This is a genomic window from Streptomyces sp. NPDC006012, from assembly GCF_042871185.1.
GTDB lineage: Bacteria > Actinomycetota > Actinomycetes > Streptomycetales > Streptomycetaceae > Streptomyces.
In genome coordinates, this window is sequence record NZ_JBIAIE010000002.1 from 198985 (window position 1) to 255835 (window position 56851).

Annotated in this window: 48 protein-coding genes and 1 pseudogene (2 of these 49 running past the window's edge); 25 read left to right on the top strand and 24 right to left on the bottom strand. The window is 71.6% G+C overall.

Annotated elements, in window-relative coordinates; translation table 11 throughout:
* The 6 genes from ACFYPJ_RS05045 to ACFYPJ_RS05070 all read right to left on the bottom strand — a co-directional run.
* Positions 1-479 carry the 5' portion of a toll/interleukin-1 receptor domain-containing protein gene (locus tag ACFYPJ_RS05045; protein ID WP_389010631.1) on the bottom strand. Its footprint begins 874 nt before the window's first position, so only the first 479 of its 1353 coding nucleotides appear in the window; the start codon lies at positions 477-479; the stop codon falls past the left edge of the window.
* A gap of 280 nt (positions 480-759) precedes the next feature.
* Entirely contained in the window at positions 760-1932 is a 1173-nt protein-coding gene (locus ACFYPJ_RS05050) for a cytochrome P450 (RefSeq protein ID WP_389011584.1), read from the bottom strand.
* Between the two features lie 406 nt (positions 1933-2338).
* Complete coding sequence (locus tag ACFYPJ_RS05055) at positions 2339-4834, bottom strand: ATP-binding protein (RefSeq protein WP_389010634.1); 2496 nt, start codon at positions 4832-4834, stop codon at positions 2339-2341.
* A gap of 445 nt (positions 4835-5279) precedes the next feature.
* The gene (locus tag ACFYPJ_RS05060) at positions 5280-5825 is read right to left on the bottom strand and encodes a sigma-70 family RNA polymerase sigma factor (RefSeq protein WP_389010637.1); all 546 of its coding nucleotides are present in this window, start codon (positions 5823-5825) and stop codon (positions 5280-5282) included.
* A 181-nt stretch (positions 5826-6006) separates the two neighbouring features.
* Positions 6007-7698 (bottom strand): hypothetical protein, encoded by a 1692-nt coding sequence (locus ACFYPJ_RS05065; RefSeq protein ID WP_389010639.1) that lies wholly within the window; start codon positions 7696-7698, stop codon positions 6007-6009.
* Positions 7699-7709: 11 nt separating this feature from the next.
* Positions 7710-8546: a lytic transglycosylase domain-containing protein gene (locus ACFYPJ_RS05070; protein ID WP_389010642.1), complete on the bottom strand. Its 837-nt coding sequence runs from the start codon at positions 8544-8546 to the stop codon at positions 7710-7712.
* Positions 8547-9146: 600 nt separating this feature from the next.
* Between ACFYPJ_RS05070 and ACFYPJ_RS05075 the strand changes: the two genes are divergently transcribed.
* From ACFYPJ_RS05075 to ACFYPJ_RS05110, 8 genes are all read left to right on the top strand, one after another.
* Positions 9147-9665, top strand: coding sequence for a DUF6668 family protein (locus tag ACFYPJ_RS05075; RefSeq protein WP_389010645.1), 519 nt, complete (start codon positions 9147-9149; stop codon positions 9663-9665).
* Entirely contained in the window at positions 9662-9946 is a 285-nt protein-coding gene (locus ACFYPJ_RS05080; protein ID WP_389010648.1) for a hypothetical protein, read from the top strand. Before ACFYPJ_RS05075 ends, ACFYPJ_RS05080 begins: the two co-directional genes overlap by 4 nt.
* A gap of 102 nt (positions 9947-10048) precedes the next feature.
* Positions 10049-10339: a hypothetical protein gene (locus ACFYPJ_RS05085; protein WP_389010651.1), complete on the top strand. Its 291-nt coding sequence runs from the start codon at positions 10049-10051 to the stop codon at positions 10337-10339.
* A gap of 17 nt (positions 10340-10356) precedes the next feature.
* Positions 10357-11100, top strand: coding sequence for a hypothetical protein (locus tag ACFYPJ_RS05090; RefSeq protein WP_389010654.1), 744 nt, complete (start codon positions 10357-10359; stop codon positions 11098-11100).
* A 1-nt stretch (position 11101) separates the two neighbouring features.
* Positions 11102-12316 (top strand): hypothetical protein, encoded by a 1215-nt coding sequence (locus ACFYPJ_RS05095; RefSeq protein WP_389010657.1) that lies wholly within the window; start codon positions 11102-11104, stop codon positions 12314-12316.
* 278 nt (positions 12317-12594) lie between these two features.
* Positions 12595-14088, top strand: a complete 1494-nt coding sequence (locus ACFYPJ_RS05100; protein WP_389010660.1) for an SCO6880 family protein — start codon at positions 12595-12597, stop codon at positions 14086-14088.
* Positions 14085-15959, top strand: a complete 1875-nt coding sequence (locus ACFYPJ_RS05105) for an ATP/GTP-binding protein (RefSeq protein WP_389010662.1) — start codon at positions 14085-14087, stop codon at positions 15957-15959. The genes ACFYPJ_RS05100 and ACFYPJ_RS05105 overlap by 4 nt, the downstream gene beginning before the upstream one ends.
* Entirely contained in the window at positions 15956-17803 is a 1848-nt protein-coding gene (locus ACFYPJ_RS05110) for a type IV secretory system conjugative DNA transfer family protein (protein ID WP_389010665.1), read from the top strand. The genes ACFYPJ_RS05105 and ACFYPJ_RS05110 overlap by 4 nt, the downstream gene beginning before the upstream one ends.
* A 147-nt stretch (positions 17804-17950) precedes the next feature.
* Here the strand turns inward: ACFYPJ_RS05110 and ACFYPJ_RS05115 are convergent, their stop codons facing one another.
* Positions 17951-18343, bottom strand: coding sequence for a hypothetical protein (locus tag ACFYPJ_RS05115; RefSeq protein ID WP_389010668.1), 393 nt, complete (start codon positions 18341-18343; stop codon positions 17951-17953).
* A 155-nt stretch (positions 18344-18498) separates the two neighbouring features.
* On the opposite strand from ACFYPJ_RS05115, the gene ACFYPJ_RS05120 reads away from it, so the two are divergent.
* Both ACFYPJ_RS05120 and ACFYPJ_RS05125 read left to right on the top strand, forming a co-directional pair.
* Positions 18499-19536: an NlpC/P60 family protein gene (locus tag ACFYPJ_RS05120; protein WP_389010671.1), complete on the top strand. Its 1038-nt coding sequence runs from the start codon at positions 18499-18501 to the stop codon at positions 19534-19536.
* 120 nt (positions 19537-19656) lie between these two features.
* Complete coding sequence (locus ACFYPJ_RS05125; RefSeq protein ID WP_389010673.1) at positions 19657-19878, top strand: type II toxin-antitoxin system VapB family antitoxin; 222 nt, start codon at positions 19657-19659, stop codon at positions 19876-19878.
* A gap of 62 nt (positions 19879-19940) precedes the next feature.
* Here ACFYPJ_RS05125 and ACFYPJ_RS05130 read toward each other — a convergent pair whose 3' ends face one another.
* From ACFYPJ_RS05130 to ACFYPJ_RS05140, 3 genes are read right to left on the bottom strand one after another with little or no spacing between them, the layout of a single operon-like run.
* A complete protein-coding gene (locus ACFYPJ_RS05130) occupies positions 19941-20402 on the bottom strand; it encodes a DUF397 domain-containing protein (protein ID WP_389010676.1) in 462 nt (153 codons plus the stop codon).
* Positions 20360-20572, bottom strand: coding sequence for a DUF397 domain-containing protein (locus ACFYPJ_RS05135; protein ID WP_389010679.1), 213 nt, complete (start codon positions 20570-20572; stop codon positions 20360-20362). The genes ACFYPJ_RS05130 and ACFYPJ_RS05135 overlap by 43 nt, the downstream gene beginning before the upstream one ends.
* Complete coding sequence (locus ACFYPJ_RS05140; protein ID WP_389010682.1) at positions 20569-21465, bottom strand: helix-turn-helix domain-containing protein; 897 nt, start codon at positions 21463-21465, stop codon at positions 20569-20571. The genes ACFYPJ_RS05135 and ACFYPJ_RS05140 overlap by 4 nt, the downstream gene beginning before the upstream one ends.
* 146 nt (positions 21466-21611) lie before the next feature.
* On the opposite strand from ACFYPJ_RS05140, the gene ACFYPJ_RS05145 reads away from it, so the two are divergent.
* The 3 genes and pseudogenes from ACFYPJ_RS05145 to ACFYPJ_RS05155 all read left to right on the top strand — a co-directional run.
* On the top strand, positions 21612-22142 hold the full coding sequence (locus ACFYPJ_RS05145) for an ATP-binding protein (protein ID WP_389010685.1): 531 nt from the start codon (positions 21612-21614) through the stop codon (positions 22140-22142).
* 262 nt (positions 22143-22404) lie between these two features.
* Positions 22405-22617: a hypothetical protein gene (locus tag ACFYPJ_RS05150; RefSeq protein WP_389011586.1), complete on the top strand. Its 213-nt coding sequence runs from the start codon at positions 22405-22407 to the stop codon at positions 22615-22617.
* 7 nt (positions 22618-22624) lie between these two features.
* Positions 22625-22759 (top strand): annotated as a pseudogene (locus tag ACFYPJ_RS05155) (type II toxin-antitoxin system RelE/ParE family toxin); the annotation flags it as partial.
* A gap of 254 nt (positions 22760-23013) precedes the next feature.
* Here ACFYPJ_RS05155 and ACFYPJ_RS05160 read toward each other — a convergent pair.
* From ACFYPJ_RS05160 to ACFYPJ_RS05170, 3 genes are all read right to left on the bottom strand, one after another.
* Positions 23014-24096: a hypothetical protein gene (locus ACFYPJ_RS05160; protein WP_389010687.1), complete on the bottom strand. Its 1083-nt coding sequence runs from the start codon at positions 24094-24096 to the stop codon at positions 23014-23016.
* Between the two features lie 90 nt (positions 24097-24186).
* Complete coding sequence (locus ACFYPJ_RS05165; protein ID WP_389010690.1) at positions 24187-24726, bottom strand: DUF4913 domain-containing protein; 540 nt, start codon at positions 24724-24726, stop codon at positions 24187-24189.
* Between the two features lie 133 nt (positions 24727-24859).
* A complete protein-coding gene (locus tag ACFYPJ_RS05170) occupies positions 24860-26056 on the bottom strand; it encodes a hypothetical protein (RefSeq protein ID WP_389010693.1) in 1197 nt (398 codons plus the stop codon).
* A gap of 210 nt (positions 26057-26266) precedes the next feature.
* Between ACFYPJ_RS05170 and ACFYPJ_RS05175 the strand changes: the two genes are divergently transcribed.
* From ACFYPJ_RS05175 to ACFYPJ_RS05190, 4 genes are all read left to right on the top strand, one after another.
* Complete coding sequence (locus ACFYPJ_RS05175; RefSeq protein ID WP_389010696.1) at positions 26267-26845, top strand: hypothetical protein; 579 nt, start codon at positions 26267-26269, stop codon at positions 26843-26845.
* A 303-nt stretch (positions 26846-27148) separates the two neighbouring features.
* On the top strand, positions 27149-28756 hold the full coding sequence (locus ACFYPJ_RS05180; protein WP_389010699.1) for a glycosyl hydrolase: 1608 nt from the start codon (positions 27149-27151) through the stop codon (positions 28754-28756).
* A gap of 222 nt (positions 28757-28978) precedes the next feature.
* Complete coding sequence (locus ACFYPJ_RS05185; RefSeq protein ID WP_389010702.1) at positions 28979-31066, top strand: hypothetical protein; 2088 nt, start codon at positions 28979-28981, stop codon at positions 31064-31066.
* A 219-nt stretch (positions 31067-31285) separates the two neighbouring features.
* On the top strand, positions 31286-32188 hold the full coding sequence (locus tag ACFYPJ_RS05190) for a LysR family transcriptional regulator (protein WP_389010705.1): 903 nt from the start codon (positions 31286-31288) through the stop codon (positions 32186-32188).
* Between the two features lie 185 nt (positions 32189-32373).
* On the opposite strand, the gene ACFYPJ_RS05195 is transcribed toward ACFYPJ_RS05190, so the two are convergent.
* Positions 32374-33828 carry a PLP-dependent aminotransferase family protein gene (locus tag ACFYPJ_RS05195; protein WP_389010708.1) on the bottom strand — a complete coding sequence of 485 codons (1455 nt, stop codon included), beginning with the start codon at positions 33826-33828 and terminating at the stop codon, positions 32374-32376.
* A 150-nt stretch (positions 33829-33978) separates the two neighbouring features.
* Here ACFYPJ_RS05195 and ACFYPJ_RS05200 point away from each other — a divergent pair, with 150 nt between their 5' ends.
* From ACFYPJ_RS05200 to ACFYPJ_RS05210, 3 genes are all read left to right on the top strand, one after another.
* Entirely contained in the window at positions 33979-34632 is a 654-nt protein-coding gene (locus ACFYPJ_RS05200; protein ID WP_389010711.1) for a LysE family translocator, read from the top strand.
* 146 nt (positions 34633-34778) lie between these two features.
* Positions 34779-35477, top strand: a complete 699-nt coding sequence (locus ACFYPJ_RS05205; RefSeq protein WP_389010714.1) for a hypothetical protein — start codon at positions 34779-34781, stop codon at positions 35475-35477.
* 1542 nt (positions 35478-37019) lie between these two features.
* Positions 37020-38930 carry an NAD-binding protein gene (locus ACFYPJ_RS05210; RefSeq protein WP_389011588.1) on the top strand — a complete coding sequence of 637 codons (1911 nt, stop codon included), beginning with the start codon at positions 37020-37022 and terminating at the stop codon, positions 38928-38930.
* A gap of 82 nt (positions 38931-39012) precedes the next feature.
* Here the strand turns inward: ACFYPJ_RS05210 and ACFYPJ_RS05215 are convergent, their stop codons facing one another.
* Positions 39013-40824: a S9 family peptidase gene (locus ACFYPJ_RS05215; protein WP_389010717.1), complete on the bottom strand. Its 1812-nt coding sequence runs from the start codon at positions 40822-40824 to the stop codon at positions 39013-39015.
* Positions 40825-40946: 122 nt separating this feature from the next.
* Here ACFYPJ_RS05215 and ACFYPJ_RS05220 point away from each other — a divergent pair, with 122 nt between their 5' ends.
* Positions 40947-41777, top strand: coding sequence for an SURF1 family protein (locus ACFYPJ_RS05220; protein ID WP_389010720.1), 831 nt, complete (start codon positions 40947-40949; stop codon positions 41775-41777).
* Between the two features lie 103 nt (positions 41778-41880).
* Here the strand turns inward: ACFYPJ_RS05220 and ACFYPJ_RS05225 are convergent, their stop codons facing one another.
* The 7 genes from ACFYPJ_RS05225 to ACFYPJ_RS05255 form a co-directional block, all read right to left on the bottom strand.
* Positions 41881-43164: a hypothetical protein gene (locus ACFYPJ_RS05225; protein ID WP_389010723.1), complete on the bottom strand. Its 1284-nt coding sequence runs from the start codon at positions 43162-43164 to the stop codon at positions 41881-41883.
* A complete protein-coding gene (locus ACFYPJ_RS05230) occupies positions 43161-43736 on the bottom strand; it encodes a SigE family RNA polymerase sigma factor (RefSeq protein WP_389011590.1) in 576 nt (191 codons plus the stop codon). The genes ACFYPJ_RS05225 and ACFYPJ_RS05230 overlap by 4 nt, the downstream gene beginning before the upstream one ends.
* Before the next feature lie 620 nt (positions 43737-44356).
* A complete protein-coding gene (locus ACFYPJ_RS05235) occupies positions 44357-45409 on the bottom strand; it encodes an aspartate-semialdehyde dehydrogenase (protein WP_389010726.1) in 1053 nt (350 codons plus the stop codon).
* The gene (locus ACFYPJ_RS05240) at positions 45406-46683 is read right to left on the bottom strand and encodes an aspartate kinase (RefSeq protein WP_389010729.1); all 1278 of its coding nucleotides are present in this window, start codon (positions 46681-46683) and stop codon (positions 45406-45408) included. Before ACFYPJ_RS05240 ends, ACFYPJ_RS05235 begins: the two co-directional genes overlap by 4 nt.
* 385 nt (positions 46684-47068) lie before the next feature.
* Complete coding sequence (locus ACFYPJ_RS05245) at positions 47069-47743, bottom strand: DUF5063 domain-containing protein (protein WP_389010732.1); 675 nt, start codon at positions 47741-47743, stop codon at positions 47069-47071.
* Complete coding sequence (gene recR / locus ACFYPJ_RS05250) at positions 47736-48335, bottom strand: recombination mediator RecR (RefSeq protein WP_389010734.1); 600 nt, start codon at positions 48333-48335, stop codon at positions 47736-47738. The genes ACFYPJ_RS05245 and recR overlap by 8 nt, the downstream gene beginning before the upstream one ends.
* A 96-nt stretch (positions 48336-48431) precedes the next feature.
* The gene (locus ACFYPJ_RS05255) at positions 48432-48773 is read right to left on the bottom strand and encodes a YbaB/EbfC family nucleoid-associated protein (protein ID WP_389010737.1); all 342 of its coding nucleotides are present in this window, start codon (positions 48771-48773) and stop codon (positions 48432-48434) included.
* 245 nt (positions 48774-49018) lie between these two features.
* Here ACFYPJ_RS05255 and ACFYPJ_RS05260 point away from each other — a divergent pair, with 245 nt between their 5' ends.
* On the top strand, positions 49019-49768 hold the full coding sequence (locus ACFYPJ_RS05260; RefSeq protein WP_389010740.1) for an SLATT domain-containing protein: 750 nt from the start codon (positions 49019-49021) through the stop codon (positions 49766-49768).
* A gap of 57 nt (positions 49769-49825) precedes the next feature.
* On the opposite strand, the gene ACFYPJ_RS05265 is transcribed toward ACFYPJ_RS05260, so the two are convergent.
* Together ACFYPJ_RS05265 and ACFYPJ_RS05270 are read right to left on the bottom strand one after the other, a co-directional pair.
* Positions 49826-51355, bottom strand: coding sequence for a substrate-binding domain-containing protein (locus tag ACFYPJ_RS05265; protein WP_389010743.1), 1530 nt, complete (start codon positions 51353-51355; stop codon positions 49826-49828).
* A gap of 207 nt (positions 51356-51562) precedes the next feature.
* Complete coding sequence (locus tag ACFYPJ_RS05270) at positions 51563-53572, bottom strand: protein kinase (RefSeq protein ID WP_389010746.1); 2010 nt, start codon at positions 53570-53572, stop codon at positions 51563-51565.
* Positions 53573-53888: 316 nt separating this feature from the next.
* Here ACFYPJ_RS05270 and ACFYPJ_RS05275 point away from each other — a divergent pair, with 316 nt between their 5' ends.
* From ACFYPJ_RS05275 to ACFYPJ_RS05285, 3 genes are all read left to right on the top strand, one after another.
* On the top strand, positions 53889-55244 hold the full coding sequence (locus ACFYPJ_RS05275; RefSeq protein WP_389010749.1) for an aspartate aminotransferase family protein: 1356 nt from the start codon (positions 53889-53891) through the stop codon (positions 55242-55244).
* 110 nt (positions 55245-55354) lie between these two features.
* Positions 55355-56119 (top strand): GntR family transcriptional regulator, encoded by a 765-nt coding sequence (locus ACFYPJ_RS05280; protein ID WP_389010752.1) that lies wholly within the window; start codon positions 55355-55357, stop codon positions 56117-56119.
* Positions 56116-56851, top strand: the 5' end (the start) of a protein-coding gene (locus ACFYPJ_RS05285) for a dolichyl-phosphate beta-glucosyltransferase (RefSeq protein ID WP_389010755.1). The gene runs 1703 nt beyond the window's last position; 736 of the gene's 2439 nt are visible here — the first part of the coding sequence; it begins with the start codon at positions 56116-56118; the stop codon falls past the right edge of the window. Before ACFYPJ_RS05280 ends, ACFYPJ_RS05285 begins: the two co-directional genes overlap by 4 nt.

Below are 56851 nucleotides of genomic sequence, written 5' to 3' on the forward strand. Positions count from 1 at the left end.
TGCCGGGCGGCCGCGCTGTTGCGTTTGTTACTGGTGCGCAGGGCCAGTTGGACGTCGATACCCGTATCGTGTCCCAACTGGCTGTCCCGGACCTGTTCCGCATCGACGTGCAGCAGTACGGGAAGGACGAACACGCTCTGTTCCGCCCCGCGAAAAGCGAGAATGTTGACCTCACGGCGCATGTAGCCGGGGTTCAGAGCATCGGCGTCGATCAGGATCACGGCAGCCCGGCACCGATTCAACGCGCTGTGGATCGACGCGTCGACCGGCTGGCCGGGCTGCAGATCCCGCCGGTCCCACCAGATCTGGAAACCGGCCTCCGGAAGCTGTTGCTCCAGTTCGGTCAGGACCCTGCCCAGATATTCCTTGCGCCTGCCCTGGGCCCGGTACTCGTCCGGGCCCAGTTCCTCCTTGGTGCGCCGCCGCGAGGTATGGCTGACGAATACCAGCCCGCGGCTTCCGGGACGCGCGGCAGGCACGGAAACACGAGGTGCCGGAACGCTCCGCCCCAGACTCGGTGCCGTCATGACCGAACGGATGAATCACCGAACCGATGCTCCCGGCTGCATTTTCGTGCCGACATACGAACTCCCCCCGAACCCGTACGGCGCCGCCCGGCCCTTGGCCATGCCGACCCTCATGTGAGGCTTACACAGTAGTGGACCCAAGGGTGCTCGCCAGGTGTTCGTCCATCAAATACGGATAACCGAAAGAAGTGCCGGCCCACTCCCGGAGAACCGACCGGGCCGGCCGCCGTGCTCAGGCCGCCGCGCTGTCGATCTCCACGACGCAGCGGCGGAGTTCATAGCTCGCGATGTCGTCGATGAAGGACACGTCGGGCGGGGTCGCCATGCGCAATCCGGGGACGGCGAACAGTGCGCTGAGGAAGATGTCCGTCTCCAGGAGTGCGACGTGCAGCCCGGGGCACTTGTGCGGGCCGTCGCCGAAGGACAGTCCCGGGGAGCCCGTGCCGTCGCTCATGGGGCGGCCTGGACGGAGGTGTTCCGGTCGCGGACCCGCGGCGCGTTCGTCCAGGTTGGTGCGGTCGATGAGGACGTCGACGCGTTCGCCCGCCGGAACCGTCAGCGACTCGTCGCCGGTGCCGGACAGGTCGAGGGGCTCGGTGGTACGGCGGCTGAGGCGGCCGATGACCGGTTCCAGGCGGAGGATCTCGCTGAGCACCGCGCGCCTGCCGTCCTCGTCCGACTGCCGGTAGTGCGCCAGCAGTTCGGCGTCGGAGAAGAGATGCCAGGCCGCGGCGCTGATGAACTCGCGGGTGGTGACCATGCCGGCGGCGGCGAAGGTGATGCATTCGCCGAGGATCTCTTCGGCCGAACAGCCCTCGTCCAGCAGGTGGGAGATGAGGTCGTCGCGGCGGCCGCGGCGGCGGGCCCGTACGGCGGGACGCACGTCGCCCAGGTAGATGCGCAGCCAGTTGGCGTTCTGGCGCATCATCCAGTAGACGCCGTGCAGGCTGGTGAATCCCGGCGTACCGAATTTCTCGGGGAAGAAGCGGTCCAGGCGCTCTTTGATGCCGGGGCGGCTGTCGGTCAGGCCGATGACGGCGCAGGCCACTTCGATCGCCAGGTTGAAGCTCAGGTCGGACAGCGCGGCCCGGCGGGTCGTCCTGAGGTGGTCGAGCTGGGCCTCGGTGACCCGGAGCATGACGTCGCGGTAGTGCTCGTCGACCCGGCGCGGGGTGAAGAACCGGGCGGTCTGACGGCGGTGCTCGCGATGTTCCGGGCCGTCCCGGTAGAGCACCGGCCGCCGGATGCTCGACGGGAGTTTCTCGACCATCTGGATGCCCAGGCCGGCCTGCCGGGTCGTGGTGCTGCGCAGGACCGCACGGGCTTCGTCGTACCCGTGCACCCGCCAGACGCCGTCGCTGCCGCGGGAGACGGGACAGCCCGCCGGCGCCGTGTCCCGCTCGATCCTGCGACAGCCGTATTCCCGGCCCGCCGCTGCCTTGTCCGCCGTTTTCCCGTCTGCTGCTTCCCTGCCCGCTGCTTCCCGGTCCGCCGTTACTTTGTCCGCCGTTACTTTGTCCGCTTCCCTGTTCTCGCCGCCCACGAGCGGCACCTCCCTTTCCCGAAGACGATGCCGTGCGCCGCAGCCAGTGCGTCCCCGGTGGACGCCGGGGCCCGCCGGGGGCTTCCTGGTTCCTTCCCGTCCACGGCGGTCTCGTATCCTCGGGGGGACCGGATCGGCCTCGGGTGGCCAGTACCGACATCGGGTGACGGTACGTCAGCGGCCCGACGGTGGCCGATCGGCGGTCCGACGGTGGGCAAAGTGCCCGTCGCACCGCTCGTCACCCGTCAGGTGCCCGTCGCGCCGCCCGTCACGCGCCTTCGGCGCTCTGCCAGGTCGGTCCGGGGTCCGGCCTGCGTGCCGCGAGTGGCAGCGACACGACCATGGTGAGGCCGCCGCCGGGAGTGTCCTCGGGGGTGAGGGTGCCGTCCATCGCCTCGGTCAGACCCCGGGCGAGGGCGAGGCCGAGGCCCAGGCCGCTGGTGTTGTCGGTGTCGCCGAGGCGCTGGAAGGGTTCGAAGATCCGTTCCCGGCCGTCGGCCGGCAGCCCGGGCCCCCGGTCCACCACCCGCAGTTCCACCCGCCCCGCCAGCGCACTGGCCGTGACCAGCACCCTGCGGCCCGGCGGGGTGTAGCGGGCGGCGTTGCCGGCCAGGTTGGCTACGACCCGTTCCAGCAGCGGCGGATCGGCCAGCACCGGCGGGATGTCCTCGACGTTCGCCACCACCGCCCCGGGCACGTCCGCCAGCGCCGGCGGCAGCACCTCCTCCAGCGAGGTCGCCCGCAGATTCAGCGTGAGGACCCCGGCCTCCAGACGGCTGAGATCGAGCAGGTTCTCCACCAGCCGGTTCAGCTTGGCCATGGACGCGTCGGCGGTGGCGAGGAGTTCCTCCCGGTCCTGGTCGGAGAAGGCGACGTCCCGGCTGCGCAGCGAGGTGACCGCGGCCCAGCCCGCGGCGAGCGGGGTGCGCAGGTCGTGGCCGACGGCCCGGAGCAGGGCCGTACGCAGCCGGTCGGCGGCCCTGACCGGCTCCACCTCGGCCGCCGCCTCGGCGAGCCGCGCGCGTTCGACCGCGGAACCGACGTGTGCGGCGAAGGCCGCGAGCACCCGCCGCTCGGAGGAGGAGAGGGTACGGCCGTGCAGCACGAGGTAGGCGTCCGAACCGGCGGGCACGGCCGTCGCGCCCGGCGCGTCGGGGGGCCCGTCCACCAGGTCCGCCGAGTCCATGCCGAAGGTCTCCCGGGTCCGTTCGAGCAGCGCCGGGATGGCCGCCTCGCCCCGCACGATGCTGCCGGCCAGGGAGGACATGGTCTCCGCCTCGGCGGTGGCCCGGGCCGAGCGGCGGGACAGGCGCAGCGACCGGTCGACCACGGCGGCCACGATCGCCGCGACGATCGCGAACACCACGAGCGCCAGCAGGGCGTTCGGATCGTTGAGGGTGAAGTGGCCGATGGGCGGGATGAACCAGTAGTTCAGCAGCAGGGACGCGGTCACCGAGGCGATCACCGCCGACGTGACACCGCCTATGCAGGCCACGCCCACCACGGCGAGCAGGAACAGCAGGGCCTCGCTGGTCAGGTTCAGGCTGCCGCGCAGCTGGGCGAGGACGACGGTGAGCAGGACCGGCAGCACCAGCCCGGCCACCGGACCGGCGATCATCCGGGCCGTCGACAGGGTGCGGCGGCGGGACGGCAGGAGGGTGCCGCGGCCGGCCCGCTCGTGGCTGACCCGGTGCACGTCGATGTCACCGGACAGCTCGGTGACCGTCTCCCCGGTGCCCGGCGCGGTCAGCAGCCGGGTGAGCCGGCCGCGGCGGCTGGTGCCGAGCACGAGCTGGGTGGCGTTCACGGCCCGCGCGAACTCCACCAGCGAGGTGGCCACGTCGTCCCCGACGACCGAGTGGTAGCTGCCGCCGAGGTCCTCGACGAGTCTGCGCTGCCGGGCCAGCGAGGCGTGCGACACCCCGGCGGCGAGGCCGGTGCTGCGGGCCACGTGCACGGCGAGCAGGTCGCCGCCCGCGGACCGGTCGGCGATGCGGGCGGCCCGCCGTACCAGGGTGTCGCCCTCCGGACCGCCGGTCAGCGCGACCACGACCCGTTCCCGGGTCTCCCACACCCGCCCGATGCCGTGCTGCGACCGGTACTCCTGCAACGCCTCGTCGACCCGGTCGGCCACCCACAGCAGTGCCAGCTGGCGCAGCGCGGTGAGGTTGCCGGGACGGAAGTAGCTGGCCAGCGCCGCGTCGATGTTCTCGGGGGCGTAGATGTTGCCGTGCGCCATGCGGCGGCGCAGCCCCTCGGGGGACACGTCCACCAGCTCGATCTGCGCGGCACGCCGTACGACCTCGTCCGGCACGGTCTCGTGCTGCGGCACCCCGGTGATCTTCTCGACCACGTCGCCCAGGGACTCCAGGTTCTGGACGTTCAGCGCGGTGATCACGTCGATGCCGGCCGCGAGGAGTTCCTCGACGTCCTGCCAGCGCTTGGCGTTGCGGCCGTCGCCGGGGACGTTGCTGTGGGCGTACTCGTCGACGATCGCCACCTGCGGGCGGCGGGCCAGGACGGCGGCCAGGTCCAGTTCCTGGGACCGCTCGCCCCGGTGGATGCGGGACATCCGGGGCACCGTCTCCAGGCCCTCCAGCATCGCCAGCGTGTGCGGGCGTCCGTGGCACTCGGCGAATCCGACCACCACGTCCGCCCCGCGGACGGCGTGCCGCCGCCCCTCGTCGAGCATCCGGTAGGTCTTGCCGACCCCCGGGGCCGCCCCGAGGTAGATCTTCAATCGTCCGGGCCGTACGTCACTCATCGCCGCCGACGCGCTCCGCTCAGTTGTCCGACACCCGTCGAGGGAGCGGGATTCCTCCAGGGAAGCGGCTGCGGACGGCGGCCGGGCCTGCCGTTAGCGGTTCTTTGGCGCCGGCCACGGCGACCTTGACACCACCTTGACGGGGTGCGGCCGGTACGGTCCAGGCGGGGGCCGGTGTGCCGGAAGGAGCCGGGGCTGCTTGCGCGTCTCCAGAGGAGGATGCCTGCCGTGCCTGCCTGCTGATGCCCGAGGGCGCGACCAATGGTCCTTCACCTGGTCCGGCCAGGTGGTGGAGCGACCGCCACGCGGCGCCGAGGCCATGCGGGCGGTGGAACTGTCCGGTCTCGGCACGGTGGTGATCGTGCGCCGGAACGTGCAAGGGTGCGTCGGCTTCCTGGCCGGATCGCGGCGGAGCCTGACGGGTGTGCGTGCGGTGCTGGCAGTGCTAGTCGATTCCCCGTTCCTCCAGGGCGGACCGCAGGCTGCGCAGGGCGTAGTACACGCGGGACTTCACGGTGCCCTGGGGGACGCCGAGTTCGTCCGCCGCCTGCTGGGTGGTGTGGTCGGCGAAGAACGTCGCCCGCAGTACGTCCCGGTGTGCCGGTGACAGCGCGTCCAGGGCGTCCTGCAACACCATCGACGACAGCATCTGGTCTATGTCGTCGGCCTCGGCGCCCAGTTCGGTCAGCCAGGTGGCCCCGCTGATCTCGGTCGGACGCGCCATCCGCGTACGGTGCGCGTCTATGACGAGGTTGCGGGCCACCCGGAACATCCAGGGTCGTATGGCCATCCCCTCGTCGTCACCGAGGTGCTGTTTGTTCCAGCAGCGCAGCAACGTCTCCTGAATGACGTCCTCCGTGCGGTGTGTGTCCCCGCCCAGCATCCGCAGCACATACGAATAGAGAGCCGGGCCGTGTTCCAGGTAGAGGTTGCGAAGCGCCCGTTCTTCCGCGGAGACCGCGCTAGCGGACCCGATGACCGTCACGTTCATGGTGTGCTCCTGCTCCTTGGGATGTCCGGCCCAATCCGCGGGACTGAGGCTGGAGCTCCTGGGGAACGGAGTGTTCCGAGGCACGTTGGACGTTCGTTTGACGCTCGTTCTGATACTCGATGGATACGCTGGTCGGAGCCGGTTTACTGGTGAGTACGCAGGGTGTACGAACAGCAGTTACTCAGACGTACTCCTCAAGTTCCAGCACATGTCCACGGATTCGCTCGGCGAGGTCCGCGTGGCCGGGCGGCAGGGGGCCGCGGGCCCGCAATCTGTCCCACATGTGCAGCAGTTCGCGCCCGTGGACGAGGGCGGCGACGTCGTCGTCGAGCCGCTGCCAGGCCGCCGCTGCCCGTGCCACCTCGGTCGACGCGCGTTCGTCCCCGGCGCCGCAGCGGATCCGGGCCACGGCCAGGGCCAGCACGGTGGCCTCGCGGTACTCGCCGCACAGGTACGCCAGATACGCCTCCACCGCACGCGCCTCCAGGGTGTGCGGATGCTCGGCGCCGGCCGCGTCGGTCAGGCTCTCGCGCAGCGCGGTCGCGTCGGCGAACGCCTCGTCGAGCCGGCCGATGGCCGCCAACGCGTTGATACGGCCGATACGTTCGGCGATGTCGGCCGGGAGGTCGGTGCCCTCGGCGGAGACCGAGGCGAAGGCGGTGATCGGGGCCTTCGCACCGGCGCCGGTTCCGGCACCGCCCGCCGCGTCATCGCTCACCGGACCCGTGGCGGCCTGCGCGCGGGCTCGCCCGATCGCGGCGGCGAGGGCGGAGACGGGAGCGGGGGTGCGGGTTGGGGTGGGAGTGCGGGTGGGGGTGGCAGTGGGAGTGGATGCGGGAGTTGGAGCGGCGGGAGCGGGGGCGGCTGGAGTCGGGGGCGCGGGGGCGGCTTCGGCGGCCGGAGGGTCGGTGAGGGCGGGAGCGATTTCGGCAGCCGGGGACTCGATGGCGGCGGGAGGGGTCTCGACGGCCGGGGGCTCCGTGGCGGCAGGGGCGGTTTCGGCAGCCGGGGCCACGGCGGGCTCGGGAGCGGGCTCGGTCGCCGGAGACCCGACCGCCCCGGCCGGCCCGGCGGCGGTCTCGACGACCGGGAACACGGTGGGGGCGGAAACGGCCTCGGCGGCCGGGAACACCGTGGGGGCGGGGGCGGTCTCGGTGGTCCGGGGTGCGACGGGCCGCGGGGCGGTGGTGGTGGAACGCCTGGTCGCCACCCGGGTGCGGACGGGAGCCCTGGCGACGAGCAGGGCCGGGGCGGGACCCGCGGACACGGTCGGGGCCGGGGCCGGAACCAGGTCGGGGGTAGGGAGCGGGGCCGGTGGTGCCGGGGTCACGGCGCGCGCTTCGGCGGACGGGGCCGGCACGGAGGGGGCTTGAGCAGCGGGCGCTTCCTCGGCCGAGGCGTCCGTGTGGGGGCCTGCCACGGAGGACGCTTCCTCAGCGAAGGACTCCACGGAGGATGCCTCTTCAGCGAAGGACTCCTCGACGAAGGATTCGTCGGCGAAGGACTCCTCGGAGACGAATTCCTCGGAGACGTATTCCTCCGAGGCGAATTCCTCGACCGAGTCCTCCTCGGCCGCGCCGACCTCGTTCGCGTCGATCCCGGCCGCGTCGACCTCGTTCGCATCGACCTCGGCCGCGTCGTCCTCGGGTATGAGTACGCGGCTGGAGCCGTCCGCTGCCACCTCAAGGACGAAGTAGGAGTCGCCGGGGCCGTCGGTCACGGTCGCCTCCACGGAGGTGCCGTACTCCTGCGCGTACCGCTGCAACTGGTCGAGCACGGCCTCGTGCACGGACTCGTCCGGCTCGGGGACGACGGGATCTCCGTCGATGTCGGCGAGCCCGTCGTCGGAGATGTACACATCGAAGCGGGCCATGGCTGTCCTCCTCATGGGCTGGGGCTCGGGCTGTCGCTGGGGCTCGGGCTGGGGGGCGGCGGAATCGTCGCCCGGGGGTCGAAGGATTCCCCCGCACTGACGCTCGGCGTCGCCCCGTACGGCAGGTCGACGATGCCGCCGTACTTGGCGAACTGGGCCCGGATGGCGGCGACGTAGCCCTGCGTGTCACCCGTCAGCGTCACCCCGCCCGCTCCCACGCTGGACGCGTCCATCCCGAGGTGGTAGGCGGCGAGGGTGAGGTCCAGCACGTTGCCGGTGGCCGTCTTGTTGTCGATCCGCTTCTGGTTCTCGTTGGCGAGAGCGCACATGTACCGGGCCTGCGCCATGATCGAGTCCTCGTTGTCCAGCGCGGAGGTCTTGTCGTTGTCGTCGTCGTCCTTGCCGTACTTGTCGAAGATCGCGGTCGGCAGTTGGGAGATGCCCTTCTCACCATGGGCGCCGACCATGGCGGAGTTGAAGCCGGACGCGTATTCGAGCTGTGAGGCGATGACGATCGGGCCGATCTGGGTGCACTGGCCGCCGGCCTCCTCGATCGTGTCCTGCAGGTCCTTGGGGACGGAGTCCGCGGCCAGGGCACCCTTGCCGTCGCCGTTGAAGGCGGTGATCGCCTGGTCGCCCATGTCGTCGTAGTCGTGGTGGCTGCCGCCGCCACCGCCGAACAACAGGATCAGCGCGACGATCGGGGCGAGCAGGACGCCGAGTCCGCAGAAGATCAGCACTACGGGAGTGGCGATGACGATCGCCAGGAGGCCGAGGCAGCCGCCGCCGAGGGCGGTGAGGGCCGACACGATCAGGGCGATCGGACTCTTCTGTTGCTCAGTACTCATTTGTGTCCTCTTCCTCCCCTCACCTTTTGAACCGCTGGGGCGCGTCGCCCGTTGTGGTGTCGGACGGGCTCAAAGAGATCAAACGCAGCTCAGGGCGAAGAAGTTCAAACCGGTGGAAAACAGATGAGCCAGCGCAGCGGAAGCACGAGCGAAGAAGGGGGCGGGGCGCACATGGGCACTCCCTCGGATACGCCGTCAGGCCCACAGCCATGGGTACGGGGACCGAAGTCCACACGGCCGACGCCCCCGCAGCCGCGGCCGGCATCCGGTGACGGGACGACCGGGCCGGGGGCGACCCCCGGTGGCCCGGTGCCCCCGTCCGGACCCGGCGTACCGCCGTCGGGCCGGCCGGGGAACCGCCGTGCGCGGCCGGTGACGGACACACCGTCAGCACAGGTGCCACCGGCCGGGGGAACGGCGCCGGTCCGTGGCCCCAGGCGGACCGCACCCCCCACCGGCACGCCCCGGACCGGCACGCCCGGGGCAGCTCCCCGCACGGCCGGGCCCCGAACCGGCACGCCCGGGACCGCACCGGCACCCCGCACCGCTGCGCCCCGCTCCGCCCAGCCCAGCCGAGCCAACGGCCCCGCGTCCGCCCCCGTGCGCCGCCCCGCGTCCGCCGCCCGCGCCGCCGAGGCGCCCTGGGGCGAACCGCGGCGGCCCAGGCAGACGAGGACGAAACCCCGGGACGAGATCGGCTGGGTCAAGGCACACGGCGGCGCCGGTGCGACCACGCTCGCGGAACTGCTCGGCGGCGTCGACGTGGGCGCCCGCTGGCCGGAGCCGGCCCGGGGCGAGCCGCGCCGGATCGTGCTGGTCGGCCGGACCAGCGCGCAGGGCCTCAAGTCCGTCTCACAGGCGCTCGGCGCGCTGAACGACGGGAAGGCACCTCAGGGTCTCGAACTGGTGGCCGTGGTGCTGGTCGCCGACACTCCGGGCCGGCTGCCGCTCAGCCTGCTGCGCCGTGTCCGCATCATCCGCTCCGCCACCCATGTGCACCGGGTGCCGTGGGTCCCGGCCTGGCGGGTGGGCGGCCGGCCGCGCGCGCTGCCCCGGCAACTCAGCACGCTCGCCCACTTGGTGGGTAACGATCTCCACCCCGAGGGAACCACGTCATGAACCACCTGCTGCTCCACGGCCCTTTCCTGGCCGACGGCTTCGACCCCAACGCGGGGGGCGAGACCACCTCCATCCTCGGCGTCCTCTCCTGGTGCGCCTCGGCCGCCGGGGTCGGCGGACTTCTCATCATCGGCATGCAGATGGCCCTCCAGCTGCGCCGCGGTGAGCCGGGCGAGGGCGGCGTGCACTTCCGCGGTGTGTTCTTCGTCACTCTTGCCTGCGTCCTCGCCACCTGCGCCGGCCCGCTCGTCTCGTTCCTCGGTGACCTGGGGCTGCAGTAACGCCGCCCCCGCACACCTGTCCCGTACCGCTCACTCGCTTCACCACTCCCATTTCCGCCCCACGCCCGCCGCTCGGCCGGGCACCGAATCTCCGGAGATTCCATGTCCCTCCCACTGATCCACCACGCCATCGAGTTGGCCGCCGACGTTCCGGACCCGCAGACAGGAGACGCCCCGGGGCCGCTGAAGGACAAGGTCTCACTCGTACTCGGCATCCTCGCCTGGGCCGGTACCGCCGCCGGTGTGGCCGGTGTGCTGATCACCGGCTCGATGATGGCCGTCTCCCTGAAGCGCGGCGAGAGTTCGGAGCACATGAGCCGACTCGGCATGGTGCTCGGCGGCTGTGTCCTGGTGGCCACCGCGGGCCCGCTGGTCAACTTCGTCTTCAACTAGACCGGCGGTCGTCCGAGATGTTTCTACGCAGACAGCGGCAGACCGAGGAGTCCGGGCCCTACTGGCGACAGCGCAGTTGGCAGTTGTCCGCCGGGTTCCTGGCTCTGGTCGTGGTGGTGGGCGGGGTCGTCGCGCTGACCTCCGGCGGTGACGGCCGCGCCGAGGCGGCGCCGTCCCCCGGCCCGTTGTCCGGCGCGCTCACCAAGGACGGCCGCCCCAAGGGCTGCCACACCGACGACAGCGCCGGTGACGCCCTGCCGAAGGCGGCGCCCAAGGACGTCGCCTGGCGCATGATCGGCGTCACGCGGGTGCCCGTCTCGGCGACGGCCGGACCGACGCACACCGAGGGCACACCGTGGTGGTGTTTCTCCCACACCGCCATGGGTGCCGTGGTGGCGGCCCACATCATCACGGCCCAGACGAGCGAACCCGGCTGGCGGACCGTGGTGAAGGAACAACTGGTGGCGGGGTCGGGCCGCGACATGTTCGAGTTCACGCGCAAAATCAGCGGGGACCCGGGCTCCGAGGGGGTGGACAAGTCGCAGATCGCCTCGTACGCCGGCTTCTCCGTGTCCTCCTACACGCCCACGGCCGCGAGCGTGAGCCTGCTCATGCGGAACCAGCAGGGCTTCTTGTCGACCTCCATCAACCTGCGCTGGGAGAAGGGCGACTGGAAGATCCTCCCCGCCGAGAGCGGCGCTCTCTTCTCGAAGCCCCACTCGGTGCAGAACACCAACGACTTTCTCGTCTGGAGGTCCTGACGTGACATGCAGCTCGGGCAATCCCGTCCTGGACTTCTTCCTCGGCTTCTTCTCGATGCTCACCGACCCCATCGGGGGCATCATGGACATGATCTCGAAGCTCGTCCTGGCCGCCGCGATCTCGGTGTTCGGGGGGTTGATCAACAGTGTTCCGACCCTGACGGGCACCGAGTCGTCCAAGGACATCAACAGCGCGTCACAGTGGATCGTGGTCTACCTGGCGGTGGGCTCGCTGGTCTTCGCCGCCATCCGGATGGCGATCGAGCGACGCGGCGACGCGGGCACGACCGCCCTCAAGGGCATCATGCGCGTCGTACTCGTCTCCGGCGCCGCCACCACCGTGGTGACCGCCGCGGCCGGCCTCTCGGACCGTTACTCCAAGTACCTGTTCGATCTGGGCGCGACGAAGCAGCTGGAGGCCATCGGCAGCTGCTCGTCCGGTGGCATCGACAATGCCTTCCTGATGCTCATCCTCGCCCTGCTGCTGCTGCTCGCCGGGATCATCCAGACGATCCTGCTCTACATCCGGCTCGGCGTGATGATCCTGCTGCTGGGCACTCTGCCGCTGGCCGCGGCTGCCTCGATGACGGACTGGGGCGCCGGCTGGTGGCGCAAGCACATCGGCTGGATGGTCGCCTGGCTGTTGTACAAACCCGCGGCGGCTCTCGTGATGTACTCGGGCTCGGTACTGATGAACTCGGGGGCGAAGCCCGGTACGGCCAACGCCAGTGAACGCATTGCCGGTATCGGCATCATGCTGCTGTCGGCCATCGCCCTGCCCGCGCTGCTCAAACTCATCGTGCCCGCCACCGCCGGCCTCGGCTCAGGCGGTTCCATGTCCGGAATGTCGCAGGTCGGCGGCGCACTGGCGTCCGGTGCCCGCTCGATCGGCGGCGGCAGCAGCGGCAGCGGCGGCAGCGGCGGCCGGGGGAGCATGGGCCCGAGCGGCGCGTCCGGCACGTCCGGTGGCAGCGGTTCCAGCGGGTCGTCCGGCGGGAGCGGCCCGAGCGGTGCCCTCGGCAAGGCCGCAGCGGCGCGGACCGGCGGCGCGGGCGCGACCGGCGCCTCGGGCGGCGGATCGGGAGCGAGCGGAGCCGGCCGGGCGGCCGGTGCGGCCGGGCCCGCGGTCGCCGCGGCGGTGACCGCGGCGAAGTTCGCGAAGAACACCGCGGTCTCCGGGATACAGGCCAACCCCGAGGCGGGGCACAACAAGTGACCGCGACGCAGATCCTGACCCGTACCGCGTACGGCTTACCACGGGACGCCGACGACAACCGGGGGCGCCGGTCCTGATCCTTGGACGGCAGCGTCCGTGCCCGGCACCTGAACACGACGGCAGCGTGCCCGGCCCGGCACCCGTACGTCGCCGCCGTCCCCCGGCCGACCGCCGGACTCCCCTTCCCCCGGGGGAGTCCGGCGGTCTCGTCCGCTCCGCAACCACCACCGTCACCCTCGCCGTCCTCCCTCTCCCCCCATGAAAGGAGACCGGACCTCATGTCCACGGAAACCGCGACCCATCCGACCTACGGAAACTGGCGCAGGCCAAGGCGGCCGGGGCTCGGCCCGCTCGGCCTCGTCGGCACCTTCGGCGTCTTCGGCGGGCTCGTCATCGTCCTGCTGGCGTCACTGGTCTCGCTGTTCCTCGCCCTGGCCATACTCGTCCCGCTCGTCATCGTCCTGACGCCGCTGACCATTCGCACCCAGGACGGCCGCAACATCTACCAGCTGATCACGCTGCGCATCGGCTGGCGCAACCGCAAGGCCAAAGGCGCGCACCTGTACGTCTCCGGGCCGCTGTCCTCCCGGCCCGGCGGCCGGTTCCGGCCCCCGGGCCTGCTCAACAAGGTCACCTCGTCGGAGGGCCGGGACGCCTACGACCGGCCGTTCGGCGTGCTGCACCACCCGGCCCGCAACCTGTACACGATCGTCCTGGGCTGCGACCCCGACGGCGGTGCGCTCGTCGACCCGGACCAGGTCGACGTCTGGGTGGCGCTGTGGGGCGAGTGGCTGGCCCGGCTGGCCCACGAACCCGGGCTGCGCGGCGCCTCCGTGATCGTGGAGACCGCCCCCGACCCGGGCACCACGCTCGCCCACGAGGTGCTGCCCCGGATCCGCCAGGACGCGCCGGCCGCCGCCCGCGCCGTGATGGAGGAGGTCGTCGAGCGCTACCCGATGGCCTCCTCCGAGATGCACACCTACGTCACCCTCACCTACGGGGTGCCCCCCGGGCAGCGGCGCAAGAAGGACGACGTAATCGCCGACCTCGCCATCCGCATCCCGGGCCTGCTCAGCGGGCTCATCTCGGCGGGCGGCGGTGCGGCGTACCCGCTGTCGGCGGAGCGGATCGCCGAGGTCGTCCGCGTCGCCTACGACCCGGCCGTCGCCGCCGACGTCCTCAACGCCCGTGCCGAGCACGGCGGAACGGGCCTGGAGTGGGAGGACGCCGGACCGGCCGCCGCCGTCGAGACCGTGAGCAGCTACCAGCACGACTCGGGAGTGTCCCGGACCTGGCTGCTGACGCTGGCGCCGCGCGGCACCGTACGGTCCTCGGTGCTGCGCGGCCTGCTGGAGGCCGCCCCGGGCACCCGCCGCAAGCGGGTCGCGCTGCTGTACCGGCCCATCGACGCGGCCACCTCGGCCCGCATCGTCGAGTCGGACCGGCGCAGCGCCCAGTTCATGGCGACGTCCGGCAAGGGCATGGTGCAGGCCCGCGCGGCCTCCGAGGTACGGGCGGCCGAGCAGACCGCTGCCGAGGAGGCGGCCGGCGCCGGTCTGGTGGAGTTCTCGCTGATGCTGACGGTGACCGTCGACGAGATGGACGAACTGGCCGACGCCAGCGTCGCCATCCGCAACCTGACCGCGGCCTCCCGGGTGATGATGCGGCCCGCCGACCGGATGCAGGCGGCGGCGTTCTCCTGCACCCTGCCCGCCGGGATCCTCCCCTGGGAGCAGACCCTCATCCCGCACGAGATCCAGGAGGCGCTGTGAGCCGGCGCAGCGACCAGAAGAAGGCCGAACGGGAGGACCGGCTCGCCGAGCAGCAGGCGCGCACCGTGCTCACCGCGGAGCGGTCCGGTCTCGACCCGACCTGGACGGAACAGAGCGGCAAGAAGGGCAAGGGCGGTAAGGCAGGCAGGTCCAAGGCGGAGCAGAGCGCCAAGGCCAAGGCCGGCACCAAGCAGAAGAAGCCCGCCAGGGAACCGTACGTCCCGCCGCGCGGCTGGCACGGGGTGGGCGGCGGACGCGTCGGCTACATGGACCCGCCGACCATGTGGCGGGCCACGACCGTGCAGGCGTGCGGCATGTGGCCGTTCGCCGCCGGTTCCGGCTCGCCCATGACCGGAGTGCCGCTCGGGCAGCACCTGTTCACCGGCGCCACCGTCTGCGGCGACCCGCTGAGCTGGTTCACCCGGGCCCGTTACATCTCCAACCCGTCGCTGTTCATGCTCGGCATGCCCGGCCTGGGCAAGTCCACCCTGATCAACCGGATGCTGATCGGTCTGGCCGCGACCGGTGTCGTCCCGCTGGTCCTCGGCGACCTCAAGCCCGACTACGCCGACACCGTCCGCGCGCTCGGCGGCCAGGTGATCTCCATCGGCCGCGGCCGGGGCGGCATCAACGTCCTGGACCCGGGTGCCATGGGCGCGGCGGCGGCCAGGATCGGCGGCGAGGCGGGCGAGGTCCTGAAGGCCGAGACGCACGGCCGCGTGCTGAACATGGTGGCCGCGCTGGTCACCATCGTGCGCGGGCGCCCCATGGACGACCACGAGCAGTCCGTGCTCTCCGCCGTCCTGCACCACCTGCGCGAGCGCACCCCCGCCGGACGCGCGCCGCTCCTGCCGGACCTGCTGCGGGTCCTCACCGAGGGCCCGGACCGGGTCCGTGCCGTCACCCTCGACCGCGGCTCCGACACCCGCTACCGGGACGCCGTCGACCCGCTGCACCGCTCCCTGCTGGGCATCCTGGACGGGCCGCTCGGCGACACCTTCGCCTCCCCGACGTCCACCCGCATCGACCTGAACTCGCCCGCCGTGTGCATCGACATCTCCGGGATCGGCGAGGCGGACACCCAGCTGACCGCCGCGGCGATGCTCGCCGCCTGGTCGGACGGGCTCGGCACGGTGGCCGCCTCGCACGCCCTCGCGGACGCGGGACTGACGCCCCGGCGCTGGTTCTTCACCGTCCTGGACGAGCTGTGGCGTCCGCTGCGTGCCGCCTCCGGCATCGTCGACCGTATCGACGCGCTCACCCGCCTCAACCGGTCCCTCGGTCTCGGCGACGCCAAGATCACCCACACCCTGAAGGACGCGGAGGCCCTGGGCACCGACTCCGACCGGGCCAAGGCGCGCGGTTTCGTGGAGCGGGCCGGGATGGTGGTCTGCGCCGGGCTGCCGAAGACCGAGATGGAGGACCTGGGCCGGGTGGTGGGGCTGTCCCGGCGGGAGATCGAACTGGTCTCGTCGTGGTCCTCGCCGCCCGGCTGGAGCATGACGGGCGACAACGAGGAACCGCCGGGCCGGGGCCGCTTCCTCATCAAGGTCGGTGGCCGGCCCGGCATCCCCATCAAGGTCGCCATCACCGACGCGGAACGCGACCTGCACAACACCAACACCCGTTGGACGCCCAACGAGGAGGACCCCGCGGGGGGGTCCGCGGCGCAGCTCGCCGAACAGGTCAAGCGGATCGCCGAACTGGGCGCCGTCCCCGGTCTCCCCGAAGGCTACGACCTCAGCGCGATGGCCGACGCCGCCCGCTCCACGGACCTCGGCGCGCGGCCCGCAGCCCCCGGCCACGAAGGGCTTCCCGCCGTCCCCGCGAAACCCGCGGACCAGGCGCCCAAGCGAAGGAGGACCCCATGAGCGGGCGCCCCGGCGGCGGCATGGACACCCAGGTCTCCTGGGCGATCGTCGCCCTGTGCGGAGCCGTCCTCAGCCTGTTCACCCTCGTGTGGGCCGGCGGCACCCTGGGCTCCGGCATCACCGGCCACGGCTGGCACGCCCCGCCGTTCGCGGTGTCCACCATGGGCCGGCTGGCCGGCGGCGAGGCGACCGAGCTGTGGCCGGGCGCCCCGGCCGGCGCCGTCTACGGGGGCATGCTCGGCATGCTGGCGCTCCTGGTCGTCCCCGGCGTCTTCCTCGTCCGGTTCCTGCTGGCCCGCGCGGGCAACAGCGCTACCAAGAGCCTGGCCGGCCGCCGCGAGATGGCCGCCATGTGCCCCAAGGGCATCGAGGCCCGCGCCCGCGACCTGCGCCCCACCCTCAAGGGCCGCGAACGGCTGCACCCGGACGAGACCGGCAACCTCCTCGGCGACCTCGAACCCAACGGCCCGGAGCTGCGCAGCAGTTACGAGGACGTGGAGCTGGACCTGATGGCGCCCCGTGCGGGCAAGTCCACGGGTATCGCCGTGCCCCGGGTGCTGCGCGCCCAGGGTGCGGTGCTGCTCACCTCCAACAAGTCCGACGTGTACTCCGTCACCCGCGCCGAACGCGAGAAGGCGGGCACGGTGTGGACGTTCGACCCGCAGGGCATCGCCCACACCCCGCGCGAAATGTGGTGGAACCTGCTCGGCGAGTGCCACACCATCGAGGCCGCCCGCCGTCTCGCGGGCCACTTCGTGGCGTCCGTCAACGACGACACCGCGAAGAAGGACTTCTGGATCTCGGCCGCGCAGAACACCCTGACCGCCCTGTTCCTGGCCGCGGCCCGGGGCGGCGCCTCGGTGCAGGACCTGCTCAGCTGGCTCGCCGACCCGGCCGACCGGATGCCGATCGACCTGCTGCGCGACGCCGGTCTGGTCGCGATGGCCGAGCAGTTGCAGGGCACCATCCGCGGCGCGGTGGAGACCCGGGACGGCATCTACGAGACCGCCCGGCAGACCGTCTCCTGCCTCCTCGACCCCGAGATCCTCGCCTGGGTCACGCCCGACCCGGGCACCCCCGAGTTCCGCCCCGCCCAGCACGTCCTCGGCAAGGACACCCTCTACCTCCTCTCCAAGGACGGCGGTGGATCCGCGGCCGGTGTCATCGCGGGCATCGCCGACGCGACGATGCGGGCGGGCGTGGTCGCCGCGGAGCGCATGGGCGGCCGGCTCGACCCGCCGCTGACCGCGGTCCTGGACGAGGCCGCCAACGTGTGCCGCATCTCCGACCTGCCCGACCTCTACTCGCACTTCGGTTCCCGCGGCATCAACGTGGTGACCCTGCTGCAGAGTTACCGGCAGGGCGCGCGGGTGTGGGGCGAGATCGGGATGGACGCCCTGTGGAGCGCGGCGACCGTCAAGCTGCTCGGCGCGGGCCTCGACGACGCCGACTTCGTACAGAAGATCTCCACGCTGGTCGGCCAGCACGACGTCAAGACCCCGAGCATCTCCCGCAGCAAGGACGGCACGTCCCGCTCGTACTCCTACCGGCAGGAGTCCGTGCTGCCCCCGGACCGCATCCGCGCCCTGCCCAAGGGCACGGCGCTGCTGCTCGCCACCGGCGTCAAGCCCGCCCTCATCAAACTGCGCCCCTGGTACAAGGAGCCCGGGGCCGACGCCATCTCGGCGCAGGCGAAGGCGGAGGCGGCGGCCATCACCGAACGGGCCGCGCGCCGGCTGATGGGCCCGGACATGGGCCCGGGGCCTGGCCCGGGCGTGAGCTTCGACAAGCAGGCCCCGGCCGACTGGGACGGCGCCCCCGCCCGGCCGTACGCGGGACCGTGAGCCGGACGGCATCCACGCACGGATCCCCGAACGGCACCCCTGCGCGACGTTCCACGCACGGCGGACGCGCCCGCCCGGCCCGGGCGGGCGCCCGCCGGTGCCGGGCCGGTCTCCGTACGACACCGCGACCCCCATGAGGGGCCGGTCTCAGTGCGAGACCGCGACCCCGGTGCCGAACACCACGGTCGAGGCGACGAACCAGCCGAACGACGGTGCCAGCAGATGGCACATGTGCCACAGCCGGGCGTCGGTGGGCCTGTCCCGCCGGTACACCACCGGCACGCTCCGGCCGGCCCGCGGCAGCCCGCACAGCGGCCCGTACCGGCCGGGGTCGAGGAGAAGATCCCGGCCGAAGTGGTCGGAGAAGCGTACGAGCCGGCCGATCCGCGGGTCGGCGGGCGCCCGGGGGGTCACGACCCCCATGACCCGCAGTCCCCGCGCCCACAGCCGCAGCGCCGCCAGCGCCGCCTTGAGGGCGGCCACCAGACAGCCGATGCCGAAGCCGGTGAAAAGTGCCAGCAGCAACAAATTCGAGAACATACCGCTCCTTCGCCGGCCCACGCCTTGGCATGCACAACGGACAGCACGCCACGCCGGTTCACCTGCCCCTTGAACCGCGGCAGTTCGTGTCCCGTTATGAGGATGCCCCCGCCGCCGCCTCCCATGCGGCGCCGACGAGAGGAGCCCCGTCCCCGATGAGACGGACCCCGCGCGTACCAGGCCGCCGGACGGTCGTGGCCGTAGCCCTGGCCTGTGCGCTGACGGCGACGGTCCAGCAGCAGCCAGCCCGTGCCGAGCCGACGACCCTGACCGAAGTACGGGCCGAACTCGACCGGCTCTACCACGACGCCGAGGTCGCCACCGACAAGTACAACGCCGCGGACGAGAAGGTGACCGCACAGCAGAAACGTGTCCGCACACTCACCACCCAGATCGGCACGGCCGAGAAGAAGCTGACCCGGCTCACCTCGCTGGCCGGGGCCGCGGCCCGGGCCCAGTACCGGGGCGGCGGCCTGCCGGCCGAGGCGCAGTTCGTCCTCGCGCCCAACCCCGCGCTCGCCCTGGACACCGCCTCGATAGCCCGCCAGGCCCAGCAGACCACCGAGAACGTGCTGACGGCGCTGACCAGGACCCGCGAGGAGCTGACCGACAGCAAGGCCGACGCGTCGGACGAGCTGCGACGACTGACGGCGAGCCGCAAGGCCAGGGCGGCCGAGCGCAAGACGATCGAGAAGCACATCGCCGACGCCCGGAAACTGGAGGCCCTGCTCTCGGCCCAGCAGCGCCGCGATCTGGAAGCACTGGAGAAGAGGACCGCCGGCGAATCCCAGGACAAGTGGGAGCAGACCGGCATCCTCAAGAAGGTCGGCGACAAGGCCGGCGCCGCCGGCCGCAAGGCCATCGCCTTCGCCACCCGCCAACTCGGCAAACCCTACGTCTGGGGCGCCCAGGGGCCCAGCTCCTTCGACTGCTCCGGGCTCACCTCGCAGGCCTGGCTGGCCGCGGGCATCCCGATCCCGCGCACGTCCCAGGAACAGTGGCGCCAGCTGAAGCACGTCCCCGTCGAGAAGATGCGCCCGGGCGACCTGATCATCTACTTCTCCGGCGCCACCCATGTCGCCATCTACATAGGCGAAGGCCAGATCATCCACGCCCCCAGACCCGGACGGTGGGTGACGGTGGCACCGGCGGCGTCCATGGCGATCCTCGGGGTGGTACGGCCGGATGCGTGAGGGTGACGCCGTCGGCTTCGCCCTTCTCCTGGGTGACGCGCGGCGGATCGTGTATGGATGTCGAACGGTTCGAGAGATCGATATCTTCGACGGAACCGCCAGAGCCAAGGAAGCGCCTGCATGTCTCACGCTGTGACCGACCCCGACGACGAGGCCACGGCCGAACTGACGGCGCTCCACAACACCAAGGGCAAGGCCGCAGTCGTCAGGCGGCCCATGGACGAGGCTGCCAAACTCCGGCGTCGCCTGGCGTTCATGGACGCCATCGACAGCGGGGAGATCGACCTGACGTATGACGCGCGCCTCTCTTTCGGGGCGACGCGGCTTCCCGCCGCTGAGTGACGACGAGAGCCCTGCCGTCCGAAAAGGAACCGGCAGGGCTCTCGCGGTCGTACGAGCGAGCGTCAGAGACAGTGATCCCGCTTCGCCGCGGCGAGGCTGACGAAGCCCGCCCAGGCTCCGGGCGACACCGTGAGGACGGGTCCGGCGGTTGCCTTGGAGTCTCGGATGTGCACAACTGCCCTACCCCGCGCGACTTCTACGCACTGACCGCCCTCGGCCCCGCTGTAGCTGCTCTTGAACCAGGCCAGGCCGGGCGCCCAAGCTGCCCGCGACACCGTGACAACGGCATCGGGGGCGGACTTGGAGTCACGGACGTGCACAACTGACGTACCGTCCGCGACCTCCACGCAATCGCCGCCCTCAGTACCGCTGTAGCTGCTCTTGCGCCAAGCGACCTCTACACAGTCGCCGCCCTCGGCACCGCTGTAGCTGCTTTTGCACCAGGTGAGACCGGGCACGGCGGTCGAGAACTCGACACCGATCACAGCGCCCCCGACGACGCCGTCCCGACAAACCCCGCCCATGCCTCACGGGACACGGTGAGGACGGATCCGAAGACGGCCTTGGAGTCACGGACGTGCACAACCGCCGTACCGTGGGCGACCTCTACGCACTGGCCACCCTCTGTGCCGCTGTAGCTGCTCTTGAACCAGGCGAGACCAGAAGCAGTGGTCGAGGACTCAGCGTTGTTCATAGCGATCCCAGCAACCCTTCGACGAACTCCAGTGACTCTCGCGGAGAGAGAGCCTGCGATCGAATAATCCCATAGCGGGCAGCCGCGAGAACCGTCTTTTCGGGGTCCGTCTCCAGCGCGCTGGTCGCATGCGTCTCCGCGTAGACGAACTTCTTGCCGTCCTTCCGTGTGACCACGGTGAACGGCCCGTTCACGCCTGCGTTGTCCTCGCAGTCGAGCGGCATGACCTGGATCTCGACGTTCCGTTTCCGGCCGATCAGCAGGAACTGTTCCAGCTGACCACGCACCACGTCCTTGCCGCCGTACCGGTGTCGCAGCACCGCCTCGTCCAGCACGAAACTCAGGAGCGGTGCGGGGCGCCGGTCGAAGATGTCCTGCCGGGCCAACCTGGCAGTCACCCGCTGCTCGATCGTCTCCTGGCCCAACGGCGGGCGCCGCATGGCCAGCAGTGCCCTCATGTACTCCTCGGTCTGGAGCAGGCCGTTGACGACGTGCGCGTCGTACATGAGCAGTTCAACGCACTCCTTCTCCAGCACGGCCATCCCCTGGAAGAACCCCGGATACTGCGCCCGCTCCACCTCCTCTTTCCACAGGCGCAGCAGCCCGTCCGCCCCCACCGCCTCGTCCGCCCGGTCGATCGTCCGCAGCGACGGGATTCTCCGGCCCTGCTCGAACGACGCGATCGTGGACGCGGAGTACCCGAGCCGCCTGCCGAACTCCTCGCGTTCCAGCCCAGCCCGGACCCGCAGCATCTTCATGGTCTGCCCGAACGCCGTGACGACACCCCGCCCCGGGCCGTCCTCCGGCCGCCGCCCGCCCCCGTCGTCGTAGTCCCAGCCGTCCCCGAGGCTCACCCCGGCTCCGGCCGCCGTACCTTCCGTACCGCCCGTCATGGACCACCGCCTCCCCGGCCCAACGCCCGGCGGGGAACGCCGTGACGCCGTGCGCCTCGTACCTGTACCAGCACCGCGCGTACAGCCGGTTCGCGTCGGTGCGTCACCACTGGTCACGCTACGCCACAAGCAGCACCGTTATCCGCATGACGACCAAACCCGACAACCCCACCAGCCTCCCTCAACTCACCTCTTTCACGGCGCACATCACCCTCGCCGGCCCCTGCGACGGCGACCGCGTCTTCGAGATGCACTTCACCTCCACGCCCCGCGGAGCGCGTCTCGCCCGCCGGCTGACGGCCGTACGGCTCGATGCCTGGGGTATCGCGTACGGCACCGAGCCCCACGACGAGATCGTGCTGATCGTCGCCGAGCTGACCGCGAACGCCGTGCGGCACGGACACGTCCCCGGCAGCGACTTCCACCTGCGGGTACATGCCCCGGCCGACGGCCGGACGGTCCGGACGGAGGTCACCGACACCCGCGCCGACCAGCTTCCCCGGTGCCCCGTCGCCCCGGACACCCCCGGCACCGAGGAGGAGACGGGCCGGGGGCTGCTGCTCGTGGCGCGTCTGGCCGCGCGCTGGGACTGGCACCCGCGGTCCGGCGGTCCGGGCAAGACCATCTGGGCCGAGTACGCGCTCCGGGACGAACCGGGCTCGCCTTCGTGTCCGTAGCGGCTGCGTGCCCGGCAGATCCGCCCGACGCGGCTCCGTCCCGGAAGGGGACGGAACCTGATCGCACCGAGCCGGAGCCCACGCAGCAGCACCACGTACTCCGGGGAGGCGACGGCGCGTGAGTTCATCCAGAACGCCTCGAAGATCCCCGCCGCAGCCGAGCGTGACGGGCGGATCACGGTGACCGAGGGCGGACGAGGTCGCCATACTGTCTCCCGTGACGGATGAGACAGCCGCGGTATACCCCTTCCACACAGACCCGATGGGCCATCTGGACATCCCGGACCTCGGCGGCCCAGCCCGCGATGACGACGAGATCGAGGAGTACCAGCGCACGCGGCACATCGCCGAAGAGGCGGAAGAGGCATGGCTCAACCGGCTGGCCGACGAGGCCGAGTCCGAGGGCTCCGAGGGCGTGGACGACTCGGTCTCACTCGAAGAGATGGCCGCCCTGCTCCGCGTCCGTCAGAACTGACGCAGTTCTCCAGGGACACAGCGCCCGATGGCGGCTCAGGGTCGGCGACTACCGCATCGTCTACACCGTCGAGGACGGCCGGCTGATCGTATGGGGCCTGGCCGTCGGCAATCGGCGCGACGTCTATCGACGGCTTTCCTGAGGCGCCCGAGTCGTCGGGGCGGCCGTGGACACCAGGTGCGACACCGGGTGGAAGGGCGGTGCCTACCCCCGTCCGGGCTGACCAAAAGGGAGTAGGCGTTGCGATCCTCGGGTTCGGCGCCCTGCCGCATCCCGCCTACGAGCAACGAGGCCGGCTGTCAGGCCCGACCCCTGCCCCCGGCGAGCCGGAACGGAGCAAACGACGTCCTTCACCCACGGTGAATCACCAGAACGCCGTCCTCAGCGGCCGGATCACTAGCGTCCTGGGCTGGACCTGCGTACAGGGGCGCCCCATGTCGTTTGGCGGCGCACGGGCTGATTCGCCTCTTCTTCCGAGGAATGCATCGCGCTGGTATATGTTGCGTTCTGCCCTTGCGCCGCGTAATGAGCCGTCCGGCTAATCTGAGCCGTGTTCACGGGCGAGTAACTTGCCGATGACGCCGAAGAGTCGTGAGTCGTCGTGTAGCCGACGTCACCCTGACCGAACTCGAACGAGCCCTCAGCCGCGTTCCGTCGTTGGAATGGCGGCCTTTGGCTGGTGTAGTCAACTTCCTCGAACGTCGTACTCTGGCCGCGCTGGTCCTGGGAGCCATGCCACGGCTGCATCTCCTGTCCCGCCGACTCCGATACGTCGATGTGGTCGTTGCGGTGATGTGTGAAGGCCGCGCGCTGCTCAGCCTGCTTCTTCGCCGCTTCCACGGCCGTATCACCGGTCGCCCACAAGGCAGCAGTAGCGGTGCTGGCCGCGACAAGGGCGGCGGCCGGAGGAGAGGACAACACCGAGGAGAAGGCGTTCACGCCTCCCGCCACCATGGCCGCACCCTGTACTGACGTCTTGCCGGTGTCCGGGAGCGCCGCCATTGGGTCGCGGTAAAAGGTCTGAGCGGCGGATCTACCGTAGTTATACACGTCCGCTAACTGCGTGCCGGCATTCATGGCGCCACTGACGCCTTTCGCGTACTTTACGGCTGTCGCGGCGAGACTGCCGGCCGGGGCGTAACCGGCCAGCTCGGCTCCCAAACTTCCAATCGTTATTGCGTTGGCGGCAGTTTTGACCACCCGGGTGAGCGTTTTCTGGTTCTCCTTTACCTGCATCCACTTGCCTGCCTCGACCATCCACACCGTCCACTTGGGCCGACCGTCGCTGTGCTCGCCGTTGGGCACCGCCGCGTAGAGGTTCTGCCTCTGATCGCGGAGGCCCACGGTGAACCGCTCTGCGCGAGAATCGGGAGATTCAGGGAAACTACGGCTGTCCCACGACTCTCGGGGGGAGCTGGTATCCACCGTCCCCCTCTCGACATCAATGTTCCAGACGTCCGTCGTCCCGCTTTCCGGCATGTCGCGTTTCCTTCCCGTAGTAGGAGATCTACTTGCCGGTGAAGCCAACGGAAACGGACCCCGGACGGTTCAGGTTCAAGGCGGCCAGGCTCAGCGCCTGACGCCCCCAGGTCCCTGCCGAGGCGAGGGCGGCGGGGGCGGAGGCGGAGGCGGAGGCGGCCCGAACGGGTCGACGGCGTCGACGGGAGGGGCCTCCTTGCCACGATGCATGCCGGGCTTGCAGCCGGCGAAGGGGCCCTGCGGGTTGCGCAGATTGTCCATGACCGGCGACAGGTAGTCGCGGTGCCACATGGCGGGGCCGGTCGGCGCGGACCCCGGACCGGTCAGGTCGAACCAGGCCAGCCACAGGCCATGGAGCTGGGCGACGGCTTCCGGGTGTTCCCACCAACGGCCGCACCAGGGGGAGGTGGAGGTGACCTCCCGGCCGTAGACCGGCAGCAGCACGTGGTGGGTCCACAAGGTGAGCTGACGCAGCGCGTTCACATAGTCCGACCCCTCCTTGTAGAGGATGAACAGCGGCTGCGGCGGGGGTTCCGCCGGCGGGGCGGGATTCCCCGTCCCGGCGCCGGGCTGCGCGCCAGGGGCGGCGTCCCGCCCTGCCTCGGTCGCTTCGGGGTTCTGCGTCGGCATGGCTGGAAGGGTCCTTCGTCGGTCTGGTTCTGTCGGCGGTTTCGGTCGTTGGGCCGGGGTACCGCCTCACCCGGCCGTGGAACACAACGGAGCTGTGGCGGAGGGGGTTCAGCGGGGGCACGGACCGAACGGATCACCGCCCGCGGGCCGGACCTTTCTTGGCCTGGTTCTGGGGGTTGTAGGAATTGTTGGACGGCAGGTGGCTATTGGGCGTCTGGGACCGGGGGGTATCCGTCGACGGGTACGACGTGTTGACTGCATCCAGTCCGTCCTGGCTGAGCAGGGATCGCAAAGGGCGCCCAGGGCTGATGGGCGTAGGACTCATAGGACTCACGGGACGCGCAAGGCCTTGGGGCCCAGGGTCCATAGGGCTCACCGGTCGCGCGGGTGGGGAGACCTCGCGGGTGGCGGTGAGGGCACCGGTGCCGGTGGCAGGACCGATGCGGGTGGGGACTTTGCCGGTGCCGAGACTCCGCTCCAGCGCCTCCCGGGCCTGCCTCAAGTCCTTGAAGACCTGGGCGTCCGGGTCAGCACTCGGGGAGGACCGACGGCTATGGTTCGCCGTGTAGTCCGCGCCCTTCTCCTTCGGCGACTTCCCGGACGTGCGGGTGGGGACTTTGCCGGTGCCGAGACTCCGCTCCAGCGCCTCCCGGGCCTGCCTCAAGTCCTTGAAGACCTGGGCGTCCGGGGAGTTCATCCGCCTGGTGCGGTTCTGTGTCTCCCCGGCCTGGTTGTTCGTCCCCCCGGTGGCGGGACCCTCCTTCGGCAGCTTCCCGGGCTCGCGGGTGGCACTCCGGCCCTCGGCAGCACGCTGGAGGTTGCGCTGACGCTCGCGGGATTCGGCCCCCATCACACATGTCCTGACGAACGGCATGCCCAGTGATTTCTCGTACGCTCTATGCAACTTCTTGTCGGCCCTGAGCCGGCGCAGCACCTCGTCCTCAAATGCTTCGCGAAAGCCCTTGTATTGAGAGTCAAGGCGTGTGAAGTCGGCCATGGTCTGCTCCACGACCGCCCGTGCCACCACCTTGGGGTCCGACATCTCGGCAGGGTGCCGCGGCCCACCCTGGCCAGGCGCATACCCACCGGGGCCAGGCGCATACCCGCCCCTGTCCGCCGGGCCGCCACCGTGCGAAGCGGTCCTCGATCGGCCCGTGAGCTGGCGCCACGCCTCCAGCAACTGCTGCACCATCTCTTCGATGACCGAGGATTCGCGGCCGAGCTCGGAATCGGCCGCGATCAGGTTGTGCGCCATCTCACCCAGGGCTCTGTGCTGCGCTGCCCCCATCACCAGCCGTGTGTCCTTGGGATACGCTTCGTCATTCGCCATGATCGCCCTCTCTCCTCGGTTCTCTCCCGGGCGGATCCCGTGGATCGAGTTGCCTGGAACGGGTCTGCCGACACCAGACACGACGGAAGGTGTGGGCAAAAGGTTCAACCACCGCCCCTGCCTCGTGGAATGAACCCGCGCCCAGGAATCTCCGTTGTATTGCCCAAGGGCGCCGTCGAGCGCCGTGGAAGACGAGGGAGAGAGCCGGGCATGCGGGACAAAACCACCCCCCCTGATTACTACAGCGATCCCCGTTACTACAGCAATATGGACCAGACCCACGGGCCCACTCACGACTACTCCGCCCCGCAGCAGGACGGGAGCCAGCCAGACCAGTCCGGCCGGTCCGACTCCCCGCCGGACTTCGGGGGCGCCCGACCGCCCGCCTACTCGCAGCAGCAAGGCGGCTTCGATGACCTGTACAGCGCCCAGCCCTATCCCTACCAGCAGGTGCAGACCCCGGTAAGAGGACAATCCGATGACGTCCGATACCAGGGTCTTGGCCACAATGCCGGCCGCGACTACGAAACCGCATACGCGGGCGACCGCCTGTTCGGTCACGACCCCAACACGCCCATCATGGACGGCGGTTTCACCGCGACCCCGCGGGCGATGACACCGACCAACGCGGACGTGGCCCAAGCCGCCAACCAGTACCAGCCCTTCACGTCCGCCTCATCCCGCAACCGCAGGAGTGCTCGCTCCCTCGACCAGCCGAGCACCCGACGGCACGGTTCCGGACACGGCACGAGCACGAGCAGCAAGAAGAAGAAGCCCAAGACCAAATAGGGTGCGACTCCTCGGCACATCCTCGCGCGGACACAGAACACGCGGTACGCCGCCTCCCTCGTCCGTCCCCGCAGGTGAACCACCGGTAAGCGGGAGCCGTTTGAGACGAACGGGTCACACGGCTCCCGAGGGGGCCGGTCTCCCGTGCCGCACACCAAGGACGCCGCCCTTCCAGGTAACCCACGCCCGCCGCAGTCACATCCGGAAACGATGAACCATCCGCCGAGCGCATCCGTCGTGCCTGCGCGGGCGTCGTCCGATCAGACCAGCCGGCCTCGCGCAAGCTCGACCGAGAGGTATTCCATGCGCAAACGCACCTCCTTTCTTCTGGCCTTTCTACTGGTCATAGTCGGTGTCACCGGTACCACGTGGGCGATCCAGTCCCAGCGTTCGGACCACACCAAGATCAACAGCAAGTCCGCCGCCGACATCGGCGGCGCCGACCACACCGTCACGTTCGAGAACAGGACGGACGACCGCATCTGGATCGGCAGCACGGTCAACGCCGACGGTTCGGCGGCGATCACCGGACTGCCGACGCTGGAACCGGGCCAGTCCGCCACCATCACCGTCCCCGAGCACACCGGGGCCGGGCACTGGCGCGGCACCTTCTTCGCCCGGCAGGGCTGCAGTGGCGAGTCGGGCAGCACGTTCCACTGCGCGGTCGGCGACTGCGGACCCTTCATCGACCACTGTTCCACGGGTGAACAGCCCACCGGCCTGGCCGAGTTCAACTTCGACCCGGCCGACCCGGCGGCCCCCTGGTACGACGTCAGCTACGTCAACGCCGTGGCGACGCCCGTCACCATCACGCCCAACGACGTCCCCGTACCCAACACCGGCGAGTGCGCGCAAGCGGGCTGCGCGGACGACCTGATGGCCGGCTGTCCTGCGGAGAACCTGCAAAAGGACGGCTCGGGCAAGCCGCTGGTGTGCGTCAATCCCAACCGGGACGCCAAGACGCCCTACAGCGACAACATCAACCAGAAGTGCCCGATCGCGTACGCCTGGTCGAAGCAGGACCACGAGGCGGGCAACCAGGTCGTGCGCCAGTGCACCAAGTGCAACGGCATGACCGTCGCCTTCGGCAACAACAGTCCCGGGGCGCCCGCCCCCGAGACCATCCGGCCGGAGACGAAGGACCTCCCGGAGGCGCCCCCGACGCAGCAGCAGGACTCCCACGGCGGCAAGAAGGGCATCAGCCTGAACCCGGTCGACGGTGCCTCCGAGGCGCTCGCCGACTCCAAGGCCTCCTGGTACTACAACTGGGACGCCGTCCCGGGTCCGGTCACCCCGCCCCAGGGCGTCGAGTTCGTCCCCATGATCTGGGGTGAAGGCTCCATCGTCGACGCCAAACTGGGCGAGGCCAACAAGTACGGCACGGAGCTGCTCGGCTTCAACGAGCCCGACCATCCCGGCCAGGCCAACCTGACGGTCGAACGGGCTCTGACCCTGTGGGGGTGGCTGGGGATCACCAACATGCGGCTCGGCGCGCCGGCCGTCTCCTACGGCGCCGACGTGCCCGGGGGCTGGCTGGACCGCTTCATGCAGGGAGTGGCGGACCAGGGCCTGCCGCAGGTCGACTTCATCCCGTTGCACTGGTACGGCGGTGACTTCGGACCCGACGCGACCAACCAGCTGCGCGACTATCTGCAAAGGGTCTGGGACCGGTACCACAAGCCGATCTGGCTGACCGAGTACGGCCTGACCGACTTCTCTTCCGGCACTCCTCGCTACCCCAGCGAGCAGCAGCAGGTCGACTTCATCAAGTCGTCGACGCAGATGCTGAACAGCCTGGACTTCGTCGAGCGCTACGCGTGGTTCACGCTGTCCACCCAGACCGCCCCGACCGGTCTGTACAACGGAACCACCGCGAACGCGAGCGGCCAGGCATACCGCGACGCGGGCTGAGCAGAGGACTCGACGCCTCCAGCCGTCGTCCGGGGCGACCCGCGACCGCGCAACTCGCCGTGACCCCTCCGGGTCACGGCGAGTGTGCGTTCGGGGGAGATCGGCGAAGGCCGGACCCTCGGGAATTGAACCGTTTCCCCTCCGGTCCCGTTGCGATTCGCGGGGTCTGCCACGGCCGACCCGACGGGGGCGAACGACCGGGAAGGTCAGGAAGGAATGGACATGAACCGGGACGAAGAAACGGGCGAGCCAATCATTGAAGGAGGCCATGATCCAGGCGGGGAACCGGAGGACTTCGACCAGCCGGCCACCGCCGGGGGGCCGTCGGCGCCGATCCCCCACTTCGGGGTGGTCGTCTCCGGCGACGGTTCCGCCGCCATCAACGGCGTACCGGTGCCGACGGCGGACGGCGAGTCGGCCGACACCGCGATCCTCGACGCGCTGCACCGCCACGCGCAGGACCGCGGCACCACCGTGACCGCGGCCATCTCGGACCCGTCTGCGGGCTACGTCGCCTACGTCGAGGTCGCCCCCGACGGCTCCAGCAGGCTGCTGGAGCAGAACGAGGAACCGGACCCGGAACCGGACCAGCCGTCCGGCCCCACGATGGCGCCTCCGGCATCGCAGGCACCGGACGTGGATCCGGCGTCGCACGAGTACGGGCACGGGGAGGTGGACGAAGAGGCGGACGGTGACGCGTACGCGGACGAGGAGGCGGACGGAGAGGAATACCGGAACGGAGAGGAGTACCGGAACGGGGAGACGTACGCGGACGCGGACGGGTACGAGGACCCTGAGGCGTACGAGGGCGAGTACGCGGGCGCCTACGACGCCTCGGCCGAGGGCGAGGACGCGCGGGCCGCGCACGCCGGTCCGGGGCCGGACGAGGACGCCGAGGAGGGACTCGCCGACGGTGCCTACGGCCTTCTCGGCGACGACGACCCCCGTGCCGAGGCCCACGGCTACGAGCGGGCCGAGGACGACCTCGACGGCGACGACGCCGGCTACTACGCCGACCTCTCCAAGCCGGACGCTCTCGGCCAGCAGAGCGATCTGGACCACGGCCTCGATCCCGATGACCTCGACGACCTCGATGACGTCGATGGCCCGGACGACCCGAGCCGTCCGCACGGTCAGAGCGGCCTCGACGACGGCTTCCGCCACGAGAACGGGCACGAGTACTACGACGACGAGGACGACGAGGACGACGACGAGTACGGGGCCAAGGACAAGTACGAGAACGACGGGTCCGGGGCCAAGTACGAGGACGAGGACGAGGACGAGGCGGCGTACGCGCTGCCGGAGCCCGTGGGGTCGCCCTTCACGCCCCGCGTCACCATTCCGGGGCCGGGGCAGATGCGTGACCTGGACCCGGAGCCGGAGCCGGATCACGAGCCGGAGCTGAGGTCCGAGGCGGAGTCCGGTCCGAAGTTCCGCCGCACGAACACCACGCGCCAGTCGGACGACGAATACTCGCCGCCCGGCCTGCTCAACCGCCCTCTGGTCGTCGGTCCGGTGGCACTCATCGTGGCCGCCCTCGTCATCGTCCCGCTGGTGATCCTGGGCAGTGGCGGATCGGACGGGGGGAAGCAGAAGCAGACCGCGAGTGCAGGCGACGAGACGTCCAGCCCCTCTCCGAGCGGAACGCCGACGGCCACCGCCTCCCCGTTCCTGTTCACCCCGTCGCCGACGCCCAGCGTGTCGGCCACCAAGCCGAAGGCCACGCCCAAGCCCAAGCCCAAGGCCACGCCGGGTCCTGCCACGGTCACCGTGACCGCCCAGGCCCCGCACGTCACCACCACCGTGAAGGCGAAACCCCGGCCGGACACCGCCGCCGACGCCGTGAACCGTCTCGCCCACAACGACCCCGGCGGACGTCACATCTGCTATCGCGCGTACGTCGCCGGAGCGGGCTGGCAGAAGCCCGTGTGCGACGGGACGATCGCCGGCACGGTGGGCAAGAACCTGCCGGTCAAGGCGCTCAACATCTCGACATACAACGTCGGCACCACGTCCATGAACGCCTTCCTGCACGACCCGAACTCCACCAACGGGCAGGGCCACTGGCCTCCGAACTGGACGGCTGAAATCGGCAGCGGCAAGAACGTGTACATCGGCAGCTCGAAGAACTCCGCCCCCAACATGCTGGGCTTCGCCATCAGCATCGGCAACGGCAAGGTCTGCCAGGTCGCCCGCGTCCGCAGCTCCGACTGGGGAGACCAGGGCTGCGCCGACCCGCGCCCCGGATACATCTTCGGCGGCGCCCTCGAAAACGACAGGTGGCTGGAGGCCGTCAAGTTCACGGTCTGACCGGGACCGTCACAGCACGACTATCGCCACCGCGAAGGACAGAAAGAGCGCCGCAGCGCCAGGGGGCTTCCACGGGGCTCGGACGGAAGCCCCCGCCCCGGCCCGACATCACCGCCCGTGTCCCGGCCCCGCCGGGGCGCTCCGATGGCCGGACCTGTAGTTGTCTCCGAGACTGACAGCCCGGGCACGTGGCCGGCGGGCCCCGGCGGAGGAGAGGCCATGGATCTGCGGCAGATGGAGGTCGTCGTCGCGGTCGCCGAGGAGGGCGGGTTCAGCGCGGCGGCCCGGCGGCTGCACATCGTGCAGTCCGCGGTGTCCGGCACCGTACGCACGCTGGAGCGTGAGCTGGGCGCACCGCTGTTCCACCGCACCACGCACCGGGTCTCCCTCACCGCCGCCGGCGCGGCCTTCCTGCCCGCCGCCCAGGCCACCCTGCGGGCGGCGGAGGAGGCACGCGCGGCCGTAGACCTCGCGCAGGGGGAACTGCGCGGCGAGATCACGATCGGCGTGATGCAGGGCCTGTACGCCGGCCTGGCCCCCGCCCTGGCGGGCTTTCACCGCGAACACCCGGGGGTGACGGTGCGGCTGCGCCAGAAACCGGCCGGTCGGATCCCGCAGTGTCTGCGCGACGGTGTCCTCGACCTGGCCGTCGCCGCGCTCGACGCGACGCAACTGCGCGGGCTGACCACCCGGCTGCTGGCGCGGGAGGAAATGGTCCTGGTGAGCGCGCCGGGCCCGGCTCCGGCGCGGGCCGCGGCAGACCGGCCGGTCAGGACGCTCGCCGAGACGGAACGGCCGGTGACGACGCTGGCCGAGGTGGCGCGGCTGCCCGTGGTGGGTTTCCCGCCGGGCTGGGCGATCCGGCAGGCGGTCGACCGGACCTTCAGGACGGCCTCCCTCGAATACAGCGCGACGTTCGAGGTGAACGACATCATGGCGGCGGCCGACCTGGTCCGGCACGGACTGGGCGTGAGCATCATGCCGCCGTCGATGGCGGCCTGGTTCCCCGAGCTGCCGACGCGCCCCTTCGCCGCCCACGCCCCGACGTGGACACTCAGGCTCGTCCACACCCGCGCGGAACAACCACCCGCGGTCACCGCGCTGCTGCGCCACATCGGGTGAACGGGCTCATTCGGGTGACCGGCCTGCTCAGGCGGCTGGCTCAGGCGGCTGGCTCAGGCGGCTGGCTCAGGCGATCCGGCTCAGGCGATCCGGCTCAGGCGACCGGCCTCAGGTGACCGGGGAACGCACGCGCGCGCCGGCTCGACCCCAGCCGGCCGTGCGCGTGGCCGGCGGCCACCCGCGCCTCAGCTCTCGCCCGGTTCCTCCGGGGCGGAGCGGGCCAGGCCGGCCAGGGTGGTGAGCGCGCGGGCCAGGACGTCGGGCGGGGGCGAGGCCAGGGCCAGGCGCACCGCGGCCGGGGTCCGGGGTCCGGCGGTGAACGCGGTGGCCGGCACCACCCCGATGCCGTGCCGCGCGGCCGCCGCGACGAACGTGTCCGCGCGCCACGGACGCGGCAGCCGCCACCAGCAGTGGTAGGAGTACGACTCACTCCGTACGGCGAAGCCCGCCAGACACCGGCCCGCGATCTCCTGGCGTACGGCCGCTTCCCGCTGCTTGGCCGCGACCAACTCCCGTACGGCCCCGGACCGTTGCCAGCGGTCGGCCGCCTCCACGGCGAACCGCGCGGGCGTCCAGCCGCCCGAGCGCAGGGCGGTCGCGATCCCGCCCGCCAGGTCGTCGGGCGCCACCGCGTAGCCGAGGGTGAGGCCGGGGGCGACGCGTTTGGAGAGGCTGTCGATCAGTACGGTCCGCTCGGGCGCGCGGGCGGCCAGCGGGGGCAGGCCGTCGCGCAGGAAGGCCCACACGGCGTCCTCGATCGCGGGGATGCCGAGCCGCCCGAGCACCTCGGCCAGCGACTCGACGCGGGGCGCGGGCATCGAGCAGGAGAGCGGGTTGTGCAGCCGCGGCTGTACGTAGAGCGCGTGCAGCGGGGCGGTGGCGTGGGCGTCCGTCAGGGCCTCGGGCAGCAGCCCGGCGTCGTCCATGGCGAGCGGCACCAGGGTGATGCCGAGCCGGGCGGCGACGGCCTTGACGACGGGGTACGTCAGTTCCTCGACGCCGAGCCGGCCGCCCGGCGGGACCAACGCGGTGACGGCGGCGGCAAGGGCCTGCCGGCCGTTGCCCGCGAACAGGATCCGGGCGGGGTCGGGGCGCCAGCCGCCGCGGGCGAGCAGGTCGGCGGCGGACTCCCGGAGGGCAGGCGGGCCCGAGGCACCGGACGGACGCAGCGCCTCCGCCAGGGCGTCGGGCCGCAGCAGCCCGCCGAGCGCCTCGGCGAGCAGCGCGCTCTGGCCGGGCGCCTCGGGGTAGTTGAGTTCCAGGTCGACCCGGCCGGTCGCGGGTTCGGTGAGGGCGGGGGCAGCGAGCGGGACGGCGGCGCGGACGAAGGTGCCGCGGCCGACCTCGCCCACCGTCAGTCCGCGGCGGGCCAGTTCGCGGTAGACGCGGGCGGCGGTGGAGTCGGCGATGCCGTGCCGCCGGGCGAACTCGCGCTGCGGGGGCAGCCGGTCACCGGGGCGCAGCACCCCGGCCCCGATCTCCCCGGCCACCACGTCGGCGACCCGCCGGTAGTCATTCCGGTCGCCACCCCGACCGTCGCTTCGGCGATCATTTCGGTAGTCGCTGCGGTAGTCGCCCGCGCCGGCGCTCCAACCCGCACCCCGGCTTGCCCTCCGGCCCGTACCCCAGTCGTCCTTCATGCCGCTCCTCAACTCCCTTCCGTCTCCCCTCCGTACAGGCGCCTTCCGCACGCCACCACGGAATTGCACCGAGAGCAATTCTCTCATTGCACCGAGTCAACGCGGGGCAATACCCTCGCCGTTGGAAGGGCATCAAGAAGGGAGACGTCCATGGTGGAGACCGGCGGACTGCTCGGCGTGGCGGCCGTGGCCCTCGGTATGGTCCTCACCCCGGGACCGAACATGGTCTACCTCGTCTCCCGCAGCATCACCCAGGGCAGACGCGCCGGAATGATCTCCCTGGGCGGTGTGGCACTCGGCTTCCTGGCCTATCTGATCGCCGCGAACCTGGGCCTGTCGGTGGTCTTCGTCGCCGTACCCGAGCTGTACGCGGCGGTGAAGCTCGCCGGTGCCGCCTATCTCGCCCACCTCGCCTGGAACGCGCTCAGGCCCGGCGGCCTCTCCGTCTTCGCCCCGCGGGACGTGCCCCACGACTCGCCGCGCAAGCTGTTCACGATGGGGCTGATGACGAATCTGCTCAACCCCAAGATCGCCATCATGTACGTGTCCCTCATCCCGCAGTTCGTCGACCTCGACCGCGGGCACGTCCTGGTCCAGGGGCTCGTCCTCGGCTCGGTGCAGATCGTGGTCAGCGTCGCGGTGAACCTCGGGATCGTCCTGGCGGCCGGCACGATCGCCGTCTTCCTCGCCCGCCGCCCGTCCTGGCTCAAGGCACAGCGCTACCTGATGGGTACGGTCCTCGGCGGCCTCGCCGTGTCGCTCGCCCTCGACACCCCCGACGCCGCCCATGCAGGCGCGAGATGACGGTCCTTGCCGTCCCTCGCCGTGCTTCCCCGTTGAACTCGCTTTGGCCGAGAACCGTTGTGTCCCAGAGCGAGGTAAGCACGCCGTGCACGCGCATTGACCCGGTGCACAGTTCGACCGAACGCCCGTAGAAAGGCGAAGCCCGCATGCCTTCCCTGAACGACGACCAGCAGCGCATCCCGCAACAGCCGGAATACCAAAACGCCGAGGACAGGACAGCGGCGCTGGAACGGTACGCGCTGGAACTGCAGGCTGCCGCCAGGGTCTCCCCGGCGGAGATCGAATGGAGCCTTGCGGGGGACATTGCCGCTCTGGACGTGTACCAGCTCTACCGGCAGACGAATCCGCACTGGCCGACAATGCCTCCCCGCGGAACAAAGGTCGCTCTCCACCGGACAGCGGTCGGAAAGGAAGGCGAGGCCCCGCTCATCGTCACCCTCAACACACCCCAGCGAGAGGAAGAGGCCGGCATGCCGGCCCCGCGATTCCTGGCCCACCCACGACTCGAACTCGGGAACTACCCGGTCTGGATGGCCGTCCGGACCGCCGGAGTGGACCAGACCTCGTACCTGGAGGCCAGATCGCTCCGCCGGCTGGACCTGGTGAGCCGGTATGACGACCTGGTCTCGGCCCGCCAGGCAAGGTTCTTCGGCCTCCGGGCCCAGCCGGCACCGGCGGACAACCCCTACGCCGCGCCCGCCGCCAAGTATCTGCCGACGGCTTCGGGCCCTGCCGGTGACGCATACGCCACGCCCAGCCCGCAGCCCACATCGGGCGCCGCCGCCCAGCGCCACTTCCTGAACAACTCCGCCGCCGCGCCTGCCCATCGCGCCCCGGGGAGGTGATGGCCCCCGCCCCATGGCCACAGCGGGCCAGGCGGTCCGCGGCGGCTCTGAGGTCCCGCCCCGCCGGGCGCACCGGCGTGCCCCACCCCGACAGCCCCGTACACGGGCCCTGCAGAGCGGCACGCTGTGCCGCGCCCGTACGACAGGACCACCACCGCACAGCCCGCATCGGGCCCCGCCCACCGGCCGTCCCGGAACAACTCCCCCGCCGTATCCCCCAAACGCGCCCCCGGCCGCGGCCGACCCCACGGCATCCCCCAAACGCGCCCCGGCCTCGGCCTACCCCACGGCACGCGTCACCGTCGGCGAGAGCGAAGACGGCCCACCGACCCTCCCCGGAAGCCCCGCCGCCCGTCCTGGCTCAAGGCACAGCGCTACCTGATGGGTGCGGTCCTCGGCGGCCTCGCCGTGTCGCTCGCCCTCGACACCCCCGACGCCGCCCGTGCAGGCGCGCGATGACGATCCGTGCCGTCCCGCGCCGTGTCTCCTCGTTGAACTCGCTTTTGCCGAGAACCGTTGTGTCCCAGAGCGAGGTAAGCACGCCGAGGACGCGCACAACCCGGTGCACAACTCGACCGAAAGCACGTAGAAAGGCGAAGTCCGCATGCCTTCTCAGAACGACGACCAGCAGCGCGGAGCACCACAGTTGGAGGAGGAGCGCGCCAACGCCCGCGCAGAGATCATGAAAGACGCGATGAGGGTGCAGCAAATGGCTCGCCAGGAGGTCGCCGCCCAACAGGCTGACGTGAGTCCGAGAGCGATAGTCGCCGCACTGGACGTGTACGAGGTCCACCGACAGAGGTCCCAGGGATGGCCGATGATGCCTCCCCCCGGGCTCCAGGTCGCTCTCCACCCGAGTTCGGTAGGGAGGGAGGGCCAGGACCCGGTCATGGTCACCCTCAACATACGCCAGACACCGGAACCGGACAGCGTGTCACCTCCGCGCTTCCTGGCCCACCCACTATTTGAACTGAGTGATCCCGGTGTCCACGCCGCCATGCAGACCGCCGGAGTGGACGAGCCCTCGTACCGGCTGGCCCAACAGCTCCAACAGCGCCAACCGGGCGAGCGGGAAATCCTCCGGATCCGGCTGGACCTCCGGGTCTTCGTGCGCCAGGTAGATATCGACCGCCGAACCCGGGCACTTCAGCCGGCCCAGTTGCCCCCGCAGGCCCCGCCACACAACCCCTACGCCGCGTCCGCCAACTCCTACGTGCCCGCTATGCCGGCCACCGGACAGCGCGCAGATGCCAGGAACGGAACCACAGCACCCACACCAGGACCTGCCGGACCACCCTTCAGGAACATCACCACCGTGCCTGCCAAGGGACCCGTCCTCGGCCGGTAATGACCCCACGCCACGCATCACCGACGGCGGTCTTCCCGAAGACGCTCTCCTGACCCGCTGGGAAGGCTCCTGCGCTCACCGCTCCTGCGCCTTTCCTTCCCGCCTTCGCTGGAACCGTCCTTCCCGGTGCGGCAGTCTTCTCTCCCGTGGGGAACGTTCCGATGCAGAGTGGACCGGGTGGTGCGCCGGCGCCCATGGTGGTGTGCGGCGACGACGGGCTCGCGCACCGGCTGGCCGCCGAGTTGCGCGGGGTGTACGGCGCCCAGGTGACCCTGGTCGTTCCGGCCGGCGCCCGCACGGAACGGCCTCCGGTCGTCGGGCGGGCCCGGGCCGCGTCGGCCGCGCTGCTGGACCGGGTGAACGCGGCCGTCGGCCGGGCCGCGGGCAACGGCACCGGGCTCGCCGGACTCGGCAGTCAACTGGCCGGACTGGGCAGCGGACTCGGCGGACCCGGCAGCAGCACCGGCACCGGCACCGGTGGTGAAACCGGGCGCACCGACCGGGTGGTGGAGGCGGCCGAGCCGACCGAGGCGGTGCTCGCCGACGCGGGCGTGGACCGGGCCGCCGCGCTGGCCCTCGTGTACGACGACGACGAGACCAACATCCGTGCCGCGCTGACCGCCCGCCGGCTCAATCCGCGGCTGCGGCTCGTGCTGCGGCTCTACAACCGGCGGCTCGGCCAGCACATCGAAGAACTCCTCGACCAGGCCGCCGCGTTGGCGACCGGCGACGGCAGCGGCTCCGCCGGTGACGCCTCGACGACCGTGCTGTCCGACGCCGACACCGCCGCCCCCGCGCTGGTGGCGACCGCGGTCGCCGGCACCCGCAAGGTCGTCCAGACGGACGGGCTGCTGCTGCGCGCGGTGGAACGGCCGCCGCTCGGCCCGGGACAGGTCGCCGACCACGGGCTGCGCACGCTGGCGCTGCTGTCGGCCACCAGCACCGATACGGCCGGCGCGGACGGCTCCGGAGGCAGCGTGGAACGCGAGCCGCAACTCCTGCCCGACGAGGCGGACGTGCCGGGGGCCACGGGCTGCGGAAGCATCGTGCTGGAGCAGGTGTCGTACGCCGCCGGGCAGCCCCTGCCGGCCGGCCGCACCGGGGTCGTACCACCCTTCGCCTCGCTGTTCTCGCGGCGGCTGCGGTGGTCGCTGGCCGGGCTCGCGGGGTGTGTGATCGCGCTGGCCCTGGCACTGTGGCTGGTGACGGGGATCCATCCGCTGGGCGCGTTCTACCTGACGCTGCTGGACCTGTTCGCGATCGACGAACCGGCGCTGGGCAAGCCGCTGGGGCGGCAGATCCTGCAACTGCTGTCCGGTCTGGTCGGGTTGCTGCTCCTGCCGGTGCTGCTGGCGGCGGTCCTTGAGGCGCTCGGCACCTTCCGGACCGCGTCCACGCTGCGCAAGCCGCCGCGCGGGCTCGGCGGGCACGTGGTGCTGCTGGGCCTCGGGAAGATCGGCACCAGGGTGCTGACCCGGCTGCGGGAGCTGCACATCCCGGTGGTCTGCGTGGAGGCCGATCCGGAGGCGCGCGGCCTCGCCACGGCGCGGCGGCTACGGGTGCCGGTGGTGCTCGGGGACGTGACGCAGGAAGGCGTCCTGGAGGCTGCCAAGATCCACCGGGCGCATGCGCTGCTGGCGGTGACCAGCGCGGACACCACGAACCTGGAGGCGGTGCTCTACGCCCGGTCCGTCCGCCCCGACCTGCGGGTGCTGCTGCGGCTGTACGACGACGACTTCGCGACCGCCGTCTACCGCACCCTGCGGGCCGCGCACCCCCGGGCCATCACCCGCAGCCGCAGCGTCACGCACCTGGCCGCGCCCGCCTTCGCCGGAGCGATGTTCGGCCGGCAGATCCTGGGCGCGATCCCGGTCGAGCGGCAGGTGCTGCTGTTCGCCGCCGTGGATGTGGACGGGCATCCGCAGTTGGAGGGGCGCACCGTGGCCGAGGCGTTCCGGGCCGGGGCCTGGCGGGTGCTGGCGCTGGAGGGGAAGCAGCAGCAGCCGTCCGCCGACCATGTGCTGCGCGCCGGTGACCGGGCGGTGCTGGCGGCGACCCGCCAGGGACTGGCGGAGGTACTGGGCCACCACCATCCGACCCCGTGAGCCCCGCGCCGGCCTGTCCGCCGGCCGCACATCACCACCTGTCCCGCGTCACCACCTGTCCCGCGTCACCACCCGGCCCGTGTCACCGCCCGGCCTGCTTCGGGAGATTCCGCTCCGCGAAGTCCAGTTCCAGCCGTACCTGCTTGATCCGTTCGTCCACCACCAGGGAGCCGTGGCCCGCGTCGTAGCGGTACACCTCGTGGACCGCGTCCCGGGCGGCGAGCCGTCCGACGTAGTTGTCGATCTGGCGGATGGGGCAGCGCGGGTCGTTGACCCCGGCGGAGATGTAGACGGGGGCCTTGACGTCGTCGACGTAGGTGAGCGGGGACGAGGCCCGGAAGCGGTCGGGGACCTCCTCGGGGGTGCCGCCCAGCAGCGTGCGGTCCATGGCCTTCAGCGCCTCCATCTCGTCCTCGTACGCCGTCACGTAGTCCGCGACGGGCACCACGGCGATGCCCACGGTCCAGGCGTCCGGCTGGGTGCCGAGGCCGAGGAGGGTGAGGTAGCCGCCCCAGGAGGCGCCGGTGAGGACGAGGCGGGCGGGGTCGGCCAGACCCGAGGACACCGCCCAGTCGCGGACCGCGGCCACGTCCTCCAGCTCGATCAGGCCCACCCGGTGCTTCAGGGCGTCGGTCCACGCGCGGCCGTAGCCCGTCGAGCCGCGGTAGTTGACCCGGACCACCGCATACCCGTGGTCCACCCAGGCGGCCGGGCCCGCGGCGAACGAGTCGCTGTCGTGCCAGGTGGGGCCGCCGTGCAGGTCGAAGACGGTGGGGAGGGGTCCGCCGGCCCCGGCCGGCTTCTGGATCAGCGCGTGGATACGGCCGCCGGGACCGGTCACCCACGCGTCCTCCACGACGACCGAGGGCGGGCACTTCATCCCCGGCGGGTCCAGGACCACCTGGCCCGTCGTCGAGCGCACCGCGGACGGCTCGGCGGCCGAGGACCACAGGAACTCGACGCTGTCGTCGGGCCGGGCCGTCGCGCCGGAGACCGAGCCCGGCGGGGTCGGGATGCTCGTCAGCCCGCGGGCCGCGAAGTCGTGGCGGAACAGCTCGCTGCGCGCCTCGAAGCTGTGCACGATGAGCAGGGCGCTGCCGTCCGGGTACCAGTCGGCGCTCACGTCACCCGGGAGGCCCAGGTCCAGATCGGTCTGCTCGCCCGACGCCACGTCCCACACCAGCGGCTCCCAGCGGCCACGGCGCTGGTGGCCGATCAGCAGCCGGGTGTCCCCGTCGACCGGGGCGAAGCCCAGCACTTCGAGGCCCAGCTCCCGGGTGCCGCCCTCGCTGTCGTCGAGTTCCACGACGGTCGTGCCGTCCGGGCGCAGCACGCGCAGCGCGGAGTGCATGGCGTCGCCGTGCTCCGTGTGCTCGATCGCGATCAGCGAGCCGTCGTGCGAGAGGTCGCCGACGCCCGCGGACTCGCGGTGCCGGTACAGCTCGAACGGCGCCTCACCCTCGCGGGCGACATGGATCGTCGTGCCGTCCTCGTCCGTCGAGCGCCCGACGACGGCGGTGCGGCCGTCCCGGGCGAGGGCGAGACCGGCCGGGTAGGAGGGGTCGAGCCCCGGCGTGGCGAGTTCGTCGTCGCCGCCCGTGAACGGCTGTCGGCGCCACACCCCGAACTCGTCGCCGTCCTTGTCGTCGAACCACCAGATCCACGCGCCGTCCGGGGAGAGCAGGCCGTCCGTCGTACCGTTCGGCCGGGCCGTGGCCTGGCGCTGCTCTCCTGTGGTGCGGTCCCACGCGTACAGCTCGTAGGTCCCCGTCGCGTTCGACACGAACAGGGAGCGGTCGGGCGCGTCCTGCGCCCAGTCGGGCAGCGACACCCGCGGCGCGCGGAAGCGCCTCTCCCAGTCCGGCATTCTGCTCTCACTCTTGGCCCCAGTCATGGCCCCATACTGCCCGGTCCCGGCGACCGCCGCGTCCGACTGCCCCCAGCCTGTGGACAACCCGGCGGTACCGCCGGCGACCCCGCGGCCGAACGCCGGGCAGGAGCCCGTACCGTGGTGGCGTGTACCGGTTTCTGCTGACTCCCCGCTGGTGGGGCATCAACGTCTTCACGCTGCTCGCCATCCCGCTGTGCATCTTCATGGGATCGTGGCAGCTGAGCCGGTTCGAGTCGCGCGTGAAGGCCGGCCGTGACGCGACCGAGCAGGTCACCGCGGGCCGGGCGGAGGCGGCTCGTCCGCTCGCGGGTCTGCTGCCCGTCGACACGGCCACGTCCGGCAAGCAGGCCACCGCCACCGGCCGTTACGACAAGCAGCTCCTCGTACCCGACCGGCAGCTCGACGGCAGGGACGGCTACTACGTGCTGACGCTGCTGCGCACCGACGCCGGCAGGGCGCTGCCCGTGGTGCGCGGCTGGCTGCCCGGCACCGCGGACGCGGCGAAGGCACCCGCCCCGCCGGCCGGTGAGGTCACGGTCACCGGCGCGCTCCAGGCGTCGGAGACACCGGGTGACAACGGGGTGAGCGCCCGGGGCGGGCTGCCGCCGGGACAGACGGCGGCGATCAGTTCCGGATCGCTGGTGAACCTGGTGTCGTACCCGGTGTACGACGCGTGGATCACGCTCGCCAAGGCCGACCCGGGGATGACGGCGGTGCCCGCGACGGCGCCGCAGGGCTCGGGGCTCGACCTGAAGGCGTTCCAGAACCTCGGGTACACCGGCGAGTGGTTCGTCTTCGCCGGTTTCGTGGTCTTCATGTGGTTCCGGCTGCTGCGCCGGGAGGTGGAGTACGCCCGGGACGCGGAGCTGGGCCTGCTTCCGGAGGAGGAGCAGGAACAGGGGCAGGGACAGGGGCAGGGGCAGGAACAGCAGGCCGCCAGCCCGTCGGGCGTCTGAACCGAGGGGGGCCGGCATCCGGTCCGCATCCGGTCTCCTGGTCCGCGTCCGGTACGCCCCTGACCGGTGTTCTCCGGGGTGGGCTGAGGGAAGGTGGGAAGTACTAGGAGCCGGCCAGCACTCCGGTCCAGTAGACCGTCCCGGCGCAGGCGCCGGGCACCGTCGTGGAGACGGTCGGCGCACCCGCCTGCGGGGTGTGCGACACCTGGATGCTGCCGTCGGCCGCGCCGTCCGTGGGGAGCATCTGCGTACCCGTGCCGGCCGCACCGCCGTCGGACGTGCCGCCCGAGGCGCCCGGGTCCTGGCTGGGGCTCGGGTCGCCGGTGGGTCCGCCGGTGCCGGGGGCGCCGGTGCTGCCGTTGCCCGGGGGACAGGTCTCCACGGGTACGAAGGCGAACTTCTCCTCGTAGGCGCCGCCGGGCGCCAGGAGCAGCCCGGCGGCCTCCTGGGACGGGGCGGGCAGGCCGGCCGCGGCGTCGCCGGCCGCGTGCCGGACCGCACTGATCCTGGTCGGGTCGGTGGCGCCCTGGGCGAGAGCGTTCACGGTGCCCGAGCCGTCGACGGTGCAACCGGCGGTGGAGACGTTGGCGACCCGGAAGGTGCCGTAGACGACGCCGGCGGAGTCGGGGGCTTCCACGGTGGCGGTGGCCTGGCCCAGCTGGGCGGCCGTGCACGCCGGGGCGACGGCGCCCTTGGTGGCCACGGGGCCGGTGGCGCCGGCCGTGCCGCCCTCGGTGCCGCGGCCCTTGTCCGGGTTCTCGTCCTTCGGGCCGCCCGTGTCCTGACCGGTGGTCTCGTCCTGGCTGCCGCGCGTGGCGGTGGTCCCGTGGCCCGGGTCCTTGCCCGGACCCGACCCGCCCCGGGCCTGGGCGGCGTCGCCGGCGATGGAGGTGTGGGGATCGGTGCCGCCGGACTGGGAGACATGGACGAGGGCCGGGACGGCGGTGCCGACGAACAGGGCCGCCGCCGCCATGCCGACCGCGGCGTGCCGCCTGCGGGTCCGCCGGGCGGGCACCGCGCGCCGCAGGTGGTCCAGGGCGCCGTCCCGCGGCTGCAGGTCCTGCACCGCCGAGTGCAGCAGACCGCGCAGGCCCAGTTCGTCCGGATCGGGGCCGCCCGGCCCCGTGGGCGCCGCGGACAGGCCCCGTTCCTCCTGGCCGAACCCGTCGGGCCCGAAGGGGGCCTGATCGTCAGGGCCGTGGTTCACAGTTCCGTTCCCAGCATGCGACTGCGTCTTCTCTTGGTCGTACCGCTCGTACCCCTCGTACCGCTCCGGCGGCTCGGGCCGGGCACCGGGCTCGGAACGGCCGAGGAAATCGCCCGACTCGCGGGGCTCGCCCGTCTCGGGGGACTCACGGGACTCGCGGAACTCACGGGGCTCGCTCATGTGGCCGCCTCCATGGCCAGCCGCAGCGCCGCGATACCGCGCGAGCCGTACGCCTTCACGGAGCCGAGTGAGATGCCGAGGGACTCGGCGACCTGCGCCTCGGTCATGTCCGCGAAGTACCGCAGCACCAGGACCTCGCGCTGGCGGCGCTGGAGGCCCTTCATCGCCTTGATCAGGGAGTCGCGCTCCAGCTGGTCGTACGCGCCCTCCTCCGCGCTCGCCATGTCGGGCATCGGTTTGGAGAGCAGCTTCAGCCCGAGGATGCGGCGGCGCAGGGCGGAACGGGACAGGTTGACGACCGTCTGGCGCAGATAGGCGAGGGTCTTCTCCGGGTCCCGGACGCGCCTGCGCGCGGAGTGGACGCGGATGAACGCTTCCTGGACGACGTCCTCGCAGGAGGCGGTGTCGTCAAGGAGGAGCGCGGCGAGGCCGAGCAGCGAGCGGTAGTGCGCCCGGTAGGTCTCGGTGAGGTGATCGACCGTCGTACCGGCCGCCACCGTCTCGTCGGCGCCGTCGCGCTGGCTGGGGATGCGGGTGGGCCGCGCTGCGGGCATGGGCGCGATCACCGGCATGCCGCCGGTCGCGCCGGGGACGCGGGGACGCAGCGCCACGGGACGTGGGCGCAGGGGCGTGCCACGCACCGCCGTACTGAAGTCGAGTACCTCTGCCACGCCAGTTGGACACGCTTCCCCCCACAGGGGTTGTACGTGCCGGACGTCTCTTTTGCGTCGGACGGCGCGACCGGCGACGTCTGCGCACCGGGCAGCCCGCCCGATGATTCCTCACATGTCGCCATGCGCACTGTTCTTCCCCTGTGTCCCATATGAACGGGCGTCCCCACGCCCCGATCACGGCGTCCCCACGCCAGGATCATCACGTCCCCACGCCCCGGCGGGGGACGTTCGCACGCACCGCCCCGAAGGAGCGATCGCAAAGACGCTCCCCGCCCTGCGCACGGTTGCGGAGAGCGGGGAGGAAAATTTTCGGGTGCAGAGGGCATCCTGATCAAGTGGTCCGGACCATGCTCCCCGCCACACTGTCCCGCGACTCCGCCGCCCCGATCCCCATCGGACCAGGGCATTTCCGGCGACCTCAGGTGAGCACGGTCCCGGTCCGGGTCCCGGACCGGGACCTGAACCGGGACCTGAACCGACGAAACAGCCGACGGGTCAGCGGGCGGGTCAGCGGGCGGTCACGAGAATTCCGCCGCCACCAGCTCCGCGATCTGCGCGGTGTTGAGCGCCGCGCCCTTGCGCAGGTTGTCCCCGCACACGAAGAGTTCGAGCGCCGTGGGGTCGTCCAGCGACCGCCGTACCCGGCCCACCCAGGTCGGGTCGGTGCCCACCACATCGGCGGGGGTGGGGAACTCGCCTGCCGCCGGATTGTCGAACAGCACCACGCCCGGCGCCGTGGCCAGGATCTCGCGGGTGCGCTCCACGGTGACCTCGCCCTGGAAGCGGGCGTGGACGGTCAGCGAGTGGACCGTGACCACCGGCACCCGGACACAGGTCACGGCGACCGGCAGCTTCGGCAGCCCGAGGATCTTGCGGGACTCGTCCCGCACCTTCATCTCCTCCGACGACCAGCCGTCCTCCCGCGGCGACCCCGCCCAGGGCACGACGTTCAGCGCGACCGGCTCCGGGAACGGCCCGGTGCGCTCCCCCACGGCCCGCCGTACGTCACCGGGGCTGGTCCCCAGCTCCGTACCCGCGACCAGGTCCAGCTGCGCCCGCAGCGTCTCCACCCCGGCCCGGCCCGCCCCGCTCACCGCCTGGTACGACGACACCACCAGCTCGCGCAGCCCGAACTCGGCGTGCAGCGCGCCCAGGGCGACGATCATCGACAGGGTGGTGCAGTTGGGGTTGGCGACGATCCCGCGCGGCCGGATGCGGGCGGTGTGCGGATTGACCTCGGGGACCACCAGGGGCACGTCCGGGTCCATCCGGAAGGCGCCCGAGTTGTCGACCACCACCACGCCCTTGGCCGCGGCGATCGGCGCCCACTGCGCGGAGACCTCGTCCGGTACGTCGAACATGGCGACGTCGACCCCGTCGAAGACCTCCTCGGACAGGGCCACCACCTCGACCTCCTCCCCGCGCACGGTCAGCTTGCGGCCGGCCGAGCGCGGGGAGGCGATCAGACGGATCTCGCCCCAGATGTCCGCCCGCTGGGACAGGATCTGGAGCATGACCGCGCCGACCGCTCCGGTCGCTCCCACGACCGCGAGCGTCGGACGGGCGATCATCGGCCGGTGCCCCCGTAGACGACGGCCTCGTCGCTCTCGGAGTCGAGGCCGAAGGCGCTGTGCACCGCCCGGACGGCCTCCGCCACGTCGTCGGCACGGGTGACCACCGAGATACGGATCTCGGACGTCGAGATCAGCTCGATGTTCACGCCCGCGTCGGACAGCGCCTCGAAGAACCCGGCGGTGACCCCGGGATTGGTCTTCATACCCGCGCCGACCAGGGAGATCTTGCCGATCTGGTCGTCGTAGCGCAGGGAGTCGAAGCCGATGCCGGGACGGTTCTTCTCCAGCGCGTCGATGGCCTTGCGGCCCTCGGTCTTCGGCAGCGTGAAGGAGATGTCCGTGAGGCCCGTGGCCGCGGCGGACACGTTCTGCACGACCATGTCGATGTTGATCTCGGCATCGGCGATCGTACGGAAGATGGCGGCGGCCTTGCCTGGCTTGTCGGGCACGCCGACGACCGTGATCTTGGCCTCGGAGGTGTCGTGCGCGACACCCGAGATGATGGCCTGCTCCACCTTCGTGTCCCCTTGCTCGATCGGCTCGCTGCTGACCCACGTGCCCTTGAGCCCGCTGAAGGAGGAGCGGACGTGGATCGGGATGTTGTACCGGCGGGCGTACTCCACACAGCGGTGGAGCAGCACCTTGGACCCGGACGAGGCCAGCTCCAGCATGTCCTCGAAGGAGATCCAGTCGATCTTCCGGGCCTTCTTCACGACCCGCGGGTCGGCGGTGAACACGCCGTCCACGTCGGTGTAGATCTCACAGACCTCGGCGTCGAGCGCGGCGGCGAGCGCCACGGCCGTCGTGTCGGACCCGCCGCGGCCGAGGGTGGTGATGTCCTTCTTGTCGGCGCTGACGCCCTGGAAACCGGCGACGATGGCGATGTTGCCCTCGTCCAGCGCCGTACGGATCCGGCCCGGTGTGACATCGATGATCCGGGCTTTGTTGTGGACGGAGTCGGTGATGACGCCCGCCTGGCTGCCGGTGAAGGACTGGGCCTCGTGGCCCAGTTTCTTGATCGCCATCGCCAGCAGGGCCATGGAGATGCGCTCCCCGGCGGTCAGCAGCATGTCGAACTCTCGCCCGGCAGGCATCGGAGACACCTGTTCGGCGAGTTCGATCAGCTCGTCCGTCGTGTCGCCCATCGCGGAAACGACGACAACCACCTGGTTGCCGTTCTTCTTCGCTTCCACGATCCGCTTGGCGACGCGCTTGATGCCTTCGGCATCGGCTACGGAGGAGCCTCCGTACTTCTGCACGACAAGGCCCACGTGCGCTCCTCGCTCATTGTGTCGATTGCCCGCCCAGTTTAACGATCGCCCGAATTTCCCCTCCTGATTACCGCATGGTGAGATGTCCGGACGTTCGCTGCCGAGCGCTTGTCGGGTGAGTCCCTGCCCAAAGTTCCGCTACTGATACGCGGGTGACGGATGTGTGCCCGCTTACAGTTTCCGATCGCCGGCGCGGCAGGGCCGCCGAGTGATAGGCCGTACAGCCGGACCGCCGCTCGGCCTGAGGGCCCGGCCGGACGAGCAGCCGCCCCGCCACCTCCGGCAGCCACCTCCGGCAGCCGGCACCGGCCGGCGGCATCCGGCCGCCGCGGAGGACGCGTCCAGGGCCCTCCGGGCTACCGCCATGGCTTGCTCGGAGCGCCCGTCAGGCCCCTTCGACCGAAGCGCCCTCGCGGAGCCTCAGCGGGGTGGCGAGCTCCTGCTGCATCACCTGGCCCGCCTCGAACTCCAGGGTCTCGTCGCCCATGCCCTGGTCCGTGTCGAGGCCGTCCAGCTCCTCCAGGGGCTGGTTGAGGCGGACGTGGGCGAGGACCGAGTGCAGGGCGCGCAGGGTGGCGGAGGCGGTGGAGCCCCAGTTGGAGAAGTAGGAGAACTGCCACCACCACAGCGCCTCCGTGGTGCGGCCGGCTCGGTAGTGGGCCATGCCGTGGCGCAGATCGGTGATCACGTCGGCCAGGTCGTCCGAGATCCGGGCGGGCACCGGTGCCGTACGCGGCTCGTAGGGGTCGAAGACCTCCGAGTACACGTCGACCGGCTCCAGGAGGCGGGCGAGGTTCTCGCGCAGTTGGTCCGCGTCCGGGTCCGGGCCCGTGTCGGTCTCGTAGCGCTCCTCGGGGACGATGTCCTCGTGGGCGCCGAGACGGCCACCGGCCAGCAGGAGCTGGGAGACCTCCAGGAGGAGGAAGGGGACCGCCGAGTCCGGCTGGTCACCCCTGGCCACCTCCGTGACGGCCACCAGGAAACTCTCCACCTGATCCGCGATCTGGACCGCGAAATCGTCCGGGTTCTGCGTCGTGGCGTGCAGCGTGGCGTCAGACATCTAGGAGTCGTCTCCCCTCGAAGGCACGGCCGAGGGTGACCTCGTCCGCGTACTCCAGGTCGCCACCCACCGGGAGGCCGCTGGCCAGGCGGGTGACCTTCAAGCCCATCGGTTTGATCATGCGGGCGAGGTACGTGGCCGTCGCCTCGCCTTCGAGATTGGGGTCCGTGGCCAGGATCAGCTCGGTGACGGAGCCGTCCGCCAGGCGGGCCAGGAGCTCCCGGATGCGCAGATCGTCGGGGCCCACGCCCTCGATCGGGCTGATCGCGCCGCCCAGGACGTGGTACCTGCCGCGGAACTCACGGGTGCGCTCGACCGCCACCACGTCCTTCGGCTCCTCGACCACGCAGATGACCGCGGGGTCACGGCGGGGGTCCCGGCACACCGCGCACCGTTCCTCCTGCGCCACGTTGCCGCAGACCGCGCAGAAACGGACCTTCGCCTTCACCTCAAGCAGCGCCTGGGCGAGCCGCCGCACGTCCGTCGGCTCCGCCTGCAGCACGTGGAAGGCGATCCGCTGCGCGCTCTTGGGACCGACGCCGGGCAGCCGCCCCAGTTCGTCGATGAGGTCCTGGACCACGCCTTCGTACAACGGACTGCCCTTCCTGAAGTCGTTCCCGGTAGGTAACGGTAGATGGCCGGTGCCCGCCCTAGGAAGGCGGTGCGGGTGGCCTGCGGGTGGCGAACGTCAGAACGGCAGGCCGGGGATGCCGCCGCCGCCGAGACCCTGGGCCAGCGGGCCGAGCTTCTGCTGCTGGAGCGTCTGCGCGTTCTCGTTGGCCGCCTGTACTGCGGCGACGATCAGGTCGGCGAGGGTCTCCGTGTCCTCCGGGTCGACCGCCTTCGGGTCGATCTTCAGGCCGCGCAGTTCACCGGCGCCGGTCACGGTCGCCGTCACCAGGCCGCCGCCCGCGTGTCCGGCGATCTCCGTGTTCGCCAGCTCCTCCTGGGCCTTCGACAGTTCCTGCTGCATTTTCTGGGCCTGCTGCAGCAGCTGCTGCATGTTGGGCTGGCCTCCACCGGGAATCACGATCAGCTCCTGGTCCGGTCTCGTCTTCCTCCGTTGTGCACGAGCCTACGTGGTCCATGCGACCGTCGCTCCGCCACTCTTTCGAGTGAGAGCGTCGCAGCTCCTATACCTGATCAAGCCCCTCTTAAGGGTTGAAAAGCGGTGAAAGCTACGTCTTCGCCACCCATTGGGAGGTAGGAAGGACGCCGCGCGTGAGCATCCGTCGTCACGCGACGTGACCGGTCGTGATCAGTAGGGAGTGCCGGGTGGGTCAGCCGGAGATGCAGCCCGAGGGTCCGCCTCAGGACGGGCGGGACGAGGGCGCGGCCGGGCTGCGGCCGGGCGACCTGACCGGCCGCGCCTTTCCGCCCGGGAACTGGGGCGAGCCGGCCGACCGGCTCGACGAGTTGTACCGGTGGGTGGAGCGGGGGGCCCTGGACACGGCGGCCTGGTATCTCGCGGGCCGGGCGTGGAAGCGGCGCGGGGCGCTGGTGCTGCGGGTGGGGACGGCCTCCGGAGCGGTGGGCGGGGCCGCGCTCCCGCTGCTCGATCTGACCGGGGTGACCGAGCGGGTCGCGCCCTGGGGGTATCTGGCCCTGATGCTCGCCGGGGCGTGCCTCGGGGTCGACCGGTTCTTCGGGGTGACGTCCGGCTGGATGCGGGACGTGGCGACCGCGCAGGCCGTGCAACGGCGGCTTCAGGTGCTTCAGTTCGACTGGGCGTCGGAGAACGTGCGCGAGGTGCTGGGGCCGGCCGAGGGGACCGCGGGCGAGGCCGCCGACCGGTGCCTCGCGGTGCTGCGGCGGTTCTCGGAGGACGTCACCGAACTGGTGCGGGCGGAGACGGCGGACTGGATGGTGGAGTTCCGCACGGGGACGGCCCCGCTGGGCCTGCAGACGGCGCTGGCCCCGGGCCCGCGCCCGGACCCGGCCGGCGCACCGGGCCGCTACCCCAGCCCGCCCGGCACCCCCACCCGCCCGAACATGCCACGCCAACGGCCACCGGAGCCACGGTGAGATCCCGCGACGGCGGACGCTGGGGCCGAGCCGGGGCCGGGGCGGGCGGGAGGGCCGTCACCCGCAGAGCTTCATCCCTTCCGGGGTGAAGCACGGGATGTGGCCGTGGGTGCGGATGACGTCCTGGCCGCTTCCCCGGGCGAGATAGGTCTCGAAGCTGGAGACCAGGGAGTCGCCGGCCGGCCGGGCGTAGGTGTAGGCGTACTCGATCTCCCGGTACGGGTAAGGGTTCCCCTCGTGCTCGATGGCGTCCGCAGACGGGGCGTTGCCGTCGAGGTTCAGCACGTGCAGCCCCCGCGCGGACCGAGCGAGTCTCAGCTCGCTGTACCCGAGGGCCCCCGGCAGCTTCGCCACCTGGGACAGCACCTGGTCCGTGGAGTCCAGTTCGCAGCGCGGCACCTTCGCCGTCGGGTCGTCCACCTTGACGCAGTCGACGGAGGAGTTGGCCATCTCGCCGCGGCCGAGCACCCGCCGCTGGAAGACCTGCCGGGTCCCCGAGTTGGCGTCCCGGCTGACGAGGCGGACCGGCAGGTCCGGGCCGTTCAGCTCCTTCCAGTTGGTGATCTCACCGCGGTACAGCCGCCGCACGTCCGCCGTGGAGAGGTCCTTGAGGCCCACTCGGTCGTTCATCACCAGCGCGAACACCGACAACGCGACCGGGGTGCCGTGCAGTGCGGACATGCCCTCCGGCTTGGGGCCGTCGGAGAAGGCGATGAGCGGCGGGGAGCCCTTCTTGTGCCAGTCCGCCCCGGCGGTGTCCAGGTCCCGGATGCCCGCCGTGGAACCGTGCGGGTCCACGGTGACCTTCACGTCCACGCAGTCCGCCGCGTAGTCGCCGGCCACCTCCCGCAGCACGGGCGCGAACGCCGTCGAGCCGGTGACGGTCAGCGAGCCCGACCGGCAGCCGACCGGCGGCGGCGTGTCGTCACGGGCCACGACGAGGGCGGCGAGCGTGACGACGCAGACCGTGAGGGTGATGGTGATGACCCGGGAGGCCCGGCTGAACAGCGGCGGCTTGTCGTCCGGCGTGGCGCTGCGGTTGGGGTGGACCTCCCCGTTGCGCAGGCCGCCGGTGACCCGTATCGGCCGCCCGACCCCACCGCCGGCCAGCAGCACGAGCAGTTTGAAGTGCTCCCCCTTGTTGAGCGGTACACGGGGGATGCGCAGGCTGTTGCCGGTGTAGCCGAAGCCGCGTTCCGGTGCGAAGTGGTCCATGAGGTGGTCGGTGCCGGTCGGCTGGGTGACCGACACGCCCCGCACGGTGCGGTCGGTGAACACCGCGGTCAGACCGTGCTGTTCGGGCCCCGTGTAGTCGTCCCGGTCGATGCCCTGCGCGCCGTCGTTCTCGATGCGCAGCAGCACGAGCGTCGCATCCGCCATGTCGGGCCCCTCGTCGAACAGGCCGAGGCGGCGGTTGAGGTCGCCCGCCCGGGCACCGTCCCCTATGGGGTTGTCCATCTGCACGCGGTAGCCGATCCGCTTGCGGCGCGGCACCCGGCGCTCGTACCCGACCATGCCCGCCGAAGCGATGATGCCCAGCACCGCGGTCGCGACGGCTACGACATTCTCCGTACTCAGCCACTCCATGTGAGCGCCCCCGCCACTGCTCCGAGTCAGGACGGGGTCACCGTAGACGCGTACGAACGGACATTCCGGTCCCGTTCGCAGAAGTTCTCCGGACGTTCAACAGCCCCATGAGGAACGGCAGTTCGGCGCGTGGGCGCACCCGGATCAGCCGCCCGCGCCCCGCCCGCGCGACGCTCTCGCCCCGCGTCCTCGGCGCTCTTTCGGCGCTCAGCCCCGGGTGTACGTCAGGGTCTCCCCGCCGTCCTGCGCCGTACGCCGCAGCCGGCCGTCCGACAGCAGAGTGATCTCGGTGGCCGCGCCGGGGCGGCACGACGTGGCCGGTTCACCGGAGGAGACGGTGGACGGCCCGATCTGCAACGGGCCCTGGCTGCCGGGCTGTTCGGCCAGCGGGGCCCGGAACTCGCAGTGATAGCTGCCGCCGCCCGCGACCGGCCCGTCGGCGGCCAGGGTCAGCACGGGGTCCCCCACCTTCCCCTGTGCGATGGTGAGTTCGCGGGTGCTGCTCCCGTTGGCGTTGTCGATCGTCGCCCGCCACGTGCCCAGGTACCCGTCCGGCACCGCCCCGTCCGCGGGCGGCGAGGAGGCATCTCCCGAGGCCGCCGGGGAGGGTTTCCCGGCCGTGGACGCGTCGGTGGCGGTCGCGTCGCCGCCCGTGGCGTCACCGGTGCCGCCCTGCTTGAGCACCGCGTACACCGAGCCGCCCGCGGCGAGCGCGACGACCAGCGCGATCACGACGAGCAGCACGGTGGCCCGGCTGCCCCGCCGCTCCGGTTCCGGGTCGGCTTCGTTCGGGGGGTACGGGCGGTACGCGTGCTGTGTCTGCTGGGACTGGTGGTGCGGCTGCTGGGGCGGGTGCGGCTGGCGCGGCCGGCCGTACGAGCCGGGAGCAGTTCCGCCCGAGGTGCCGTACGGACCCGGAGCAGGAGCGCCCGGGGTGCCGTACGCAGGTGGTGCGCCGAATGCGCCCGGCGTGCTGTTTTCACCGGACGCGCCGGGTATGCCCGGCGCACCCTGTTCGCTGTATTCACCGCGTCCGCCGTGTTCCCGGTCACCGCCCGGCGGGCCGTACGCGGGGTGTGCCGCAGGCGCGTCCGGCGGGGGTGTGCGGTCCGCGGGCAGCGTGCGGAGGTGGTCGGGCGGCGGGCCGCCCGGGGCGCTCGGGCGCGGCGGGGCGGCGGTGGCGTGCTCCGGGGAGGCGCCCGGAGCGGGCGTGGCGGGCTCCCGCGCGGACGGCGCCACCGGCCCCGCACCCGCTGCCGGACCGTCCGCAGGACCCGCACCCGGTACCGGACCGTCCGCCGGATCCTCCGTGTCGAGCAGCTGGACCGCGTGCCGGCCGAGTTGCACCACCAGGGAAGCCGGCAGCCACGGGTCCCGTGACCGGCCGTCGGCCACCGTGTCCCCGGCGCCGGTCTGCGCCAGGATCCGGTCGAGGGTCGGCCGCGCGGCCGGATCCTTGCGCAGGCACTCCCGGATCAGGTCGGCCAGGCTCTCGGGGACGCCCACGAGGTCGGGTTCCTCCTGGGCGATACGGAACATCAGGGCGGGAGCCCCGCCGTTCGTGCCGCCGAAGGGGAGCGCGCCGGTCGCCGCGTAGGAGAGCACGGAGCCGAGGCAGAAGACGTCGCAGGCGGGCGTGATCCGGTCGCCGCGCACCTGCTCGGGCGCCATGAAGCCGGGCGAGCCGACCAGGGAGCCGGTGGTGGTGAGCCCCTCGTCGCCCACGCTCTCCAGCGCCCGGGCGATCCCGAAGTCGATGACCCGCGGCCCGTCGATGGTCACCAGCACATTGGACGGCTTGAGGTCGCGGTGGACGATCCCGGCGGCATGGATGTCCTGCAAGGCTTGCGCGAGACCGGCCGCGAGGATCCGCACCGACCGCTCGGGCAGCGCCCCGTGATCATGCCCGACGACCTGCTGGAGGCTCGGCCCCGCAACGTACCCGGTGGCCACCCACGGCACGTCGGCCTCGGTGTCCGCGTCCAGGACCGGTGCCGTCCAGAGGCCGCCGACCTGGCGTGCGGCCTGCACCTCCTGCCGGAACCGCGCCCGGAACTTGTCCATCCTGGCCAGCTCCGGGCGCACCAGTTTCACGGCGACCGTGCGGCCCCGGCCGGACCGGGCCAGATACACGTGCCCCATCCCGCCCGCGCCCAGTCGCGCCAGCAGTCGGTACGCGCCTATGTCGCGCGGATCCCCAGGTCCCAGCTTCTCCACGGAAGCGCCGCCTCCCCATAACCCTTGGCCGAACCGAGAATAGTGTCGCCCTGGAAAGAGGCGAACAGGGCCAGGGGGGTGCACCCGCGGGGCGGAGATCGGTGCAAGAACGGTTCGGTGCGAGGCGGTGGGCCCCTCCGACGGCCCCTCCGATGCGATACGAGGGCGTACCCCCGCCCCCATGACCTCGCCTCCCCACCCCGCCTGTCCCCGCCTTCGCTCCCCCGCCCTGTCGACAACCTGTCGCGTAAACCCCCCGGCCACCGAACAGGACGCCGATGTCCATTCCGCATCCCGGACATCTATTCTCGTTCGCATGACCCCTCAGCCCAATCCCGCCACCGGCGCCGCCGTCAAGGCGGCGGACCGTGCGCATGTGTTCCATTCCTGGTCCGCCCAGGAGCTGATCGACCCGCTCGCCGTGGCCGGCGCGGAAGGGTCGTACTTCTGGGACTACGACGGCACCCGGTACCTGGACTTCACCAGCGGACTCGTCTTCACCAACATCGGCTACGGGCATCCCAAGGTCGTCGCCGCCATCCAGGAGCAGGCCGCGTCCATGGCCACGTTCGCGCCCGCGTTCGCGATCGAGGCGCGCTCGGAGGCGGCCCGGCTGATCGCCGAGCGGACGCCCGGCGACCTGGACAAGATCTTCTTCACCAACGCCGGCGCGGACGCCGTCGAGCACGCCGTCCGCATGGCCCGGCTGCACACGGGCCGCCCGAAGGTCCTGTCGGCGTACCGCTCGTACCACGGCGGCACCCAGCAGACCATCAACCTCACCGGCGACCCGCGCCGCTGGGCCTCCGACAGCGGCGCCGCCGGGGTCGTCCGCTTCTGGGCGCCGTTCCTCTACCGCTCCCGCTTCTACTCCGAGACCGAGGAGCAGGAGTGCGCCCGGGCGCTGGAGCACCTGGAGACCACGATCGCCTTCGAGGGGCCGCAGACGATCGCCGCGATCGTCCTGGAGACCATTCCCGGCACGGCGGGCATCATGGTGCCGCCGCCTGGCTACCTCGCGGGCGTGCGGGAGCTGTGCGACAAGTACGGGATCGTCTTCGTCCTGGACGAGGTGATGGCCGGGTTCGGGCGGACCGGCGAGTGGTTCGCGGCCGGCCTGTTCGACGTCGTACCGGACCTGATGACCTTCGCGAAGGGCGTGAACTCCGGGTACGTGCCGCTCGGCGGGGTGGCCATCTCCGGTGAGATCGCCGAGACCTTCGGCAAGCGCCCCTACCCGGGCGGTCTGACGTACTCCGGCCACCCGCTGGCCTGCGCCGCCGCCGTCGCCACCATCAACGCGATGGAGGAGGAGGGCATCGTCACGGGCGCGAAGCGGCTGGGCGAGTCCGTGGTGGGACCGGGGCTGCGCGAGCTGGCCGAGCGGCACCCCAGCGTGGGCGAGGTGCGCGGCGTCGGCATGTTCTGGGCGCTGGAACTGGTCAAGAACCGGGAGACCCGCGAGCCGCTGGTGCCGTACAACGCGGCGGGCGAGGCGAACGCCCCGATGGCCGCGTTCGGCGCCGCCGCCAAGCAGCACGGACTGTGGCCCTTCATCAACATGAACCGCACCCATGTCGTGCCGCCCTGCACGGTCTCCGAGGCCGAGCTGAAGGAGGGGTTCGCGGCCCTGGACGCGGCCCTGACCGTGGCCGACACCTACACGGAGTGAGCGCTCCCCGGCACCGAGCCTCACCGGCTGCAACCCGAACGCGTAAGGTTGCGTGCTCGTAGACGTAAGCGAGTACGTCACTCGTACGTGTGAGGGAGAGGCCGCCGACCATGCCGGGCAACGGCGCCGTGACGCGCAGCACCCTGCGTCAGCAGATCGCGGACGCGCTTCGTGACGAGGTGCTCGCGGGGCGGCTCCAGCCGGGGCTGGCGTTCACGGTGAAGGAGATCGCCGACCAGTACGGCGTGTCGGCGACCCCCGTCCGGGAGGCGCTGGTCGACCTGTCCGCGCAGGGCATCCTGGAGGCCGACCAGCACCGCGGCTTCCGGGTCCCCCAGTACTCGCTGACCGACTTCCGCGGCATGGTCGCGGCCCGCAGCCTGGTCACCGACGGCATGTTCCGTGCGCTGTCCGAGGAGTCGGACGGGTCTGCGGCTGCGGACGGGTCCGAGAGGGCTGAGGGGTCTGCGGGGTCCGGGGGGTTCGAGGGGCACGAAGCGTTCCGGGATCCCACCGGCCCGCGGGCCGCGGCGGCACTCGCCGCGGTCCGGCGGCGCGGCGAGGAGGCCGAGCGGGCCGCGCGGGCCGGCGAGCTGACCGTGCTCATCGGCTACGACCTGCGTTTCTGGCGCGAGCTGGGCGCCCTGTTCGGCAACCCCTACCTGTCCGGCTTCCTGCACCGGCTGCGCCTGCTGTCCTGGATGTGCGCGGTGCAGCACCTGCGCCGCCTGCCGGAGGTGCGCGGCCTGCTGTGGTCCGGCCACACCGAACTGGTCGACGCGCTGGGCCGCCGGGACGCCGCCGCGGCCCGCGCGGTCGTCACCGCGTACAACGCGCACTCCCTCGCCCTCATCGAACGGCTGGCGGCACGGTGAACGGCGCGCCGGGGACGGTCGACCTCACCGTCGTCGTCCCCGCCTACAACGAGGAGGCACGCCTCGGCCCCACCCTCGCCGCGATCACCCGCTATCTGAGCGAGACCGAGGGCCGCTGGGGCGCATGGGAGGTCGTCGTCGCCGACGACGGCTCGACCGACGGCACCCGGGAGATCGTCACCGGCTTCGGGCACCCCCGGGTCCGGCTGGTCGGCTCGCCCCGCAACCGCGGCAAGGGCCACGCCCTGCGCCTCGGCGTCGCCGACTCACGCGGACACCGGGTGCTGGTCACCGATGCCGACCTGGCCGCCCCCATAGAGGAGCTGGAGCGGCTGGACAAGGCGCTCAGCGAGGGCAACACGGCGGCGATCGGTTCACGTTCCGTGCCGGGCGCGGACATCGCGCACCGGCAGCACCCGGTGCGCGAATGGCTCGGCCGGGCCGGGAACCTCCTGATACGCGCGAGTGCGGTGCCCGGCATCCGGGACACCCAGTGCGGCTTCAAACTGTTCGACGGCGACCGCGCGCGCACCGCGTTCGCGGCCTCCCGGCTGGACGGCTGGGGCATAGACGTGGAGGTACTGCACCACTTCCACCGCTCGGGCTGGCCGGTGGCCGAGGTCCCGGTGCGCTGGAGCCACCAGTCCGGCTCGAAGGTCGGTCCGCTCGACTACGCGCGCGTGCTCGGCGATCTGGTCCGGCTGCGGGCCCGGGCGGTGCGCCCCGCCGACC

Excerpts from the sequence above, each read along its gene's own strand:
- ACFYPJ_RS05055 (WP_389010634.1), bottom strand. The coding sequence starts at position 4,834 with ATGAGTGACGTACGGCCCGGACGATTGAAGATCTACCTCGGGGCGGCC.
- ACFYPJ_RS05060 (WP_389010637.1), bottom strand. The coding sequence starts at position 5,825 with ATGAACGTGACGGTCATCGGGTCCGCTAGCGCGGTCTCCGCGGAAGAA.
- ACFYPJ_RS05065 (WP_389010639.1), bottom strand. The coding sequence starts at position 7,698 with ATGGCCCGCTTCGATGTGTACATCTCCGACGACGGGCTCGCCGACATC.
- ACFYPJ_RS05070 (WP_389010642.1), bottom strand. The coding sequence starts at position 8,546 with ATGAGTACTGAGCAACAGAAGAGTCCGATCGCCCTGATCGTGTCGGCC.
- ACFYPJ_RS05080 (WP_389010648.1), top strand. The coding sequence starts at position 9,662 with ATGAACCACCTGCTGCTCCACGGCCCTTTCCTGGCCGACGGCTTCGAC.
- ACFYPJ_RS05085 (WP_389010651.1), top strand. The coding sequence starts at position 10,049 with ATGTCCCTCCCACTGATCCACCACGCCATCGAGTTGGCCGCCGACGTT.
- ACFYPJ_RS05090 (WP_389010654.1), top strand. The coding sequence starts at position 10,357 with ATGTTTCTACGCAGACAGCGGCAGACCGAGGAGTCCGGGCCCTACTGG.
- ACFYPJ_RS05100 (WP_389010660.1), top strand. The coding sequence starts at position 12,595 with ATGTCCACGGAAACCGCGACCCATCCGACCTACGGAAACTGGCGCAGG.
- ACFYPJ_RS05110 (WP_389010665.1), top strand. The coding sequence starts at position 15,956 with ATGAGCGGGCGCCCCGGCGGCGGCATGGACACCCAGGTCTCCTGGGCG.
- ACFYPJ_RS05115 (WP_389010668.1), bottom strand. The coding sequence starts at position 18,343 with ATGTTCTCGAATTTGTTGCTGCTGGCACTTTTCACCGGCTTCGGCATC.
- ACFYPJ_RS05120 (WP_389010671.1), top strand. The coding sequence starts at position 18,499 with ATGAGACGGACCCCGCGCGTACCAGGCCGCCGGACGGTCGTGGCCGTA.
- ACFYPJ_RS05125 (WP_389010673.1), top strand. The coding sequence starts at position 19,657 with ATGTCTCACGCTGTGACCGACCCCGACGACGAGGCCACGGCCGAACTG.
- ACFYPJ_RS05130 (WP_389010676.1), bottom strand. The coding sequence starts at position 20,402 with ATGGGCGGGGTTTGTCGGGACGGCGTCGTCGGGGGCGCTGTGATCGGT.
- ACFYPJ_RS05135 (WP_389010679.1), bottom strand. The coding sequence starts at position 20,572 with ATGAACAACGCTGAGTCCTCGACCACTGCTTCTGGTCTCGCCTGGTTC.
- ACFYPJ_RS05140 (WP_389010682.1), bottom strand. The coding sequence starts at position 21,465 with ATGACGGGCGGTACGGAAGGTACGGCGGCCGGAGCCGGGGTGAGCCTC.
- ACFYPJ_RS05145 (WP_389010685.1), top strand. The coding sequence starts at position 21,612 with ATGACGACCAAACCCGACAACCCCACCAGCCTCCCTCAACTCACCTCT.
- ACFYPJ_RS05150 (WP_389011586.1), top strand. The coding sequence starts at position 22,405 with ATGGGCCATCTGGACATCCCGGACCTCGGCGGCCCAGCCCGCGATGAC.
- ACFYPJ_RS05160 (WP_389010687.1), bottom strand. The coding sequence starts at position 24,096 with ATGCCGGAAAGCGGGACGACGGACGTCTGGAACATTGATGTCGAGAGG.
- ACFYPJ_RS05165 (WP_389010690.1), bottom strand. The coding sequence starts at position 24,726 with ATGCCGACGCAGAACCCCGAAGCGACCGAGGCAGGGCGGGACGCCGCC.
- ACFYPJ_RS05170 (WP_389010693.1), bottom strand. The coding sequence starts at position 26,056 with ATGGCGAATGACGAAGCGTATCCCAAGGACACACGGCTGGTGATGGGG.
- ACFYPJ_RS05175 (WP_389010696.1), top strand. The coding sequence starts at position 26,267 with ATGCGGGACAAAACCACCCCCCCTGATTACTACAGCGATCCCCGTTAC.
- ACFYPJ_RS05180 (WP_389010699.1), top strand. The coding sequence starts at position 27,149 with ATGCGCAAACGCACCTCCTTTCTTCTGGCCTTTCTACTGGTCATAGTC.
- ACFYPJ_RS05185 (WP_389010702.1), top strand. The coding sequence starts at position 28,979 with ATGAACCGGGACGAAGAAACGGGCGAGCCAATCATTGAAGGAGGCCAT.
- ACFYPJ_RS05190 (WP_389010705.1), top strand. The coding sequence starts at position 31,286 with ATGGATCTGCGGCAGATGGAGGTCGTCGTCGCGGTCGCCGAGGAGGGC.
- ACFYPJ_RS05195 (WP_389010708.1), bottom strand. The coding sequence starts at position 33,828 with ATGAAGGACGACTGGGGTACGGGCCGGAGGGCAAGCCGGGGTGCGGGT.
- ACFYPJ_RS05200 (WP_389010711.1), top strand. The coding sequence starts at position 33,979 with ATGGTGGAGACCGGCGGACTGCTCGGCGTGGCGGCCGTGGCCCTCGGT.
- ACFYPJ_RS05205 (WP_389010714.1), top strand. The coding sequence starts at position 34,779 with ATGCCTTCCCTGAACGACGACCAGCAGCGCATCCCGCAACAGCCGGAA.
- ACFYPJ_RS05210 (WP_389011588.1), top strand. The coding sequence starts at position 37,020 with ATGGTGGTGTGCGGCGACGACGGGCTCGCGCACCGGCTGGCCGCCGAG.
- ACFYPJ_RS05215 (WP_389010717.1), bottom strand. The coding sequence starts at position 40,824 with ATGACTGGGGCCAAGAGTGAGAGCAGAATGCCGGACTGGGAGAGGCGC.
- ACFYPJ_RS05225 (WP_389010723.1), bottom strand. The coding sequence starts at position 43,164 with ATGAGCGAGCCCCGTGAGTTCCGCGAGTCCCGTGAGTCCCCCGAGACG.
- ACFYPJ_RS05230 (WP_389011590.1), bottom strand. The coding sequence starts at position 43,736 with ATGCCGGTGATCGCGCCCATGCCCGCAGCGCGGCCCACCCGCATCCCC.
- ACFYPJ_RS05235 (WP_389010726.1), bottom strand. The coding sequence starts at position 45,409 with ATGATCGCCCGTCCGACGCTCGCGGTCGTGGGAGCGACCGGAGCGGTC.
- ACFYPJ_RS05245 (WP_389010732.1), bottom strand. The coding sequence starts at position 47,743 with ATGTCTGACGCCACGCTGCACGCCACGACGCAGAACCCGGACGATTTC.
- ACFYPJ_RS05265 (WP_389010743.1), bottom strand. The coding sequence starts at position 51,355 with ATGGAGTGGCTGAGTACGGAGAATGTCGTAGCCGTCGCGACCGCGGTG.
- ACFYPJ_RS05275 (WP_389010749.1), top strand. The coding sequence starts at position 53,889 with ATGACCCCTCAGCCCAATCCCGCCACCGGCGCCGCCGTCAAGGCGGCG.
- ACFYPJ_RS05280 (WP_389010752.1), top strand. The coding sequence starts at position 55,355 with ATGCCGGGCAACGGCGCCGTGACGCGCAGCACCCTGCGTCAGCAGATC.